The following is a 56918-nucleotide window of genomic DNA, read 5'->3' as shown; positions in this document are numbered from 1 at the left end:
GGATATCACGTTGCGACCCATCGCCCAGAACCAACTCGTGAACCTGGATACGGAGATCGCGTTCGACAAGGCGCTGCCGAAGGTGTGGGTGACCGCGAGTCTGGACAACCCGGCCTTCGGTATTCACGTGGCGGCGACCACCACGGCCGTGCCCGTGCGGCTGACGGTGGACGCGGGGACGCAGTACGCGGACCCGCAGAGCTGCACGTACGACCTGAAGGCGTCGGGCGGGAAGTACAGCGTGAACACCAAGGACGCGGGGTGCAACGTCACCTACGACAAGGAGTCGCCGAACGGCGGTTACCCGTTGAAGGCGAGCGTCGTGTGGGAGGTCACGTGGACCCCGTCCGCCGACCCCGACGGCCCGCCGAGCGCCCCGGGGCTGCCCAACGGCCAGTCCAGCAAGCAGTTCCAGGTCACCGTGCGCGAAGACCAGACCGTCAACCGCTGACGCGAGGAGGACGCGAAGGGGCCACGGGGGCGGGTCAGTCGTTGGGGACCGTCTCGAACTTCGGGGTGGCCTCGGCCATTTGGCGCATGACGTCCTTGCGGTCGCGCTTGGAGAGACGGTCGATGTAGAGGCGGCCGTAGAGGTGGTCGGTCTCGTGCTGGAGGCAGCGCGCGAAGTAGCCGGTGCCCTGGAGGACGACCGGGTTGCCCTGGAGGTCCTGGCCGCGGACGACGGCGTAGTCGGGGCGGGCAAGTTCCATGTAGGCGCCGGGGACGGACAGGCAGCCCTCGTTGGAGTCGTCGAGGCGGCGCCGGTCCGCGGGGAGTTCGACCAGGACGGGGTTGCAGAGCGCACCGACGTGACGGACGTCGTCGTCATCGGCGCAGTCGTAGACGAAGACCTTGAGGTCGACGCCGATCTGGTTGGCGGCGAGGCCGACCCCCTCGGCGGCGCGCTGCGAGGCGAACATGTCGTCCACGAGGGCGAGCAGGCTGTCGTCGAAGGCGGTGACGTCCTTGCACTCGCGGTGCAGCACCGGGTTGCCGACCACCGTGATGGGACGAGCGGTGCCGCGCTCGCGGTGGGCCGACTCGCGGTCCGCCGCGTCGGTCACGTCGTCGACGAAGTCGACTTGCTGCTCGGTGTGCTGCTGGGACATCTCCGCCGTACGCCTTCCCGGAACCTGTAAGTGATCCTTCCCAGGGTACGGGACCGCGCAAGGGCGCGATGCCGCCGTCGTGATGCTCGGCACACCACGTCGACGCCCACCGCTTCGACGGTCAGCACACCTCTTCGAGGTCCCGCCAGTCCCGGGTGTCGGGGCTGTCGGCCACCCACCCTTCGAGCAGCCCGCGGACCAGGCCGGCCGGCGCGGCGATGCCGCACTCCCGCTCGGGCGTCCAGCCCGGCTCCTCCCCGGCGGGGCTGAGGTGGCTGAGGTGACCGGGATGCCCGGGCTCGCCGTGGTCGTGCGGGTCGCGCGTCGCGGAGGAGCCGTCGTCGGTGGGCATCCGGCTCTCGGAACAGGTGCGGCACAGCAGCCGGACCGAGGACGACCAGTCCTCAGCGGCGTATCCGGCCTCGGCGGCCAGCCGCTCCAGGGCGTCGCGGTCCGCCTGGGTGCCGGCTTCGAGCAGCACCAGCCAGGTCGGCACGGGCGAAGGAGCCCACAGCTCGATCTCGTCGAAGACCGGGTAGACCGAGGAACCGGAGCCGCGCTCGGTGGCACGCTCGCCGTGCGGCACGCCGTCGTGGAGCACCACCTCGCCCCAGCGGCGGCCGGAGGACGGCAGCGGGATGGAGAGCACCTCGATCCGGGCCGGGTCGAGCCGGCGGCCCCAGACCACCTCGGCCTCGCCCTCCGGGGACAGCCGCACCGCGGCGCTGCCGAGCGGCAGCCGCACGGACTCCTCGCCTGTGCGCTCGGCGGTCCCGGCCGGCATCCGCAGCCCGTACGCCTGCCAGGCGCGGCGGGCCAGCGGCCAGTCCTGGAGCGCGGTGGCGGCGATGCCGAGGTTCCACCAGTCCGGGGCGCCGACCGGGCGGTCCAGCAGCGCGACCGCGCGCAGCCCGGCGATCCGGGCCTGCGCCCAGTCGTGCCGGAACTTGTGCAGCAGCGCGAGGTTGTACCAGGACTCGGAGAGCCAGGGCTCCAGATCGGCGGCACGGGTGAGCAGCGCGCCGGCGTCCTCGTAGCGACCGTCGTCGATCAGCGTGAACGCCCGGTCGGTGGCCTGGCGCCACGTGGGCGACGGCCGGTGCCGCACTCTTCCGAAGATCTTCAACGTCGTATCCCGCCTGCCCGCTCAGCCGGTCGGCCCGATGCGGCCCGTACCACCCTGTACGACACCAACCTTGCACATTCTGGCCGTTGTCTCAGCCCGAGCCCGCCGCTTGCGGAACGCGGGCCTCACCCGACTCCCTTGCCCTTCGCACCGGCATCCAACCATGCCCAGGTCGGAGGGTGCGCGGGCACCCTGGCCAGCAGGGGTCCCTCGACCGCCGCGGTCGCCCCGCACAGCGCCGGCAGCGGGCGGAGCCGGGCCGGTGCGGCTGGTACGACCGGTTCGACCGGTGCGGCTGGTGCGGTCGGTTCGGCCGGTGCACCGGATACGCCGGATACGTCGCGCCCGTCGCGTACGGCCACCGGGTCGGGAACGACGGGCGCCGCCGGCACCGCGGGCACCGCGAACCGCGGCCGCGCCGCCAGCGCACCCGCCAGCGCCTCCACCATCATCGGGTCGAACTGCGTGCCGGCGCACCGCCGCAACTCGGCCATCGCGGGCGCGTGCGGCCGGGCCGAACGGTAGGTGCGCGTGGACGTCATCGCGTCGAACGCGTCGGCCACCGCCACGATCCTGGCCGCTTCCGGAATCCGCCCGCCCGCGAGGCCGTACGGGTACCCGGTGCCGTCGATCCGCTCGTGGTGGTGCAGAACCGCGGGGCGGGCCTCTCCGAGCACGGAGATGCCGCGCAGCACCCCGTCGCCGTCGACCGGGTGGAGTTGGACCACGCGTCGCTCCTCGTCCGTCAGCGGACCGTTTTTGCGCAGCAGCCCGGTGGGCACCGCGAGCTTGCCGATGTCGTGCAGGGTGCCGCCGAGCCGGACCTCCTCCACCCGGGCCGCGGGCGCGCCGAGTTCGCGGGCGATGAGCGCGGCCAGCCTGCCGACCCGCTCGCTGTGGCCCCTGGTGTAGGGGTCCTTGAGTTCCAGGGCCTGCAGCAGGGCCTGTACGGTCGCCTGCTGCGCCTCCTGCCGGACCCGGCGGGCACAGGCGGAACCCCAGCAGACCGCGGGCGGCTGCGAGCGGCGGTGCGCGGGTGACACGGCGACAGCCTCCTGTCCGTACGAAGATGTACGAGACTCAGGAGGATAGGGCCGTAGCGGGCGGCTATGAGGGTTTTGCCGCCATTACGCCGGAAGGGGGGACCACCGCTCACCCGTAGGAGTGATGTACGGCCGAGCGGCTTGACGGCGTCCAGACGGTCGCGTGGTAGGGCGTAAAGCCCTCAGGCGGCCGCGAGTTCGGGCGGTGGCGGCAGGTTCGGGGCAGGTGCGGAGCGGTGCGCGGGCCGGGCTGCCAGACCGGCCCGGCGGTCACGCGGAGGGTGCCTCGGTCGTGGTGATCTCGGCGCTGAGCGCGTCCTGTTCGGGCACGGCCTCGCCGCGCCGGACCAGCTCGATCCGCATCATCACCTTGGAGCGCAGGTCGCTCGGTACGTCGTCGGAGCCGCAGCAGCGCTTCACCAGCTTCTTGACCGCGACTTCCAGGCCGTACTTCTCCAGGCACGGGTGGCACTCGTCGAAGTGCTCCCGGAACTTGGTGCAGGCATCGTCGGACATCTCCTCGTCGAGGTACTCGTAGAGGTGGTCGAGCACCTCGGAGCAGTCCGTCTCATGTGCGTCTCCGCAGCTCATGAATCCGCGCCCTTCTCATCTGCCACGCCCGCGGGGACGAGTCCGCGGTCCCGGGCGTAGTCCTCCAGCAGTTCGCGAAGCTGGCGACGCCCGCGGTGCAGCCGCGACATCACGGTGCCGATGGGAGTACCCATGATGTCCGCGATCTCCTTGTAGGCAAAGCCCTCGACATCGGCGAGGTACACCGCGATGCGGAACTCCTCGGGGATGGTCTGGAGCGCCGTCTTCACGTCGGAGTCCGGCAGATGGTCCAGCGCCTGGGACTCCGCGGAGCGCAGGCCGGTCGACATGTGCGACTCGGCGCGCGCCAGCTGCCAGTCCTCGATCTCCTCCGAGCCGCTGCGCAGCGGCTCGCGCTGCTTCTTGCGGTAGGAGTTGATGAAGCTGTTGGTGAGGATGCGGTACAGCCACGCCTTGAGGTTGGTGCCCTCGCGGAACTGGTGGAAGGACGCGTACGCCTTCGCGTAGGTCTCCTGCACCAGGTCCTCAGCGTCGGCCGGATTGCGGGTCATCCGCAGTGCGGCCGAGTACATCTGGTCGAGGAACTCCAGCGCGTCCCGCTCGAAACGCCGGCTGCGCTGCGCTTCGGTCTCCTGTGCCGCCCCCGTGGCCGTAGGCACGGGTGGCACCCCCGAACCGGACGCACCCGCGGTGCTCGCCGTGCTGTCGTCGGTGCCGGTGACCGGACCCACCTCCTCGATAACGCCGGCGCGCCCAGAAGTGGACCCGCCCGCTTGGGAGGATATTGCACGGGTGGTGGACGTGCTGGTCGTGCCCTTGCCTCGGTCCTGCTCCGGCCACCGGGTCCAGTCCAGGTACGGCGCGGCGGCGGCCTGACCGGCGCTGAGCGGCGCGGACTGCGCGCTCACCTGTGCGGCGGCCTCCTCGCGTGACCGGCATGCGGCTGAAACCATGCGGCTGCCTCTCTCACCCTGTGTGGTACCGCCGGCGCGGTCCCTGTCGACACGCACAACAGCGCGCGCGCTGTCGTCATTCCCGGGAAGGAGAACTGCGCCCGCACGGCCTACCACGCCGGGTGGAGAGCGTTCACGCCGGGGCGGCGAACCCCAGCCCGGTGAGCCATTCCGCGACGGTTCCGGTCAGCAGGGCGAGTGCCGCCTCCTGGGTGACCGGCGCCCGCTTGGGCACCACGAAGCCGTGGTCGCCGTAGGGCACCTCCACCGGCCGGCGGTCCGCCGGGAACTCCTCGGGCCGCCCGAACGTGTCCGCGCCGCCCTGCACCCCGAGCAGCGGCAGTACGGCGGCGGCGCCGGCCAGCTCCTCGTAGCGGGACTTCTCCGGCTTGCCCGGCGGGTGCAGCGGGTACGCCAGCGCGAGGACGGCGGCCGCGCCCAGCGGGTGGGCGGTGCGGCAGGCCACCCGGGCCCCCGCGCTGCGCCCGCCGGCCACCACCGGCAGCCCGGGCGCGGCCAGCCGCGGCCACACCGCGGTCCATCCGACGTCCAGGGTCCTGGGCGCCGGTGCGATCTTCTTCCCGGCGACCCTCCAGGGTTGCTCGACCAGCGCGACGTTCACCTCGCGCTCGGGCAGCGCGGCGGCCAGCGCGGCCAGGTCGCGGGCCGTGATGCCGCCGCCCGCGCCGTGCCCGAGGGCCAGCACGCAGCGCGCCCGGCCCTCGGGGCGGTGCCAGGTGATCCGGGCCGGGCCCGCTGGGGTGTCGACGAGTTCGGCGTCAGGGGTGTCCACCCGCCAAGCCTGCCAGAGCCCCGGCGCGGCGCGGGGGAACGGCGCCCGCCCCGGCCGGGAGCGGCGCGGACCAGACCCGGAGCGCCGCGGATCAGAAGAGCATCTCCTCCTCCGGCGCCGGCAGTTCCACCACCAACTCCGGTCCGTTGTTCCGCACGTTGCTGACGGCGGTGCCGACCGGGTGGGCCCGCAGCAGCCCGGCGGGCGGGGCGGAGAGCAGGTCCTGGAGCACGTCGGGGTCGGTGGTGCCCGGGTCCAGCCAGGCGTTCCAGCGGTCCGGGGTCATCATCAGCGGCATCCGCGGGTGGATGTCGTGGAGCGCGCGCGGACCGGTGCCGTCGTATCCCGCCAGGTCGGTGCTCTCGGCCTCGGTGGTGAGCACGGTGCACGTGGCCCACCAGGCGCGCGGGTGGCCGTCGGGCAGGGTGCCGTCGCGCCAGAACTCGTAGAGCCCGGCCATCGCGAAGACCGAGCCGTCGGCGGGGGTGACGAAGTACGGCTGCTTGCGGGAGCGCTTCTTGCGGCCCTCCTCCTCCAGCTGCCGCTCCTGGACGCCGGTCACCCACTCGAAGTACCCGTCGGCGGGTACCAGGCAGCGGCGGGCGGCGAGCGCGCGGCGGAAGGACGGCTTCTCGGCGGCGGTCTCGGCGCGGGCGTTGATGAGCCGCACCCCGACGTCGGGGGTCTTCGCCCAGGACGGCACCAGGCCCCAGCGCAGCGGCCGTAGCTGTCGTACCGGATCGGGGGAACCGGAGTCCCGCACAGGTCGGTCGAGTATGACGTAGACGTCCTTGGTCGGAGCGACGTTCCAGTCGGGCGCGAGGCTCTCGGTGGGGTCCCACCGCTGGACCTCGAAGAGGTCGACGAGATCTTCGGGTTTCCGGCTCGCCGCATATCGACCGCACATGACTGCCACACTGCCACGACCGCGGGCCCGACTGACAGCCCGGCCGCACGATCCGGCCGGGACGATCCCGCCGACGACCCGACCGACCGTCCGACCCGACCACCCGACCGGCGACCCGACCCCCAACCCGGCCCGACCGCCCGGCCCTTACCGAACCGGCACCGCCGGGGCCGCGGGAGAAGCGAGAGGAACGAGCACCGCATGAACGTCGCGAGCATCACCGAGATGTGGGACCGGCTGACCGGTACGCAGCCCGACCCCTCGCACTGGCTGGTGGGGGCGACCGCGCTGATCGCGCTCGCCGCCGTGGTGGTGCGCGGCGCCTGGCACGTCACCCGCAACGCGGTGACGATCGCGCACGAGGGCGGCCACGGCCTGATCGCGCTGCTGACCGGCCGCCGGCTGCAGGGCATACGCCTGCACTCCGACACCTCGGGCCTGACCGTCTCCAAGGGCAAGCCGCACGGCCCGGGCATGGTGCTGACCGCCGCCGCCGGGTACACCGCTCCCCCGCTGCTCGGCCTGGCCGGGGCGGGGCTGCTGACCGCCGGGCACATCACCGCGCTGCTGTGGGGGGCGACCGCGCTGCTCCTGGTGATGCTGGTGATGATCCGCAACGCGTACGGGGTGCTGACCGTCGTCGTCACCGGCGCGCTGTTCCTGCTGGTGTCCTGGCTGACCGACGCGCAGGTGCAGGCCGCGTTCGCGTACCTGGTGGTGTGGTTCCTGCTGCTGGGCGGGGCGCGGCCGGTCGCTGAGCTCCAGGGCTCCCGGCGCAGGGACCGCAGCGGCTCCTCCGACGCCGACCAGCTCGCCCGGCTGACGCACACCCCGGCGGCCCTGTGGCTGCTGCTGTTCTACGTCGTCGCGCTGTGCTCGCTGTTCGCGGGCGGCCGCTGGCTGCTGATCCGGTAGGAACGGGTCCGGGCCGGGCCGGCGGGCCGGGCCGATCCGACGGTGGCCGCTGATCAGGTCATCAGCCCGGGGCCGTACCCGGGACCGTCCCGGGCGCCGGTGCCCGGATCGGCGGTCCCGGGGCGCACCTCCTCACCGCGGGCCACACGGCAGAGACCAGGCGGGGCCGAGGGTAGCCGCACCCTGTTTCCAGCGGATTTCGCCGCTTTCGCCGACTTATCTCCCCGTACCCGAGCCACTAGGCTTGCTGCCCATGACCGACAGCACCGCGCAGACCGACCTGTGGCCGGCCCCGACCGCGCCCGCTGCCGTGGACGCGACCGTCCAGGTACCGGGCTCGAAGTCGGTGACCAATCGCGCCCTGGTGCTCGCCGCGCTGTCCGCGGAACCCGGATGGCTGCGCCGCCCGCTGCGCAGCCGCGACACCATGCTGATGGCTGACGCGCTGCGGGCCATGGGCGTGCAGATCGACGAAACGGTCAACCCCGACGGCGGCGAGGCGTGGCGGATCATCCCGGCCGGGCTGCACGGCCCGGCCACCGTCGACGTCGGCAACGCCGGCACCGTGATGCGCTTCCTGCCCCCGGTGGCCGCGCTCGTCGACGGCCCGGTCCGCTTCCAGGGCGACGCGCGGTCGTACGAGCGCCCGCTGCACGGCGTCATCGACGCCCTGCGCGCGCTCGGCGCCCGGGTCGACGACGAGGGCCGCGGCTCGCTGCCGCTGACCGTGCACGGCGTCGGGTCGCTGTCCGGCGGCGCGGTGGACGTCGACGCGTCGTCGTCCTCCCAGTTCGTCAGCGCCCTGCTGCTGTCGGGCCCGCGCTTCAACAAGGGCCTGGAGCTGCGGCACACCGGCCACCGGCTGCCGTCTCTGCCGCACATCCGGATGACCGTCGACATGCTGCGCAAGGCCGGCGCCAAGGTCGACGCCCCGCAGGACGGCGGCACCGCCAACGTGTGGCGGGTCGCCGCGGGCGCGCTGCTGGGCCGCGACCTGACCGTGGAGCCCGACCTGTCGAACGCGGCGCCGTTCCTGGCCGCGGCCCTGGTCACCGGCGGCCGGGTCACCGTGCCCGGCTGGCCGCGCCTGACCTCGCAGGCCGGCGACGCGCTGCGCGACATCTTCACCCGGATGGGCGGCTCCTGCGAGCTGACCGACCACGGCCTGACCTTCGCCGGCAGCGGCCGGCTGCGCCCGCTCGTCGCCGACCTGAGCGATGTCGGCGAGCTGACTCCGGTGATCGCGGCGGTCGCCGCGCTCGCCGACGGCGACTCGGAGCTGTCCGGCATCGCCCACCTGCGGCTGCACGAGACGGACCGGCTGGCCGCGCTCGCCACCGAGCTCAACGGCCTCGGCGGCGACGTCACCGAGACCGAGGACGGCCTGCTGATCCGCCCCCGCCCGCTGCACGGCGGGGTGTTCCGCACCTACGACGACCACCGGCTGGCCACGGCCGCCGCGGTGCTCGGCCTGGCGGTACCCGGCATCGAGGTGGAGAACATCGCGACGACCGCGAAGACGCTGCCGGACTTCGCCGAACTGTGGACGGGCATGCTGGCCCGGCCCGGGGCCGCGCCCGGGCCCGCCGGCACCGGGCCGGGGCGGGGCTGACGGCCGCCATGCGCCGCTACGGCAAGAACCCCGACGAGGACGACATCCGGGTCCGCCCCAACAGCAGGGGCACCCGCCCGCGCACCTCGATCCGCCCCAAGCACGAGGACGCCGCCGAGGGCATGGTGCTCACCGTCGACCGCGGACGGCTCACCGTCCTGGTCGACGACCGCGAGGTCACCGCGATGAAGGCGCGCGAGCTGGGCCGCAAGTCCGCGGTGGTCGGCGACCGGGTGGCCGTGGTGGGCGACCTGTCGGGCGTCAAGGACACCCTGGCCCGGATAGTGCGGGTGGAGAAGCGCACCTCGGTGCTGCGCCGCACCGCCGACGACACCGACCCGTACGAACGGGTGGTGGTCGCCAACGCCGACCAGCTCGCCATCGTCACCGCGCTCGCCGACCCCGAGCCGCGCCCCCGGATGATCGACCGCTGCCTGGTCGCGGCCTACGACGCGGGACTGACCCCGCTGCTGGTGCTCACCAAGTCCGACCTCGCGCCGGCCGAGCCGCTGCTGGAGACGTACGGCGCGCTCGACGTGCCGTACGTGGTCACCAACCGGGAGGACTTCCTGAGCGGCGGGGTGGACCAGATCCGCCGGCGGCTGGCCGGACATGTCACCGCGCTCGTCGGACACAGCGGCGTCGGCAAGACCACGCTCGTCAACGCGCTGGTGGAGCGGCAGCGGACCACCGGCGTGGTCAACGCGGTCACCGGCCGCGGCCGGCACACCACCACCTCGGCGCTCGCGCTGCCGCTGCCGGGCGACTCCGGTTGGGTGATCGACACTCCCGGGGTGCGTTCCTTCGGCCTGGCGCACATCGATCCGTCCCGGGTGGTGCTGGCCTTCCCCGACCTGGTGCCGGGCACGGAGGGCTGCCCGCGCGGCTGTTCGCACGACGAGCCGGACTGCGCGCTGGACGCGTGGGTAGCCGCAGGTCATGCCGAGCCCGCCCGACTGGACTCGCTGCGGCGGTTGCTGGCGACACGTGAGCCGCACGAAGGAGACTGACGGTACCCCCATCGGTTCCCCGGCCCGGCTGTGTGATGATCGGCTGCGAACACAGGCGTGCGACGCACGGCGGAACGACGGATACGGATACGGAGGCACACCCGATGCCCTGGCTTCTCGTGGTGGTCGCGGGGCTCTTCGAGACAGGATTCGCGGTGAGTCTGAAGCTGTCCCACGGCTTCAGCAGGTTGTGGCCGACGGTGGCCTTCTGCCTGTTCGCCCTCGGCTCGTTCGGCCTGCTGACCCTCTCCCTGAAGAAGCTCGACGTCGGACCGGCGTACGCGGTGTGGACCGGCATCGGCGCGGCCGGCACCGCGATCTACGGCATGGCTTTCCTCGGTGACCTGGTCTCCGCGCTGAAGCTCGTGTCGATCTCGCTGGTGATCCTCGGGGTGATCGGCCTGCAGATCTCCGGCTCCTCCCACTGACCTCGCGCCTGCCGCCGACCTCGCTCCTGCCACTGCTCCGGCGCCGCGCGCGACCCCGGAGCCACCCGCGCACGGCGCCCGGCCGAACCGCTGCCGCGCGCACCTGACGTCACGTCAACGGCCGGTCCCAGGCTTGACGTTCCGCCAAGGTCCGCCATCAGCACGTCTCCTGACGTCCCGTCACCTGCGGCGCCGGGCCAGCAGGCTGCGGACCAGCTGGGCGATCCGCACGCAGGCGTCCTCGTCGCTCGGGGCGGGGGCGACGACGTAGGAGACGGTGAGGCGGATGGCGGCGTCGCAGGCCCAGGCGATGTCGTCGGCGGGCAGCCGGGGGAAGGCGCGGGTCAGGGAGAGGGCGGCGCGGGCGCGCAGCGCGTCGGCGAGGTCGGGCAGCGGCGGGTGCGAGGTGCGGTCGCCGGCGAGGGCCGCGCGGACCAGCGGGCTGCGGCGGGCGTGGCGCAGCGTCCAGCCGGCCGCGGCGGCGAACCGTTCGCCGGCGTCGCCGCCGTCCCGCTCGGCGCGGGCGAGCGCCTCATCGACGCCGGCGAGGTAGGTGTCGGTCTCCCGCCGGGCCAGTGCGCGGGCCAGCCCGTCCTTGCTGTGGAACTCGTTGTAGAGGGTCTGCCGGGAGACTCCTGCCGCCGCGGCGACCTCGACCATCCGGACCTCGGTCCACGACCGGTCGGCGAGCGCGGTGAACGCCGCTTCGAGGAGCGATTCGCGCACGGTAGGCATCGTTGCCTCCCCAATACCGCAAGCGTCGTGGGCCGCGGGCAGCGGGCGTGCCGAAAGAATTGACGCGGGCCGACGCGCTGTCAAGGCTCCGCGACGGTCTGTGTCGGGCCGGGCCCGGCGGTCCCGCCCGCGGGCCCGCGCAGGCGCCGTGGACGCGATGGCCGCGGACCTGGCCGAATCGATACTGTTCGGCACATGCCCGATTACAACGACGACCTGCGGCTGGCCCATGTGCTCGCCGACGCCGCCGACGCCACGACCATGGAGCGGTTCAAGGCGATCGACCTCAAGGTGGAGACGAAGCCGGACCTGACCCCGGTGACCGAGGCCGACCGGGCCGCGGAGGAGCTGATCCGGAGCCAGTTGGGCCGGGCCAGGCCACGGGACGCGGTGCTCGGCGAGGAGTACGGCAGCGAGGGCGGCGGCGCCCGGCGGTGGATCATCGACCCGATCGACGGCACCAAGAACTACGTGCGCGGCGTGCCGGTGTGGGCGACGCTGATCTCGCTCGCGGTGCGCGGCGAGGGCGGCGACGAGGTGGTGGTCGGCGTGGTGTCCGCGCCCGCGCTGGGCCGGCGCTGGTGGGCGGCGAAGGGCGGCGGCGCGTACACCGGGCGCAGCCTGACCTCGGCGACCCGGCTGCACGTCTCACGGGTCGGCCGGCTGGAGGACGCCTCGTTCGCGTACTCCTCGCTGCACGGCTGGGAGGAGGCGGGCCGGATGGAGGGCTTCCTGCACCTGACCCGGAACTGCTGGCGGACCCGTGGGTACGGCGACTTCTGGCCGTACATGATGGTCGCCGAGGGCTCGGTGGACATCTGCGCCGAACCGGAGCTGAGCGTCTGGGACATGGCGGCGAACGACGTGATCGTGCGGGAGGCGGGCGGCCGGTTCACCTCGCTGGAGGGCGAGTCGGGGCCGTTCGGCGGCAACGCGGCAGCGTCGAACGGGCTGTTGCACGAGGAGCTGCTGGGGTACTTGGGACGCTCCTGACCCTTGCCTCACGCGGAACAGCATGTGAACATGAGAATACCCCCGCTTGTGAATATGTGAAACCGTTCACGGAAGGCCACGGCAGGCTTGCGCGGACGGCTCACCCCCTTTCTGGAGGTGCCCCCACATGCTGGTCCGCGACGCGATGAGCACGGTGGTCCTGACCATCGGCCCCGCCCACACCCTCCGCCAGGCCGCCCGCCTGATGTCCGCCCGCCGAGTCGGCGCGGCCATCGTCCTCGACACCGACACCTGCGGCCTCGGCATCCTCACCGAGCGCGACATCCTCGACGCGGTCGGCGCCGGCCTCGATCCCGACGACGAGCACGCCCACGCCCACACCACGACCGACGTCGTCTTCGCCGCACCGGCGTGGACCCTGGAGGAGGCCGCCGCCGCGATGGTGCACGGCGGCTTCCGGCACCTGATCGTGCTGGACGGCCGCGAGCCGGTGGGCGTGGTCTCGGTCCGCGACATCATCCGCCTGTGGGCGCCGGCCCGGTCCGCGGTGCCGGCGTAGGGCCCGAAGGACGCATGGCGCCTGTCGGGCTCGTGGCAGGCGGATACTCCGGAGGGGGCCGGAGCCCCGTGGCGTCCGGCCCCCTCCGGTTTTACGGTCAAGCGCTGGTTCAGCCGCGAAGGGCCTGGACCGCGGCGTCCAGCCGCTTGCCGTAGTCAGCGTCCGCCTGGCGGAAGTTGGCGATCGCCCGCTCGACGATGTCCTCGCGCGAGACCTGGGCGAGGGCGCCCGCGAGGTTGTCGATCAGGCGCGTCCTGGCGTCCTCGTCGAGCAGCCGGTAGAGGTCGCCGGCCTGCACGAAGTCGTTGTCCTCGGCGTGCGAGGGCGCGGCGCTGTACAGGGTGGCGCCGGCGACGGCGGTGGACTCCCACAGCGGGCGGCCGGTCTCGACGGGGCCGCCGAAGCTGTTCGGCTCGTAGTTCTTGGCGCCCTTGTGCCGGCCGTCGTACAGGTGGCCGTCACGGGCGTGGGTGCGTGCCTCGGTGGCGTGCGGGCGGTTCACCGGCAGGTGGTCGGCGTTGGCGCCGACCCGGTAGCGGTGCGCGTCGCCGTAGGCGAACAGCCGGCCCTGGAGCATCTTGTCCGGGGAGGGGCCGATGCCGGGCACGAAGTGCGCCGGGCTGAAGACGGACTGCTCCACCTCGGCGAAGACGTTCTCCGGGTTGCGGTTCAGCTCCAGCCGGCCGATCTCGATCGGCGGGTAGTCCGCGTGCGGCCACACCTTGGTGAGGTCGAACGGGTTGAAGCGGTAACCCGGCGCGTCGGCCGCCGGCATCACCTGGACCTGCACGGTCCAGCTCGGGAAGTCGCCGCGCTCGATGGCCTCGCGCAGGTCGCGCTGGTGGGAGTCCGGGTCGGCGCCGGCCAGCCGCGCGGCGTCCTCGGCGCTGAGGTTCCTGATGCCCTGGTCGGTCTTGAAGTGGTACTTCACCCAGAAGACCTCGCCCGCCTCGTTGCTCCACTGGTAGGTGTGCGAGCCGTACCCGTTGAGGTGGCGGTAGGAGGCGGGGATGCCGCGGTCGCTGAAGAGCCAGGTCACCTGGTGGGTGGCCTCCGGGCTCAGGCCCCAGAAGTCCCAGACGTTGTCCGGCTCCTGGGAGCCGGTGTACGGGTCGCGCTTCTGGGTGTGGATGAAGTCGGGGAACTTGAGGGCGTCCTTGATGAAGAACACCCGGCGTGTTGTTGCCGACGAGGTCGTAGTTGCCCTCCTCGGTGTAGAACTTCAGCGCGAAGCCGCGCGGGTCGCGCACCGCGTCCGCCGCCCCGAGGTTGCCCGCCACGGTGGAGAAGCGCAGGAACGTCTCGGTCTGCTTGCCCACCTCGGAGAGGAACTTCGCGCGCGTCCACTGCGACACGTCGCGGGTCAGCGTGAAGGTGCCGTACGCCCCCGCGCCGCGGGCGTGCACCACGCGCTCCGGGATGCGCTCGCGGTTGAAGTGGGCGAGCTTCTCCAGCAGGTGCTGGCTCTGCACGAGCACCGGACCGCCGAGGCCGGCCGTCTCGCTGTTCTGGTTGTCCGCAACGGGCGCGCCGGACTCCGTGGTCAGCGGAGCCGTCTCCTGAGCAGTCACGTCATGTCTCCCTGGTGTCGGGCTGTCCCTCGGCCGCCGCCGGGCCTCTCAGCCGGTGTCAGACTCGATCCTACGATAGACATTGTCCAAGTCAAGACGAGAGTCATCTGTGGACCATGTCGTCTTCAGGACCCCGACTGTTAGGCTGGGACACATGAGCGACCTGTTGGAACGACTACGCGAACGCGGCTGGCGGATGACCTCCCAGCGGCGCGTCGTGGCCGAGGTGCTCGACGGCGACCACGTGCACCTCACCGCCGACGAGGTGCACGCCCGCGCCATCGCCCGCCTGCCCGAGATCTCTCGGGCGACGGTCTACAACACGCTCGGCGAGATGGTGAGCATCGGCGAGATCATCGAGGTCACCACCGACGGCCGCGCCAAGCGGTACGACCCGAACGCGCACCACCCGCACCAGCACCTGGTGTGCGCCGACTGCGGCACCGTGCGCGACGTCCACCCCACCGGCGACCCGCTCGCCGCCCTCCCCGTCGACGAGCGCTTCGGCTTCACCGTCTCCGCCGCCGAGGTCACCTACCGCGGGCTCTGCCCGGACTGCGCATAGCCGTTCGCCCACCCCGTACGCCGATCCGCTCGGCCAGCCGGCGCACCGCCGGCTCGGTCCGGGTCCGGCCGATCCACAGCGTCTCCGGCGGCACGTCGTGCGGCACCCGCGCCAGCCCTCCGAACACCTCCCTGGCCACGCCCGGGTCCGGGTCGTTGGCCAACGGGGCGAGCAGCGGCACCAGTTCGTACGGCTTGGCCAGCCGTCCCACCGCGCGCGCCGCCGCCCTGCGCACCGCCGCACGCGGGTCGGGCAGCAGCCGGGCCAGCGCCCCCACGTCCGCGGCGTCGCCGCACTCCCCCAGGCCCGCGGCGAGCCCGGCCAGCAGCCCCGGCGCGGCGTCCGCCGCCTTCACCGCCTTCCGCAACTGCTTGCGGTAGACCTCCGCGGGCGGCTCACCGCGCTGGTAGAGCTTCCAACGGGCCTGCGCCCGCACCATCCTGGCCCGATCCGCCAGCGGCGCCACCAGCCGCGTGGCCGGCACGTCCGCGGGCAGCACCGACACCGCCAGCTCGCGCACTCCCGCACCACTCGCCCATAACAGCCGCCCGGCCTGCTCCGGGTCCAGTTCCAGCAGCCGCTGCGCGCACAGCCGCCGGCACACCTGGTCGCTGTCGTGCAGCGCGGTGCGCAGCAGGTCGCCGCGGACGTATTCCCCCAGGTCCAGGGCGAGTTCGACACCGAAGCGGCGCACCGGCGGATCGGCGTGCCCGGCCAGCACCCGCACCGCCCGGCGCTGCGCCGGCTCGCCCAGCACCGACCGGTACCCGGCGAGCAGGCCCTGCGCCCGCCGCCTCGCCCCGACCCTCAGCAGCACGCCCACCACCGCGGGCGCCTCGTCCGGGGCGGTACGCGCCAGCAGCGCACCGCGCGCCCCCGCAGCGACCTGCGGCACCCAGTCCACCGCCCGCACCGCCAGCGCCGCCGCGGGCAGCGGCCCCCCGAACGCGGCCAGCGCCTCCACCGCCGCCTGCCGCACCCGCCCGTCCGCCTCCAGCGACGCAACGAGCCCGCCGAGCAGATCGGATGACGGTACGACAGCCTCCGCCGCGGCCGGCACCGTACGCACCCGCTCCGGGCACCGCGCGTGCCGGTCCAGCAACGTCAACAGCCCTGCGGGCGCCCGCCCCAGCGCCTCCACGGCCGCACTCCGCGTCTGCGGGGTTCCCCGCTCCACGGCCCCGCGCAGCCGCGCCAGCAGCGCCCTCACGTCCTCGGGGCGCCGCCCCTCCACCACCCGCCCGCACCACGCGGCCCACCGCGCCGCCTCCGCGGCCCGCTCCGCGGATACGTCAACCGCCTCTGCCCGACGCCGCCTGCGCAGCAACCCGCCTCCCGGCCTTGCGCGACTCTCCACCCCCATCGTCCCGCCCCACCCGGCCCCCACCAAGCAGCTTCACCCGGACTTTGCCCGAACAACACGTAAGCCCGAAAGCAGTTGCTTTCGGGCTTACGTCCTACGTGGTAGCGGGGACAGGATTTGAACCTGCGACCTCTGGGTTATGAGCCCAGCGAGCTACCGAGCTGCTCCACCCCGCGTCGTTGTTCCCTCACCATACCCCGCCCCACCGACCCCACCAAATCCCTCCCCCAATCCCCCTCATTCCGCCCCCACCAAAAAGGCAACCCCCAGGGGCACCCACCCAGGGGCGCGAGGAACTGCGCGACCAGCCCCCACCCACCGCACGCCAACAACGCCACCGCAACAGGCACCCACCCAAGGGCACGGGAAGCCACCTCCCAAGCGAAGCCCTGGAAAAGAACCGACCACCCCCCACCAAAAAGGCAACGCCCAGGGGCAGCACCCCAGGGGCGCGAGGAACTGCGCGACCAGCCCCCACCGGCAGGTGGTCCGGGAGCCGACAGCACCAGCCACCCCGGGCGGACCGCCCCAGCGATCACGCAGTGAGTTCGTGGGAAACCGCCGCAGTGAGCCGCGCCGCCCGCTCCGCCACCTCCGGGGGCCCGCAGTCGATCGCACGAGCACACCACGACTGCGCGGCCGGCAGGTCCCCACGCCGCGCCGAAAGCAGCGCCATCCGCAAAGCCGCCCGCCCGTGCCCCGCCTCCGCCGCACGGGTCCACCAGAGCGCGGCCTCCGGCTCGCTCCCCTCCCGCGCGAACAGCAACCCGAGGTTGAACGCCCCGTTGCGCGACCCCGCTTCGGCCGCGAGCCGGTACCAGTGCGCGGCCTCGACCACGTCACCCCGCTTGGCCGCGCCCATGCCGAGCCGCACCTGCGCGCGGCGGTGCCCCTGGCGCGCCGCGCGCTCGTGCCACTCCTCCGCCTCCTCGGCGACCTCCGTACGCCCTTCCTCATGACCGTCGAGGAGCGTGCCGAGGCGGAAGGCCGCCTCGGGGCTGCCGCCGCCGGCCGCGCAGCGCAGATGCCGCTCGGCGGCGTGCTGGTCGCCCTCGCGCTGGAGCGCGATCGCGACCTGGAGCGCGGCCTCGGCGTGTCCGGCCGCGGCGGCGTGCTCGTACCAGCGCCGCGCGGTGGCGTCCTCACCGCGGGAGGCGTGCAGGATGCCGAGGTTGAAGGCCGCGTCGATGCTGCCGGACTCCGCGGCCTTGGAGAACCACGGCTCCGCACCGGCCGCGTCCCCGCGCTGGAGCAGCAGCACGGCGACCGCGTTGGCGGCCTCGCGGTGCCCGGCGTACGCGGCCTTGCGGTACCACTGCTCGGCTTGCGCGGCCCGGCCGTTGCCCGCGCAGAGCAGGCCGAGGTTGTACGCGCCGTTGACGTCGCCCGCCTCCATGGCGGTGCGGTACCAGCGCTCGGCGGTCTGCGTCTCGCCCTCCTGGGCGTGCAGGGCGCCCAGCGCGTTCGCCGCGTTGCCGTCGCCGGCCTGGGCGGCACGCCGCCACCAGGTCGCGGCCAGGTCGATGTCGCCGGCGTCGCGCAGCAGGAAGCCCAGCGCGCACGCGGCGCGGGCCTCGCCGTCACGGGCGGCCGTCAGGTACCAGCGCTCGGCCTCCTTGGTCTCGCCGCGCTCCTCCAGGAGCGTGCCGAGCCGCAGCGCGGCACGGCGGTGCCGCTTGGCGGCGGCCTGGCGGTACCACTGCTCGGCCTCGCGCTCCTGGCCGCGGACCGCGCAGATCCGGGCCAGCCGGTAGGCGGCCTCGCGGTGGCCCTGCTCGGCGGCGCTGCGGAACCAGCGCTCGGCGGCGACGTCCCGCTGGTGGTCGAGCAGGTCGGCGAGGGCGTACGCGCCCAGGGCGTGGCCGGCCTCGGCGGACTGGCGCAGCCAGTACTCGGCGCCGGGCTCGTCGCCACGCTCGCGCAGGTGGCGGCCGAGGGCGTGCGCGGCGGGCGCGGAGCCGGCGACGGCGGCGATCCGCCACCAGCCGGCGGCCTCCTCGGCGCAGCCGCGCTGGTGCAGCAGCAGGGCGAGGTTGTTGGCGGCGGCACGGTCGCCGTCCTGGACGGCGCCCCGCAGGTAGGGCTCCGCGCCGTCGAGGTCGCCACGGCGCAGCAGCAGGGTGCCGAGCGCGCTCATCGCGCCGGGGTCGCCCGCGTCGGCGGCCACCCGGTGCCGGGCCTCGATCTCGGCCTCCTCGCGCATCGCGAGGGTGTCCTCGTCGGGCAGGTCACCGAGCAGGGCCGGCGCCATGGCCGAGGCGTCGTCGGGGGCGCCCGCGGACTCCTGCGCGGGCTCGGCGCTACGGGGCGCGGGCAGCAACTCGGCCACGGTCACGGCCTTCCGGCCCGTCGGCTCCCGCTCCTCACGGTTCTGACGAGTGTTCAGCAGTCCTGCACCGTCCCCCATAAGCCCCATGGTCGCACCACCTGTCAGCGGCGTACACCTGGTATACCGCACCCCGCTTGGTCACTTCGGCGTTTTATCGACTTCCCGACAAGGCGTCAGGCCAAACACCGTAAACGTGATGTCACACGAACAAGTGAAGTGACCCGAACTCCCTTGACGGTAAGTCTGGTTCTCACCTAAACGGAGCGGCGTCCCGCGACCTGGCGGCGGGCGCGAAAAAACGGCCCGGGGTCCCTTGAGACCCCGAGCCGTCGTGGTAGCGGGGACAGGATTTGAACCTGCGACCTCTGGGTTATGAGCCCAGCGAGCTACCGAGCTGCTCCACCCCGCGTCGTTGTGTGCCAACCGTACCACGGCGCGGGATGTCACCTGATCAGCCCGCGTTCGAAGGCTTGGCGGCCTTCGCCGGGTTGACGGCCTTCGCCGCCTTCTCGGCCCGCTCGGCCTCCCGCAGCGCCTTGCCGAGCCGCCGCTGCGCCTCGCCGTACGCCGTCCAGTCGTTCTTCCGCATGGCCGTCTGCGCGTCGTCGTACGCCTTCTGGGCCTTCGTCAGGGCCGCCTCGACCTGGGGGTCGGCGGAGCTGCCCGGCGGCGAGGCGGTCGGCCCGCCCGGGCTCGCGGGACCGGTCGGGCCGGTGGGGCTCGTCGGGCCGGTGGACGTGCCGCCGCCGCTGCCGAAGAGGGAGTCCAGCGCCTGGTCGAGGGTGTCGTCGAACGCGTTGCGCCCGTTGAAGCTGACGAACACCTTCTTCAGCAGGGGGTAGTCGACGTTCGCGCCGCGCAGGTAGACCGGCTCCACATACAGCAGCCCGCCGTCCAGCGGGAGGGTGAGCAGGTTGCCGTACTCGATGGTGGAGTCCTTGCCGCGCAGCCGGGAGATCTGCTGGGCGTAGGCGGAGTCGGAGTTGAACTTGCTCTGCACCAGCCGCGGTCCGTCCACGGGGTCGTCGGTGGGCGTCTCCAGCAGGCGTATCTTCCCGTAGTCCGGGCTGGTCGCGTCGGAGTCCACCGCGACGAACGCCGCCAGGTTGCCGCGCCCGTCGGGCGTGAAGGTGGAGGTGAGCGAGAACCTCTGCGCGCTCTGGCCGGGCATCTTCAGGCTCAGGTAGTACGGCGGCACCGCCTTGCCGGACTTGGACGCGGGGTCGTTCGGGACCTGCCAGACCTGGCTGCCGGTGTAGAACTGCGCGGCCTTGGTGACGTGGTACTGGGTGAGCAGCTGGCGCTGCACCTTGAACAGGTCCTCCGGGTAGCGCAGATGCGCCATCAGCGCGGCCGGGATCGCGCTCTTGGGCCGTACCGTGTGCGGGAACGCCTTCATCCAGGTCTTGAGCACCGGGTCCTTGGCGTCCCACTGGTAGAGCGTCACGGCGCCGGTGTACGCGTCCACGGTGGCCTTCACCGAGTTGCGGATGTAGTTGACCCGGTTCTGCCGGGCCACCACCGACCGCTGGTTGTCGGTGAGGGAGTCCGCGGTGGTGTTGCCCAGCGTCGTACGCGAGGCGTACGGGTAGTTGTCGCTCGTCGTGTAGGCGTCGACTATCCACACCACGTGCTTGCCGACGACGGCCGGATACGGGTCGCCGTCGATCGTCAGCCAGGGCGCGACCGCCTCGACGCGCTGCTTGGGGGTGCGGTGGTACAGGATCTGCGAACCGTGCCCGATCGCCCCCGAGTAGAGGATCTTCGGCTCGCCGAGCGTCACCGCGTACGCGGCCCGGGTGACCGGGTTGTCGAGGCTGACCCCGCCGTTGCCCCGGTAGGTGGTGGTCACCTCGCGCTTCTTCTCCGCGTAGTCCAGCTCCTTGGTGGGGCCGCCCACGATCGAGTACTGCTTGGTCTGCTCGCCGAAGTAGATCTGCTGCGTGTACGGGCCGAGGGCGCCGGCGGTGGGCAGGCCCTGCTCGGTGTAGACCGGCTGGCCGGTGTGGTCGGAGTCGCTCGACGCGCCGGAGCCGGTGTCAGTGCCGTTGCCGGAGCCGGAGCCGGTGCCCGAACCGGCGGTCGAGCCGGCCCCGTTGCCGGTCACGGTGGTGCCCTTGGCCGCGACCATCCCGTAGCCGTGGGTGTACTTGAAGTGGTCGTTGATCCAGTTGTTCTCCGGGATGCCCTTCACGTTCAGCTCCCGGACGCCGACCACGGTGTCCTGCTCCTTGCCGTCGACCGTGTAGCGGTCGACGTCCAGGGTGGAGGGGAAGGAGTAGTAGCTCCCGGACTGCTGGGTCTGCTGGAAGGTCGGTGAGACCACGTTGGGGTCGAGCACCCGGATCGAGGCCGCGCTGCCCGCGTCGGCGCGCAGCTTGGCGTTCGACGCCTTGCTGGTGCCCTTGTAGTCGGACTCCACGGTGTCGTCGATGCCGTACGCGGCGCGGGTGGCGTCGATGTTCCGCTGGATGTACGGCGCCTCCTTGGCGGCCTCGTTCGGCTGGACCTGGAACTTCTGCACGATCGCCGGGTACAGGCCGCCGATCAGGATCGCGGACAGCACCATCAGGCCGAAGCCGACGGTCGGCAGCGTCCAGGTGCGGCGCCACAGGGTGGCGAAGAACAGCAGCGCGCAGATCACCGCGATCGAGAACAGGATGGTCTTGGCCGGCAGGTACGCGTTGGCGTCGACGTAGCGCAGGCCGGTCCAGTTGTCGGTGGCCTTGATCCCGCTGGACTTCACCGCGAGCGAGTAGCGGTCCAGCCAGTAGGCGACCGCCTTCAGGGAGACGAACAGCCCGAGCAGCACCGACAGGTGCCCGGTGGCGGCCGCGGTGGCGCGGGCGCCGGGCGAGGTGATGCGCAGCCCCCCGTACAGGTAGTGCACCAGGACGGCGGCCAGCAGGGACAGCAGCACGACGGCGAAGCAGAAGGCCAGCAGGAAGCGGTACCAGGGCAGGTCGAAGGTGTAGAACGACACGTCCTTGTGGAACTGCGGGTCCTTGGTGTGGAACGGCGTCGCGTTGACGAACAGCAGCCACAACCGCCACTGGCCGGTGGCCGATCCGCCGGCGACCAGCCCGACCACGGTGCTGACCGCGAGCAGCACCCACTTCTTGTACGGCGCGATGCCCATCCGGTACCGGTCGAGGTTCTGCTGCTCGGGCGACATCGCGCTCAGCGGCGGGCGCAGCCGGTGCGCCAGGAACATGTTCGCGCCGACCGCCAGCCCCATCAGCAGCCCGAAGGCGCAGAACAGCGCGATCTTCGTCCACAGCACCGTGCCGAACACCGAGGAGTAGTGCACCGACCGGTACCACAGCAGGTCCGTCCAGAAGCCGGCGAACATCACGAACGCGATCATCAGCAGGGCCAGCACGGCCACGGTGACGAGCAGCGTACGGGCGCTGCGCGACGGGCGGCCGACGGTGAAGCGAGGTGCGGGCGCCCCTCCGTCTCCGTCGCGTTCCGGCATCTCGAATACCACGGTGCGCACCTCGAAGTGGTCGGCGATCTCGGGGTGCCCCGAGTCGGACTCCCACAGGTGCAACTTATCGACGCATTGGCCGGTTCCCGATTCCGGTCGGAGAAGGGGGAGGATACTGACATGTCCAACACTGCGACCGAAGGTTCGCCGCTCGCGGCGAACCCCCTGACCCGCGCCGTCCTCGAGATCGACACCTACGCGTCGGGCCTCGGCTGGGACCGGCCCGCCCGGCTCTTCGCCCTCGTCGACACCGCGCACCTGCGCACCCGGGAGCCCGCGCTCGCCGACCAACTCGGGCTGGACGCCGCCGACTCGGCGGCCGAGGGCCTGACCCCCATCGAGCAGGACGAGTTGCCGGCCGGCCAGGCGCTCGACGAGTTCCTGGCCACCATCGCCTGGCCCGAGGTGATCGCCGGGTGCGCGCTCACCGTGGAGCGGCTGATGCTGCCGCCGTCCGCCGAGGCGGCCATCCCCGACGACCTGGACGACAAGGCGCTGGCCGCCTGGGTCGCCGCGCACCCGGAACGGCAGGAGGTGCGGATGACGGTCGGCGTGCTGCGCGACGGGACGCGGGAGTCGGCGGTGCGGCTGCGCGCGAAGGACTCGGAGACGGAGGTGCTGACCGGCAAGGACCTGGTGCCGGGGCTGGCGGACGCGCTGAGCGCGACCTTCGAGGAGTGAGGGAGGGCGGCTGAGCGCCTAGGTTGCCGGGGCCGCGGGAAGCGGGACGGGCCGGGCGCGGGAGGGCCGCCCCGGCGGTCAGCTCTTGCAGCTCGGCAGCTTCGAGACGTCGCCGTCGCGGATGTCCTTCAGGGCCGCCATGGCGTCGTCCAGGGTCTTCACCTTGACCAGGGTGAGGCCGCCGGGGATGTCCTTGGCGGCCTCCTCGCAGTTGTCGGCCGGGGTGAGGAAGTACTTCGCGCCCTTGTCGCGCGCACCGATCGTCTTGAGGCTGATACCGCCGATCGGGCCGACGTTGCCGTTGTCGTCGATGGTGCCGGTGCCGGCCACGAACGCGCCGCCGGTGAGGTCCCCCGGGCTGAGCTTGTCGATGATGCCGAGCGCGAACATCATGCCGGCGCTGGGGCCGCCGACGTCCGCGAGCCGGATGTCGATGGTGAACGGGAACAGGTGCTCCACGCCGGCCTGGATGCCGACGACCGCGCGCTTGGCGCCCTCGTCGTCGGAGGTGCGGGTGGTGATCGTCACCTGCTGGGTGGGCGGCGCCTTCTTCTTCACGTCGGCCGCCCTGACCACGGTGAACACGGTCTTCTCACCCGGGGTGTGCTTGGTGACGAAGGTCGCCACCTGGTCGGCCGCGGTGACCTGGTGGCCGTCCACCGCCTTGATCACGTCACCGGCGTGCAGCAGGCCCTCGGCGGCGCCGCCCTTGACCACGGCGGCGACGATCACCCGGGACTGCACGGGGATCTTCAGCTCCTCCAGGGCGGCGACCTTGGCGCTGTCCTGCGACTGGCTGAACTCCTCGGCGTTCTCCTGGTCGGCCTGCTCGGCGGTCTGGCCCTTGGGATAGAGGGTGTCGTGCTCGACGACCTTGTCGTCGTGCCGGGCCCAGCCGAGCACCGCCTCGACCAGGTTCATCCGGTAGTCGGCACCGGTGACGCGGACCGTCGTCATGTTCAGGTTGCCGCTGGTGGGATACGTCTTGTGGCCCGAGATGTCGATGACCTTCTCGCCGCCGTAGCTGCCCAGGGTGTTCACGGTCGGCCCGGGCGACATCTCCGCGTACGGAGTCGGTGTCACCAGCGCCACGCACAGCAGCGCTATCAGCGTCAGAGTCGAGGCGAGCAGCGTCGCGGTGCGGCGTGACATGCCCTGACCCTACGGGACCGGTCCGACAACCGGCCCGCGGGGTGAATCCTCCTCGTCCTCCGACGGGATGTTCCCGTCGACGGCGGAAACCGGGGGGCCGCCGGCCGCCGCCGGGGTGACCGAGGACGTCTGCATGGCCTGCCGGAACCGCTCGTAACCGGCGAGCGAGGCACCGTCACCGAGGCTGCGCCGGCGGGCGGCCCAGCGGGCCCAGATGGCGGCGGCGACCGCGGCGGCCACCGGAATGAGCAACCAAGTGAGTGCTCCCACTGCGAACTCCCCGATCCCCTATGACCCAAACGAGATTAATCAGACCTATGAGCAGATTAACCACTCGGTGAGTCAACGTTCGGCCGGGGCGCGGGGTTACGCAACCCGAAGTACCACTAACGGAGGGTGTTCGGCCCCGGCACGCCGCCTCGCCGAGGGCCGCGCCTCGGCGAGGGAAGCTACGCGCCGACCCAGTCCTGCTCGCCGTCCGCGAAGGTCTGGTGCTTCCAGATCGGCACCTCGCGCTTGAGGTCGTCGATCAGGCGGCGGCTGGCGGCGAACGCCTCGCCGCGGTGCGGGCAGGCGACCGCGACGACCACCGCGATGTCGCCCACCCGCAGATCACCGACCCGGTGGACGGCGGCGAGCGCCCGTACGGGGAAGTCCGCGGCGACCTTCTCGGCGACCCGGCGCAGCTCGGCCTCGGCGGTGGGGTGCGCGGAGTACGACAGTCCGGTCACCTGGGCGTCGGGGCGGCCGTCGTGGTCGCGGACCGTGCCCACGAACAGCGCGGTGCCACCGGCGGCGTCGTCGCCGACCGCGGCGAAGACCTCGTCCACCGACAGGGGCGTGTCGCGGATCGCGAGCAGGCGGACGACCGGTCCGTCGTCGGCCGCGCCCCCGAAGGACGCGGGCTCACCGGGTGCGCCGGATACGGATGCCATGCCTTCCATCCTGCCTCACTCCCCCGCTCATACCGCGATGCGGAAACAGTATTCCATTACCGTCGATCGTTGGGGGCCGTCAGGGCTCACCAGCCGTCAGAGGTCACAGGCCGCGGCGTCTGCGGGCGCTGCGCACCACGGCCGCCGCGCCGATCAGGGCGACGGTCGCCCCCGCGGCACCCAGCGTGGTGGCGTCCTTGCGTCCCAGGCGGCGCCCGGCGACGGAGTTGCGGCCCTCGACCTCGGCGAGCAGTTCGGCGAGCACCTGCTCGTTGGACCACTGGGGCCGCCAGCCCGCCTCGTACAGCTTGCGCCCGCTGACCACCCAGGGGTGCATGGTGTACGCGAGGTCGCCGGCCGGCGACGGGGTCAGGCCCAGCCGGTGCAGCCGGGAGGCCGCGCCGAAGGCGACCGCGGCCGGAAGCTCCATCCGGCGGACGCCGGACAGCTCCTCGACCTCCTCCTGCTCCAGCCAGCCGTCGCAGCCGACCGCCATCTCGCCGTCGACCTTCTCCAGCACCGCGAACTCCAGCGCCGACACCAGGTCCTCGACATGGCAGAACTGCCAGCACGGCCGGCTGCCCGCCACCACCAGCAGCCGCGGCGACTCGAAGTACCGGGTCAGCGCGGTGTCGGTGTCGCCCACCAGGACCGCGGGCCGCAGGATCGTCACGTTCAGGCCGGGGTGGGCGCGCGGGGCACGGCGGCCGAGCCGCTCGATCTCCAGCAGGTCGTCCACGAAGCTCGCCTCGGACGTCGCCCGCAGTGGCGCGTCCTCGGCGAGCGGCACGTCGTTGTCGGCCTGGGCGCCGTAGACCATCGCCGAGGTGCACAGCACCACGCGGTGCACGCCGGCCGCGGCGGCCGCGGTCAGTACGGTCTGGGTGCCGCGCACGTTGAACGCCGAGCGGGCCTTCGCGTCGGACTCCAGGTCGAGGTCGAGCGCGAGGTGCACCACGACCGACGCGCCGCGCAGCTTCTCGGCGATCGCCGGGTCGCGCACGTCCAGCACCCGCCAGGTCGCCCCGGGCACGTCGCCCCGCCGCTCGTCGATCGCCACGACCTTCCTGACCTGGTCGGACTCGGCGAGCCGCATGGCCAGCGCGCGCCCCACCCCGGAAGCCGCGCCAGTGATCGCGACCACCGGCCCGGACCCGGCCCGACCGGGGCTCCGCTCTGGGCGAACGTGTGCTTCTGGGGAACTCACCGGGTGTCTCCCACGGTTGTCTCAGATACGTACAGCGCCATCCTGCCGGACGGGTGTCTACGCTGGAGGTAGAGCCCATCACACCGGGCCGGGCCAGCAAGACCTCCCGACAACCGCCGCACCACCGGCAGCCAGAGTTCCAGCCCACCACGAACCGGCCCCCGACACAGCCCATCACGACACAGATCCGAGGAATCCCGTGAGTGACATCCCATTCGGATTCGGCGTCCCTCCCGAGGAGCCCGAGGACGGGGACGAGGGCAAGCAGCCCAAGGGCGGCCAGCCGAACCCGTTCGGGTTCGGCGGCGACAACCCCTTCGGCCCGGGCGGCGGCGACAACCCGCTCGCGGCGATGTTCGGCTCCCTGAACCCCGGTGACCTGGGCGCGGCCTTCCAGCAGCTCGGCCAGATGCTCTCCTACGACGGCGGTCCCGTGAACTGGGACATGGCCAAGGACATCGCCCGCCAGACCGTCGCCCAGGGCACCCCGGACGGCGTGAAGGACGCGAGCGTCGGCCGCGCCGACCGCGACTGGGTCCAGGAGGCGGTCCGCCTCGCCGACCTGTGGCTCGACGGCGCCACGTCCCTGCCGTCCGGCGCGAACACCGCCGTGGCCTGGAGCCGCGCCGAATGGGTCGAGGCGACCCTGCCGGTGTGGAAGGACCTGGTCGACCCGGTCGCCGAGCGGGTGGCCGGCGCCATGGGCGACGTCCTGCCCGAGGAGATGCAGGCCATGACCGGCCCGCTGCTCGGCATGATGCGCTCCATGGGTGGCGCGATGTTCGGCTCCCAGATCGGGCAGGCGCTCGGCACCCTGGCCGGCGAGGTGGTCGGCTCCACCGACGTCGGGCTGCCGCTCGGCCCGGCCGGCAAGGCCGCCCTGCTGCCGGCCAACGTGGCCGCGTTCGGCGAGGGCCTGGGCATCCCCCAGGAGGAGGTGCGGCTGTACCTCGCCCTGCGCGAAGCGGCCCACCAGCGGCTCTTCGCCCACGTGCCCTGGCTGCGAGCCCACCTGTTCGGCGCCGTCGAGGGATACGCGCGCGGCATCAAGGTCGACACCGCACGCCTGGAAGAGGCCGTCGGTCAGCTCGACCCCACGCAGCCCGAGCAGCTTCAGGAAGCGTTGCAGCAGGGCATGTTCCAGCCCGAGGACACCCCGGCGCAGAAGTCCTCGCTGGCCCGGCTGGAGACCGCCCTCGCGCTGGTCGAGGGATGGGTGGACGCGGTCGTGCACGCGGCCGCCGCCCCGCACCTGCCGTCCGCGGGCGCGCTGCGCGAGACGCTGCGCCGCCGCCGGGCGACCGGCGGCCCGGCCGAGCAGACCTTCGCCACCCTCATCGGGCTGGAGCTGCGGCCGCGCCGGCTGCGCGACGCCTCCCGGCTGTGGGCCTCGCTCACCGACGCCCGTGGCGTCGAGGGGCGCGACGGGCTGTGGGCGCACCCCGACATGCTGCCGACCGCGGCGGACCTCGACGACCCGGACGGCTTCGTGCACCGCGACGTCATCGACTTCTCCGAACTCGACAAGCTGCTCGGCGAGGCCGCCGGCGGCACCGGCAGCGGCCCCGAGACGAGCCTGGACAAGGGCGCCAAGGGCACCGCAGGCGGTAGCGCGGCCGATACACCCGCCGGGCCGGAGAAGCCCGCAGAAGCCGAGGACGGCGGTTCGGCCAAGGACGCGAGCGCGGACGCCGAGAGCACGGACACCGAGCGCCCCGACGACAAGGACGGCGACACCGGCAAGTGAGCACCCTGCACAAGGACGCGGTGGGCGTCCTGGAGAGCTGGCACGCCCCCGACGCCGGTCAGGACGAGCTGCGCCGGGAGTACCTGGCGCACCTGGCCGCCCACCCGGACGGCATGGAGAAGCTCTGCAAGGCCGGGCACCTCACCGGCAGCGTGCTCATCCTGGACGCCGAGCGGCAGCACGTCCTGCTCACCCTGCACGCCAAGCTCAAGCTGTGGCTGCAGACAGGCGGCCACTGCGAGCCCGCCGACACCTCACTGTCGGGTGCCGCGCTGCGCGAGGGCACCGAGGAGTCCGGCATCCAGGGGCTCGATCTCCTGGTGCCCGGACCCGTCAACCTCGACCGCCACCTGGTGCCGTGCGCCTGGCACCTCGACGTCCAGTACGCCGCGGTGGCTCCCCCGGGTGCCGTCGAGTCCATCAGCGACGAGTCGCTGGCGCTGCGCTGGTTCACCTTCGACGAGGTCGCCGAGCTGCCGGACCGGTCGGTCCGCACCCTCGTGGCACGCACCAGGGCGCTGCTCTGAGGAGCGCGGTCCGGCCGGACGGGTAGAGCGCCACGGCCGCCTGGACACGGACCGACCGGCGGGAGACCGGCGATCGGAGACCGGTAAGGGGCGCCGACCCTGGGTCGGCGCCCCTTACCGCGCAGTTCCTCAGGGGCTCAGCGACCGCCCCACACGTTCCCCTGGTTGGCGCCCTGCCCGCCCTGCGCCCCGACGCCGTACTGCGCCCGCAGGCCGTGCAGTTCCACGTTCTGCGGCGGCATCATCTCGCTGGGCTGCACCAGGACGTAGCCCTGGCCGACGAAGTTCAGCTCCCAGCCCTCGCCGGTGTTGCCGCGCCGCCGGAACACCGACGAACTGCTGGTCTGCGCCTGCATCTGGACCCGCAGCGAGGTCGACCAGGCGACGACCGCGTCCGCGTCGCAGGACACGTACGTGTTCGGGGTGACCGGGAGCATCAGCGGCTTGCCCGACGTCATGAGGGCGACCTTGCCCTGCCCGGCGATGGCGACGTTGTACTGCCCGGTGCCGGCCAGGCCGTACTGGCTGTCGACCGCGATGACATCCCAGTGCAGGCCGGAGTCGAGCGCCAGCACGTAGGCGCTGTCGACGGTGAGACCGTCGTGGTCGACATCCAGGATGTGGATCTGCTGGGCGAGGTTCGCCAGGTACACCGTGCCCTGGCCGGAGCAGCGCATCAGGTCCAGGCCCTCGCCGGTCGCGCGGGCCGCGCTGCGCTGGAAGTGCGACTGGTACTCCCCGTCGAACTCGATCATGCCCTGGTAGGCGACCATCGCGCCCTTGCGGGCGAGGCAGTCCGGGCCGGTGTCACCGTCCAGCCGGACCCGCAGCAGATAGGAGTTCTGCAGGCTGTAGTGGTCCTGGTTCTGGACCTCGGTGAAGGCGAAAAGCGGGCTCTGCATGATGTGTCGCTCCCCCTCAGCCCCGGGCCCGGAGCCGGTCGGTACTGTCCTCGCTGGGCTGGACGACCACGAAGCCCTGGCCGGAGAACGCGATCTGGAACGCCTCGCCGCTGCCGCGCCCGATCAGCGACGACGCCTTGAAGCTGCGCTTGGCCTTCATCTTCAGCCCCGACGACCAGGCCACCAGGGCGTCAGGGTCGACATACGTCTCGTCGGCGCCGGACCCGCAGTCCACCACGATCGGAGTGCCGCGAGAGGTGATGGCGACCCAACCGGTGCCGGACACCGCGACGTTGAACAGGCCCTGGCCGGCGAACTTCGCCAGGCCCTTGACCCGCTCGACGCCCCATTGCAGGTGCGCGTCGAAGGCCAGCAGGTTGGTGCCGTTGACCGACACCGACTCGTTGTCCAGGTTGACGCAGACCACGTCGGCGCCGTAGTCGGCCAGGTAGAGCAGGCCGTCGCCGGTGCACTTCATCACCGGCGCGCTCTCACCGGTCAGCCACGACGCGGCCATCTGCCGTACCGCCGGCGGGTTCGGCTCGTACTGGATGAAGCCCTCGTAGGCGATCATCGAGCCGGTGCGGGCGTAGAGGTCCTGGCCGGTGGCCATGGCGACCTTGAGCATGGAGGAGCCGTGGTTCTCCATCCGGGCGGCGACCGGCTTGGGGGCGTAACCCGCGATCATCTGCTGGTCCATGGCGGGTCACACCTCGTAGGGCTGGACGACGATGAAGTTGCCGGGCGCGCCGCGGAACTGGAGGTTCACGGTCTCGCCGCTGTGGCCGGGGTAGACGCTTCTGCGCAGCCGCACCTGGCTGGAGACGATCACCTGGGAACCCGCGGACCAGGCGACGATCGCGTTGCTGTCGGCGTAGGTGGTCGGGGTGACCGGGAGGACCACGGGGGTGCCGTGGGTCTTGACGATCACGGTGCCGGTGCCCTGGAACTGCATGGTGAACAGGGCGCCGCCGGGGATGCCGTGGCCCTCGATCCTGCGCACCTCGTACTGGAGCCCCTCGTCGAAGGCGAGCACGTTCTCCGCGGAGACGCAGATCGCGTCGCCCTGGAGCTCGACGGGGTGCAGGTAGGCGGCGTTCTCGGCGAAGAAGACCTGGCCGCCGCCGGTGCAGCGCATGAGCTGCATCTCCTGGCCGGTCATGTTGCCGACGACGCGGCCCCTGAAGCCCGCGCCCTTGTAGGCGAAGTCGACCTTGCCCTGGTAGAGCACCATGGCGCCCTGACGGGCCAGCACCGGCTGTCCGGTGCCCTGGCCGAGGTCGGCGCGCATCATCTTCGGGTTCTGCTGCGTCCAGCGCTGACCGGTGGGCTGCTCGCGGTACTTCTGCATGGAGACGGTGAGGCCCGCGCCCAGGGTGGGCGTCGGCGGTATGGCGTATCCGCTCTGGCCGCCCATCGGGGGTCCGGGCGGGCCGGGTCGGCCGAACTGGGCCGGCGGCCCGGGCTGCTGCGGGAAGGGCGGCGGAGCGGCCTGCCCGGGGAAGGGGGGCGGCGGCGCGGGCGGCGGGACCTGGCCGAAGGGCGGCGCCTGGGCGGGCGGAGTGCTCAACGGCCCGACCATGGTGGGCGCCTGGTGGATCGAGAGGCCGCCGGCTCCGGGCAGCGGCGGAGGGGTGGGGGCGGCCGGCGGGGTGGGGCCGACCGGCGGCGCGCCGAACGCGGGTGCCGGCGGTGGGACTTGGACCGGGGGCGGCGGCGCGGGGGCGGGCACGGCGGCCGGCGCCGGGAGCGGCGGCGGGGTGCCCGCGGCGGGCCCTGGCGGCGGCGCGAAACCGGGTGCGGGGGCCGCCGCGCCGGCGGGCGGGGCGAACCCCGGGGCGCCCTGCGGCTGTTGGGCGGCCGGCTCCTCCTCGGCGACCTCGCCGCCGAAGTTCCGCAGCAGCGCGTCGAGTCCCCCGTCGAAGCCCTGCCCGACCGCGGCGAAGCGCCACACGTCCTTGAGGTAGACGTCGGCGAGCATCACGGCGCGCTCGGTGCTGAACTCCGCACCGGTGAAGGCGTACCGCGCCACCTCCTCGCCGCCCGCGACCAGCCGGATGTAGCCGGGCGAGATCTGCGACATCTGCCCGTCGCCGTCGATGGTGGCGGTGAAGGACAGCTTCCGCACCGCGTCCGGAATCCGGTCGAGGGTGACCCGGAAGGACTCGGTGTCGCCGGCCTGCGCGCCGAGGAGCTGGATCGACTCCTCGGGCGACTTCGGCTGGTTGAAGAACACGAAGTACCGGTCGTCCGAGAGCTGTTCGGCGGCGTCGAGCCCGAAGCAACTGATGTCGAACGTGAGGCCGGGAGCAGTGATCTGCACGCCGACATAGAGATCCCTGCCGGCGGTCAGATCAGTGATCTTGGCCTTGTGGCCACGTTGGAACTCCCTGGCCATGCGCGACCTTCCCCCATTCCGCTTGTCGTCCGGCTCGTCGCGCCGCTTCGTACGCGCCCGTCGTCCATGTGCGTTGCGTCAGGCTAACGGCTCGCATCGGAACCGGCCATCACCAGCTTGTACCGGTAAGGCGCCGGGCTTGTCCCGACGGGGTGCCGAGGTGACGGGGTGACGGGGGTGCGCGCGGCCGCGGGGCCGGGGCCGGTCAGTCCTCGCGCGGAGCGGGCGCGTGCGGCAGGCGGTCGACGGCGACGACGCCTTCCAGGAACCCGCGGGCGCGCTCGGTGCGCGGGTAGCTCTCCAGCAGCTTCCAGAACTGCGGGCCGTGACCTGGCACCAGCAGATGCGCGAGTTCGTGCAGCAGCACGTAGTCGATGACGTACTCGGGCATGCCCTGAAGGCGGTGGGACAGCCGGATGCTGCCTTCGGCCGGGGTGCACGACCCCCACCGGGAGTTCTGGTTGGTGACCCAGCGTACGGTGTCGGGTACGGCCCGGGCGTTCAGATACTGCTCGGAAAGACGCTCGGCGCGGGCGGCCAGTTCGTCGTCACCGGGCATCCGGCGGCTCTCCTGAGCGGCGAGCTTCTCCAGCATCACCGTCACCCAGCGCTGCTCCTCGGCCGCGGACATCCGAGCCGGCAGGAGAACGATCGTACGGTCGCCGTCCCGATAGGCGGACACCGTACGGCGGCGACGGGCACTGCGGCGTACCTCCACCGGGCCTGTCATGCCTGGGCCACCCGCTCCGCCCGGCTCGCCCGCCCGGGTGCCGCGGGCGGGCTGGTCTGCGATGTCATGGGCGGGATCGGCGGACACATCTCGACGTTACCCGCTGTACGTGGGGGAAGTCCCGCCCCCGGGCCGGTTGCCGCGGGAATCACCTCGCTTTGTACGCATCTTGAACGACTATCCCTCACAGCCTGTGGATAACTTCTCCGGCCTGGTGAGTTTTTCGGGCATGGTGGAGATATCAGTCACTGAGAGTGATTGGGAGATTCGGTGGCGGTATGTCCGAGCGGGCTTTGGCGCGGGCGCGGTGGCGCGCCCGGGGTGTGCTCGGACGCGCCCGGCAGGCGAGGAGGGCCGAGCCATGCGGTTGATGTTGAAGAGCGCGCTGCGCAGGAGCTGGCGGGACCGGGAGTGCGTGCAGTTCGGGGTGGACCCGGAGCGGGCGGTGGTGCTGGAGCCGGTGGACGGACCGTCGGCCGGGTTCCTGTCGCTGCTGGACGGCACGCGGAGCGCGGACGTGCTGGCCCGAGAGGCGGAGGCGCTGGGCCTGGGGCCCGACCGGGTCCGGCACCTGCTGGGCCTGCTGGCGGAGGGCGGCGTGCTGGACGACGCCTCGGCGCACTCCGACCTGTCCGGGGCACTGCGGCACCGCACGGACATGCTGGACCGGCTGCGCCCGGACCTCGCGGCCTTGTCGGTGGTGCACCCCGGCCCGGGCGCGGGCGCGCTGCGGATACGGCACCGGCGCGCGTCGCGGGTGCGGGTGCTGGGGGCCGGCCGGGTGGGCGCCGCGGTGGCGTCCGTGCTGTCGGCCGCAGGGGTGGGGGCGGTGGACGTCGTCGACGTGGGGCGGGTCGAGCCGTGGGACATCGGCCCGGCGGGCTTCCCCGCCGAGCAGGTGGGTGAGCGGCGCGATGCCGCGGGAAGGGGTGCGGTCCGCCGCGCCGCGCCCGGGGTGACCCGCGGGCACGGCCGAGCCGGACCGGGTGGCGCCTCGCGGGCTCCGGGAGCGATCGGCGCAAGCGGTGCCGGGGCGGCGGGCGGCGGCGCGCTCACCGTGGTCGCCCCTCGGGACGGACTGCTCGCCTACGCACCCGACGCGGCCCAGGCGCGCCGCCTGGTGGCTTCGGGAGTGCCACACCTCTACGCGGGAGTGCTGGAGGGCACCGGCCTGGTCGGGCCGCTGGTGCTGCCCGGGCGGAGCGGCTGCGGGGAGTGCCAGCTGCTGGCGCTGGCCGACCGCGATCCGGCCCTGCCCCGGGTGCTGGCCCAGTTGAGCTCCGGACGCCCGTCCGCGGTCCCGGCCTGCGACATCGCGCTGGCCACGGCGGTGGCGGGGTTGGCGGCGGCGCATGTGCTGGCCCACCTGGACGGGCGGGTGCCGCCGAGCGCGGGCGCCCGGGTGGAGGTGTCCCTGTCCCGCCTGTCCACCCGGGTGCGGGCGCTGACCGCGGACGGCCGCTGCGGGTGCGGGGCGGCGGCGCGGCGGCGGACCGTCGGCGCGCCGGGGGCGCGAGGAGCGATCACCGCCGACGCGCCGACGGCGAGCGTCGGAGGTGGTGCCGCCGTGAGTCGGGAGACCGGAAGCGGGGGCGGCGGCACCCAGAGCGCCGGAAGCGGGGGCGGCACCGCGGAAACCCACCGTGCCGAGGTCCACGCGGCCGGGCCCGCCGCACCCGCCGGGGCGTGGACGGGGACCGGCGTACGGCCACGGCTCGGGGCAGGGACCGGCCCGGGGACACGGGCGACGGCGGGGCGCGCATGCGGGACCGCTGCCGCGGGTGGGGAGGGCCCCGGCAGCGGGGCCGCGGGGTCCCGGGAGCGCTCGCCACAGGCGATAAGTCGAGATCGTCACGGCCGGGCGGCGGCGGAGGGAGGCACAATGGCCATGTGACCGACGGGAAATGAGGGGGCGCATGTCTGATCTTCCGCGCAAGGCGGTGACTCGCACCGCGAAGCTGGCCGCGCTTCCTCTGGGCTTCGCCGGGCGGGCCACGCTCGGGCTGGGCAAGCGGCTGGGCGGCCGGCCGGCCGACGAGGTCGCCACCGAGTTGCAGGAGCGCACCGCCGAACAGCTCTTCAAGGTGCTCGGGGAGCTGAAGGGCGGCGCGATGAAGTTCGGGCAGGCCCTGTCGGTGTTCGAGTCGGCACTTCCGGAGGACGTCGCCGGACCGTACCGCGCGGCGCTCACCAAGCTCCAGGAGGCCGCTCCGCCGATGCCGGCCCGCACCGTGCACCGGGTGCTGTCCGAGCAGCTCGGCAAGGACTGGCGCTCGATGTTCACGTCGTTCGAGGACATCCCGGCCGCGGCCGCGTCGATCGGGCAGGTGCACCGGGCTGTGTGGAGTGACGGCCGCAAGGTCGCGGTGAAGGTCCAGTATCCAGGGGCCGGGGACGCGCTGCTGTCCGACCTGTCGCAACTGGGCCGGGTGGCGCGGCTGTTCGGCCCGCTGGTGCCGGGAATGGACGTGAAGCCGCTGCTCGCGGAGTTGCGGGCCCGGGTCGCGGAGGAGCTGGACTACGAACTGGAGGCCGCGGCCCAGCACGCACACGCGGAGGAGTTCGCCGGGGACCCCGATGTCGAGGTACCGGATGTGGTGCACCAGGCGGACCAGGTGCTGGTCACCGAGTGGATGGACGGGGTGCCGCTGTCGGAGGTGATCTCGGGCGGAAGCCGGGAGATGCGGGACCGGGCCGGACAGTTGCTGGCGCACTTCCTGTTCGCCGGCCCGGCCAGGACCGGGCTGCTGCACGCCGATCCGCACCCGGGCAACTTCCGCCTGCTCGTCGACGACGGCCCGGCGGAGGGCTGGCGGCTGGGGGTGCTGGACTTCGGCACGGTGGACCGGCTGCCGGAGGGCCTGCCGCTGCCGATCGGCACCGCGCTGCGGCTGGCGCTGGCCGACGACGCGGAGGAGGTGTACCGCATGCTGCGCGCGGAGGGCTTCGTCAAGCCGACGATCACCCTCGACGCGGAAGCGGTACTGGACTATCTGCGGCCGATCATCGAGCCGGCCGGGCGGGAGGAGTTCCGGTTCGACCGGGCGTGGATGCGGGCGCAGGCGGCCCGGATCGCCGATCCTCGGTCGCCGGCGCACCAGTTGGGCAAGCAGTTGAACCTGCCGCCGTCGTATCTGCTGATCCACCGGGTGACGTTGAGCACGGTCGGGGTGCTGTGCCAGCTCGGCGCCGAGGTGCGGCTGCGTGCGGAGTTGCAGCAGTGGCTGCCGGGGTTCGACCCGGAGGGCACCGCGGCGTCGGCGTGAGCTACCACCAGGCGGAGTCGAGGCGCCCCTCGATGCTGCGCAGGTGTTCGCGGGCGCAGGTGTCGCAGAAGTAGACGCGGCGCCCGTTCTCGACGGAGCAGGTCCAGGTCAGCGGAAGGCCCTCGGCAGTGGCGCCGCAGCGACCGCAGGCCGTCCCGGACGTGCGCGGTGTGCTGGACGGTGTGCCCGTCGTCGTGGCCTGAGAGGGTTTCTGATCCACTGGGTGACGATACCTCCGCGGAAGCCGGTTTTGTCGCGATAACGCACTGCGGGACCGGTCCTGGTCGGACCGGTCCCGCGGGATCGTACGTGGTCAGCGTTGCTTCGAGGTTTCCGGTGTGCCGTTACGGCATCCCGGTCACGTCGCGAGGGCTGTCGCGTGCGCCGGCTACTGCATGACCGCCATGGCCAGCGCGCGCCGGGCGCGCATCGAGGCGCGTTCGGCACGGCGCTGGAGCCGGCGGGCGGTGAGCAGGCGCTGCGACCTACGTTGCTGTTCGGCCTCGCGCAGTCGCTGTTGCATATGGGCACGAGCCAGGGCTTCTGGCATGAGTTGCATCTCGAGGTTCCTGTTCTGGGTCGACGCGAAGGCGTCGGAAGTACGTGCGAGCTGATCGGTGCGGGAAGTCGTCATCGGGGCCTGATTCTTGGAGTTGCGGTGCTTCGGGTCATGCGTCAAGGGCCGGTCGATCGTGCCGGGCCGGGTGCGGAACATGGCGCGAGTGCTCATGCCGCGACGGCGTTCTTACGCGGACGGCCACGCGGCCGCTTGCGGGGAACCACGACGCCCTGGATGAACAGCTCGCCGCCCCAGACACCCCAGGGCTCGCGGCGGTCCTTGGCGCCGGCGAGGCACGCCTCGCGGACCGGACAGGTCTGGCAGAGGGACTTGGCGTACTCCACGTCCGCCGGCGACTCCGCGAAGAAGACCTCGGGGTCGTAGGTGCGGCAGGGGACGGGCACGCCGAGTCGCTCGATCTCGTCGTCGAGCTCGGTGAGGGGCAGCAAGGTGTTCTCCGGAGGGTCTGCGCTGGGGTCCCCGACGGCAGTGCCGAGGGGAGGGTGGTCGGTGAGGTCGCCGGTGGGCGTCCCGGTCAGGTCGGGCTGAAGTCCGGACGTGTCGTGCGGGGCGGAATGCACGGTGTTCGTTCCTCGTCTGTCGGTCCGGCCGGTGGGCCGGTCTTCGGTTGTGTCTGTCTGCGTAGACAGCGATCTCCGGGTGGAGAAAACAGAAGGGCCGCGGTTCCCGGTGTGGGATTCCGCGGCCCTGAGGGTGCCGACCTGACTCGATGTCAGGTTGGATCACTCCAGGGTTCAGGCCCGCGGAAGGCCCACATACCGTGCTGCGTCTTCTTTTGCTGCTGTCCGATCACCAGTCCGGCGGCGATGGCGCCCTTGACACCATTGGCACCGCCCTTGGCAGCCTTCGCGCTCGTCGCGCCGGCGCCGGCAGCCGCAGAGGTAAAGGCATAGGCGGTCGCCTGTGCCTTCGCCGCCGCTACCGCGGGCGCCCCGGTCGGTCGCTCACTGTGCTCACGCACCGGCAGGACCGGCAGCAGAGCAGAGGCGAGGGACCGGCGGCTGCCATGCAGCGAGACCACGGAGACGTCGAGCGAGCAGGCGGCTGCCATGACCGGACGATCGGTCATTTTGGTGATGGTGATGTTGCTGCTCACTGTGCTCGCCTCCTCTCGGCGTCTCGTAAGGGCAGTGGACCGGACTTGCCTAGTACATCACAGTCTTGGCGGCTCTTGGAAGACCCGTTCTCGACCGTGCTCACGCAGGCTATGAGGACTCCCGCGCGATGCGCAAACTATTTTTCGGCTTCTTCCGAAGAAGATTCCGCGCCCTCCTGCGAGTTGGCCGGAAGGGCCTCTTCCGGTACTTCGTCCGGAGCGTCGTATTCCGCGCTGTCCTGGGCTTCGTCGGCTTCGTCCAGGGGAACTCCGGTGCACAGCGCCAGCACGTCGGCGCCGAACTTGTCGAGTTTGCGGGCGCCCACGCCGGGGATCGCGGAGAGCCCCTGCTCGTCGGACGGCCTGACCTCGGCGATGGCCAGCAGCGTCTTGTCGGTGAAGACGCAGTAGGCGGGCTGGCCGAGCGCCTTGGCCTGTTCCATCCGCCAGCCGCGCAACCGGTCGTACAGCGCCTCGTCGAGGTCGGAGGGGCAGTCCTCGCAGCGCATCAGCTTGATCTCGCCGGCTTCGGACAGGGTGCGCCCGCACACCCGGCACAGCACCGGGCCGCGGCGCCTGCTGCGGCCGCCCGAGCCGCGCTCGGCGCCGCCCTGGCCGCCGGCACCGCCCCGGGCGCCGCGCGGCGCGGACCCCGGCCGCAGTCCGTCCATGAAGCGGGAGGGCCGCCGACCGCCGCGCCCGCCGGGTGAGCGCGACAGCGCCCACGACAGCGAGAGGTGCAGACGGGCGCGGGTCACCCCGACGTAGAGCAGCCGGCGCTCCTCCTCGATCTGCTCGTCGGTCTTGGCGTGGGTGATCGGCAAGGTGCCCTCGGTCAGGCCGACGAGGAACACCGCGTCCCACTCCAGGCCCTTCGCGGCGTGCAGCGAGGCGAGGGTGACGCCCTCCACCGTGGGGGCGTGCTGGGCGTTGGCCCGCTCGTCAAGCTCCGTGACGAAGTCGGACAGCTCCGCGGCGGGCCGGGCCGCGGTGAAGTCCTCCGACAGCCGCACCAGCGCCGCCAGCGACTCCCAGCGGTCGCGCACCGCGCCGGAGCCCGCGGGCGGCTCCGAGGCCCAGCCGCGCGAGCTGAGCACCGCCCGCACCTGCTGCGGGATGGTCTCCCGCTCCTCGCCCGGGTCGGCGGCCGCGCGCGCCGCGCCGCGCAGCAGCATGCCCGCCTCGCGCACCTCGGGGCGCTCGAAGAACCGCTCGGCGCCGCGCAGCTGGTAGGGCACCCCGGCGTCGGCGAGGGCCTGTTCGTACACCTCGGACTGGGCGTTGATCCGGTAGAGCACGGCGATCTCGCTGGGGCGCACCCCGGAGTCGATCAGGTCCTTGATCCGGCGGGCGGCGCCCTCGGCCTCGGCCGGCTCGTCCGGATACTCCGTGTAGACCGGGTCGGGGCCCGGCTCGCGCTGCGAGATCAGTTCGAGCCGGTGGGCGGCGGCGTGGCCGCGGGCCTGGCCGAGCAGGCCGTTGGCCAGGCCGACGACCTGGGGGGTGGAGCGGTAGTCCCGGACGAGCTTGACCACGGTGGCGTCCGGGTGGCGGGTGCGGAAGCCGAGCAGGAAGTCCGGGGTGGCGCCGGTGAACGAGTAGATCGTCTGCGAGGCGTCGCCGACCACGCACAGATTCCCCCGGCCGCCGAGCCACAGCTCCAGCAGGCGTTGCTGGAGCGGGCTGACGTCCTGGTACTCGTCCACCACGAAGTGCTGGTACTGCGAGCGGACGGTGTCCGCCACGTCCGGCCGGTCCTGGAGGACGCCGACGGTCAGCAGCAGCACGTCCTCGAAGTCGATCAGGCCGCGGTCGCGCTTCAACTGCTCGTACGTCGCGTAGATCCGCGCGACCTCGGCCGGGTCGCGCGGCACGTCGCGCGAGGTCTTGGCGGCGACGGCCGGATACTCCTCCGGCACCGTCTGGGTGACCTTGCACCACTCGATCTCGCCGGTCACGTCCCGCAGCTCGCTGCGGTCCAGCCTGATCCGGGAGCGGGCGCCCGCCTCCGCGACGAGCTGCACCTTGCGGTCCATGATGCGCGGCATCTCGCCGCCGATCGCCCGCGGCCAGAAGTACTGCAACTGCCGCAGGGCGGCGGAGTGGAACGTCCGCGCCTGCACCCCGCCCGCGCCCAGCTGCCGCAGCCGCCCGCGCATCTCCCCCGCCGCGCGCGCGGTGAACGTCACCGCGAGCACCGTCGAGGGCTGGAGGATGCCCGACCGCACTCCGTACGCGATCCGGTGGGTGATCGCACGGGTCTTGCCGGTGCCGGCACCGGCCAGCACGCACACCGGGCCGTGCAGTGCCGTGGCGACGGCGCGCTGCTCGGGGTCGAGTCCGTCGAGCACCGCGTCCGCGGAGTCGGGCATCGCGGGGAAGAGCGAGTCGTGGGTTGTCGCAGTCACACCGCCACTGTGCCAGGTTCCGGCGACACCCCGGCGAAGTTATCCACAGGCTTGCCCGTCCGGTGTACGGTCCGCGGCGCGGCGGCGGCATCGAAGCGGCGCCGGAGCAGCGCCGGAGCAGGGGCCGTAGCGGGGCCGTAGCGGGACCGGAGGGGGCGGAATGCACGCGGCGCCCCGGACGTTCCGAGGAATGACTACACCTCGTCCGGCGTTGCCGGATGGAGGACCCCGAGGACCCCTGGACGAGGAGCGGATCACCACATGTCCGGCACCGTGACCATGTACAGCACTTCCTGGTGCGGCTACTGCCGCCGGCTCAAGAGCCAGCTCGACCGGGAGGGCATCGCCTACACCGAGATCAACATCGAGCAGGACCCGGAGTCGGCGAAGTTCGTGGAGGAGGCCAACGGCGGCAACCAGACGGTGCCGACCGTTCTGGTCGTGGCGCCCAGCGGCAAGAAGTCCACGATGACCAACCCCAGCCTCGCCCAGGTCTCCCAGGCGCTCAGCGCCTGACGTACGGCACGCCCCCAGGCGCCCCGCCGCGCCCGGGGGCGCCTGACCGCCTGCTCCCAGGAGACCGCCCGGGACCCTCCGTGGCCGCCCCGCGCCGGTGCTACCTTCGGGATCATGGACGACGCCGCCGGGTTCCAGGACATACCGCCGACCACGCTCGCCGACCTCCTCGGCCGGGAGCAGGTCATGGACATCGGCATCCGGCCGCTGTGGCCGTCGATGCCGCGAGTGGCCGGTCCGGCCTTCACCGTGCGGTGCCCGGCCGGTGACAACCTCATGCTGCACGCCGCCATCCACCGCGCCCCGGCCGGCTCCGTCATCGTCGTCGAGGCCGGAGACGTGGACTACGCGGTCGCCGGCGGCAACGTCTGCGCGGTCGCCCAGCGGAACGGGATCGCGGCCTTCGTGATCGACGGCGTGATCCGCGACCTCGGCGAGATCCGCGACATGCGCTTCCCCGTCTTCGCGCGCGGCGTGCTCCCCATCCCGGGCGGCAAGGCCGCCGTCGAGCCCCTCAACGCCCAGGTCACCTGCGGCGGTGTCCAGGTGAACGCCGGCGACATCGTGGTGGCCGACGAGGAGGGCGTCGTGGTCGCACCCCGGGACCGGGGTGCCCGTCTGCTCGCCGACGCCCGCGCGAAGCTGGCGAAGGAGTCCGCCGAGACCCTCGACATGTGGGAGGCGGCGCACCGCTCCCGCATCGACCAGATCCTCGCCGCCCAGGGCTACCAGGACTGACCCGGCCGCACCCACCCCGGCCGTCCACCGCCCACCGTCAACCGGCCTCCCGCCGTACCCGGCCCGCACCGGCACCCGCGGGGCGCGGACGTGGGACGGTGGGGGAATGCGGGGAAGTCGGGAGGGCGTGGTGCGCGGCGTGGCCCGCACCGCGACAGGCGAGCCGCTCGGTTCCTTCTTCGTCGCCGTGACACCGGACGAGCCCAGGATGCTCCGCTTGGCGGCCCCCTTCACCAGCCCGACCGGCTTCTTCTCGCTGTCGCTGCCCGCGGGCGGGTACACGATCCGCGCCGGAGTGCCCCGCCACGACGGGCGCCCGGAGCAGGGCGGCGCGCGAGCCGACGTGGTGGCGGGCGAGGTCACGTACGTCGAGGTGGTGGGCGCCTCGGGCGAACCCGGGGGAACGGACCTCGCGCACCTGGCCCTGCTGAGGGAGTACGAAGGCGGGGCGCTGTCGGCGCGGGAGCGGACCCCCGCGGTCGAGGTGGTGGAGTACGACCCGCGGTGGCCGCGCCGGTTCGCCGCCGAGCGCGACCTGCTCGCGGACGCCCTGCCCGGCGCACGGGCGATCGAGCACGTGGGGTCGACCAGCGTGCCCGGGCTGTGCGCGAAGCCGACCATCGACGTGATGGCGGTTCTCGACGATCTGGCAGCAGTGGCCGCTCGGGTGGAGCCGCTGGCACGGATCGGGTACGAGTACCGCCCCGGGTCGTTCGCGGCCGACGAGGGGCACATGTTCCTCCGCAAGATGGCGGACGGAAAGCGGACGCACCACCTGCACGCCGTGGCCGCCGGCTCCCCGCTCGCCGACGGGTACCGCCTGTTCCGGGACTTCCTGATCGCGAACCCGGAGGCCGCGCGCCGGTACGGGGTGATCAAGCGGACCCTCGCCGCCCAGTTCGCGTACGAGCGGCAGGGATACGTCGAGGAGAAGGAGCGCCTGGTCACCGTGTTGATGGCCGGTGCGCGGGAGTGGCGGCGAACAGGTCACGCGTGGAGCCCCCGCTAGCCACGGACCTCCGTCGCTCTCCGGTACGGCGGCGGCACCACCCGCAGGCACGCGTCATCGGCACTCTCGGCAATTTAGACAGCCAACTGTGCAGTTGGCTGAAGAGAATGCTAGCCTGCAGAACATGGACGATCAGCGTGCGCCGGAGCGTGCACCGGAACCGGAGCGGGAGCCGTCGTCGGCGTCCGCCCCGGCGGCCCTCGCCGGTGAGCTGCGCGTCGTTCTCGGGCAGCTCACCCGCAGGCTCCGCGAGCAGGGACACGGCAGCGACCTCACCCGATCCCAGTCGTCGGTCCTGCTCAGGATCGAGCGCGACGGAGCGGCGACGGCGACCGTACTGGCGCGCGCCGAGGGCGTCCGCCCGCAGTCGATGGCGAAGATCGTCGGCGTCCTGGAGGACGCCGGGCTGATCAGCGGTTCGCCGGACCCGAGGGACGGCCGGAAGACCGTACTGAGCCTCACCGAGACCGCGCGCGAGAAGTTCCGTACCGGGCGGCTGGCGAAGGAGGACTGGCTGACGCAGGCGATCGGGGCCGGGTTCTCCGCCGAGGAGGTCGCGCGGCTCGCCTCCTGTACCGACCTGCTCCGACGGCTCGCCCAGTCGCCCTGACCCGTCCAACTCCCGCCTCCCCGGCACCGCTCGACCTCCGCCGTCCCGCTCCCGCCTCCCCGGCACCGCTCCGCCGCTCCACCTCCGCCGTCGGCCCCACCGCCGCTCCGGCGTGCCCTCACCCGGCTTGTCGGCACCTCACCACCCCGCCACTCCGAAGGACTTCGCATGCCCATCACCACCCTCGACCCGAAGACCGCGCTCATCGTCGTGGACCTCCAGGCCGGCATCGTCACCCTGCCGCTCGCGCACCCCGTCACCGGGATCGTCGACCGCTCGGCGGAGCTGCTGCGGGTGTTCCGCGACCGCGGCCTCCCCGTCGTCCTCGTCAACGTGGCGGGGGCACCGTCGGGCCGGACCGACCAGGGCCGCCCCGGCACCCGTTCGTTCCCCGAGGGCTGGACCGACCTCATCCCGGAACTGGACCGGCAGCCCGAGGACATCCTCGTGACCAAGCACGCGCGCAGCGCCTTCACCGGTACCGGCCTGGCCGACCGGCTGCGGGCACTCGACGTCACTCAGGTGGTCGTCACGGGCATCGCCACCGGCAGCGGAGTGGAGTCCACCGCCCGGGACGCGCACGAGCAGGGCTTCCATGTGACGCTGCCCGTCGACGCCATGACCGACCGGGACCTGTCCACGCACGAGCACAGCGTGGCGAACGTCTTCCCGCGCATCGCCGAGGTCGGCAGCACCCAGGATGTCCTGGACGTCCTCGCCAAGTGACGGTGTCCGGACCTCGGACCGAGGGCCGCGCCCAGGGCGGCGACCGGGGCGCGTTCCCCCGGCGCGCCCCCCCCGGCGCGCCCCCCGAGGCGCGGCCCTCGTCGCTTTAGTGCCTGACGGCAGGTCAAACCTTCCCCTAGCCTGAATCCATGCTGAGCGAACTGGTCTACCTGTCCGACGCGAAGTTACGGCAGTTCGTCCCGTTGGCCCGGCGCCGCTTCAGTGGCCGGCTCAAGATGGCGCTGAAGGTCTCCACGCCCCTGGTCGGCGTGGACGTGTCCCCCGCCGCCACGAGCGACGAGCGGGAGCGCCTCGACCATCTGCGGCGGGTGACCGAGCAGATCGAGAGCCACGCGCGCTGGTTCACCGATGCCGAGCACCGCCCGGGTCAGTGGATCTGGTTCGAGGCACCGCTCAACGACATGCTGCTGGACGACCCGTTCAGCCACATGGTGGTCTTCCTCGACCCCGCCGACCCGGTCGAGGGCTACGACCCGCTGGACGCCTCCGGCCGCAAGGTCCGCCTGCTGATGCACGGTTCCGCCGAGCACCTGCTGCTGCCGGCCCCGCCGCCACGGCAGGAGCCGCCGCCCGCCGCGAGGATCGTCACGGAGTACGCCACCGGCGGCACGGCATGGACGTCCGGCGCCGCCTCCCGCCCCCCTGCCTACAGCGAGGTCACCAGGAGCCGGGCGTGGTTCAGGCGCGAAGGCGGCCAGGCCCACGACACGCTCGACACCCTCGGCCACCAGGACCTGCCGGTCCTCCAGGCGGACTCCCCACCCACACAGCTGTCCAGGCTGGGCCACCTCCACCAGGGCACCGCCGAACTCGTCGACTGGCTCGACCGCCGCGCCTCCGCACCCACCGCCGCCTGGACGCGGGGATACGCGCGCGTCACCGCCGACCTCGCCTACCCGCCCGGCGACGGCGACACCGCCGCCGCCTTCAGCAGAGTGGTGATCGCCAGCCCGCTGTACGTGGAGTACGCGCACGACCTGCCGTAGCGCGCCGGCCAGTGGCCCGCCCGCCGACCCGCCAGGCTCACAGGACGCACACCCGCGGCTACCGCACCGCCGCGGCTCCCCCCTGCTTCGGCAGCGGCTTGCCGTACCACAGCTCGATCAGCCGGGCCGCGATCGAGATGCCGAACGGGGGCAGCACCTCGCCGGACTCGAAGGCGGCGCGCAGGTCCTCGCGGGAGAACCAGCGGGCCTCGTGGATCTCCTCGCCGTCGACGTGGATCTCGGAGGAGGTGGCCTGCGCCATGAACCCGAGCATGAGGCTGGACGGGAACGGCCAGGGCTGGCTGGCGACGTAGGAGACGTCGCCGACGGTGACGCCGGCCTCCTCGAAGACCTCGCGGCGCACCGACTGCTCGATGGACTCGCCGGGTTCCACGAAGCCCGCGAGGGTGGAGAAGCGGCCCTCGGGCCAGTGCACCTGGCGGCCGAGCAGGGCGCGGTCCTCGTCGTCGGTGACGAGCATGATCACGGCGGGGTCGGTGCGCGGGTAGTGCTCGGCGCCGCAGGCGGGGCAGCGGCGGATGTGGCCGGCGGCGGCGATGACGGTGCGCTCGCCGCACCGGGAGCAGAAGCGGTGCATGCGCTGCCAGTTCTCCAGCGCGACGGCGTGCACCATCAGCCCGGCCTCGATCGGGGCGAGCAGCCCGCCCACCTCGCGCAGTCCGGCCGGGCGGGCCGCCTCGTCCATCCGCCCGGGCAGGGTGTCCTTCTGCAGGGCGAAGTAGCGCACGCCCTCCTCGTCGATGCCGAGGAAGTAGCGGTGCTGCTCGGTCTCGGGGGCGTCGAACGCCGGGGTCATGACGAGTTCGGCGCCGCCGTCGGGGGTGTCCTCGACCAGCACCTGGCCGCCGGAGACGACGAAGACGCGGGTGGTGGGGTGGCTCCAGGCAGCCGCGAGCCATGCCTCGTCGAGCCGATGGTGGGCCGCGCGGTCCACCCCGGTGTAGGTGAGGCTCAGCGGCTTCGATGTCGCGTCGAGTTCGGTCAAGGCGTCTTCCCAACTCCCCTTTGCGGTGCCTGCGGTGCCTGCGATGCCTGCCGTACGAGCCGTACGAGCGGTGCCGGCCGTACGGGCGGTACGGGTTCCACGCGAGTGGGCGCGAGGTGCCCGTTGCGCCGTCGGCCCGCGCCGCTCACCGGCTGCTCGGCCACGGTTCGGCCGCCCAGTCCGCGGCGAGCTCCGTCCACAGGTGCGCCGCGGTCTCGACGCCCTTGAACAGCAGGTCGAGATCCACTTTCTCGTCCACGGAGTGCCAACCGTCGGACGGCACGGAAATTCCCAGGAACAGTACGGGAACACCCAGTACGTCCTGGAGGTCGGCGGCCGGCCCGGACCCGCCCTCGCGGGTGTACCTGATCTCCTGGCCGAAGGCGCGGCCCATCGCGCGGACCAGCGAGCGCAGCGCGGGGTGGTCCAGCGGGGTCAGGCACGGGCGGGTGCCGTCGCCCCAGAAGCGGATCTCGTGCCGGATGCCGTCGGGCAGCCGGGCCGCCACCCAGTCCGTGACCAGTTGCCGCACCCGGGCGGTGTCCTGCCCCGCGACCAGCCGGAAGGAGAACTTGATCTCCGCGGTGGACGGCACGATGGTCTTGCCGCCCGGGCCACCGTAACCGGCGTGGATGCCGTTGACCTCGGCGGTCGGCCGGGCCCAGATCCGCTCCAGGGTGGTGTGGCCGTGCTCGCCGAGCGCCGCGTGCGACTTGGCCGTACGCAGCCAGCCCGCCTCGTCGAACGGCAGCTCCGCCAGCAGCGCCCGCTCCCGGTCGGTGAGTTCCACCACACCGTCGTAGAAACCGGGGATCGACACCCGCCGGTCCTCGTCGTGCAGCGCGGCGACCAGCCGGGCCGCCTCCGTGGCGGGGTTGGGCACCGCGCCGCCGAACGAGCCCGAGTGGATGTCCTGGTCCGGCCCGTACAGATCGATCTGGCCGTCCACCAGGCCGCGCATGCCGGTGCACACCGTCGGGGTGTCCTCGGCCCACATGCCGGTGTCCGAGACGATCACGGTGTCGCAGGCGAGCCGGTCGGCGTGCTTCCTGATCAACGGCCCGAAGTGCGGCGACCCGGACTCCTCCTCGCCCTCGACCAGCAGTTTCAGGTTCACCGCCGGAGCGGTGCGGCCGGTCGCCGCCAGGTGCGCGCGCAGGCCCAGGGTGTGCAGGAAGACCTGGCCCTTGTCGTCCGCGGCGCCGCGTGCCCGCAGCCGCCCGTCCTGCTCGACCGGCTCGAACGGGTCGGTCGCCCAGCCGTCCTCGCGCGCGGCGGGCTGCACGTCGTGGTGCCCGTAGACGAGCACGGTGGGCGCGTCGGCCTCGCCGCTCGGCCACTCGGCGAAGACCGCCGGGCCACCGCCCTCGGTCTCCCACACCTCCGCCACCGGGAAGCCGGTGTCGGTCAGCGCCGCCGCGAGCCACTCGGCGCTGCGGCGTACGTCGGGGGCGTGGTCCGGGTTCGCGGAGACGGACGGGATACGGAGCCAGTCCCCCAGCGCGGCGAGGAACGCGGCGCTGTGTTCGGCGATGTACGGGGCCGGGTCGGCGGGGTGCGGGTGGACGGCGTTGTCCGGGGTCGTACGCATGGCTTTCAGCGTACCGGCCGCGTCGTCGGCCCTGCTCCGCCGCCTGCCGCCGACCCCGCCGACGCACCCCGCCGACGCACCCCCGCGCCCCGCGCCCGCCCGCTGTCAGTGCGGTGGCTCCTCGGCCCGGTCCGGCGGATCGGGGCTGAGCAGCCGCTCCAGCGCGGCCCGGTCGGGCAGGTCCGGGGGCCGCAGCAGCGTGCCGGTGCGGATGTGCAGGAACGCCGCCCGCACCCGCTCCAGCGGCACGCCCTGCTGCTCGGCCCAGGCCAGCCGGTAGATCGCGAGCTGCAGCGGGTCCGCGGCGTCGGGCCGGTGCCCGGTCTTCCAGTCGACGATCTCGTACGTGTACGGGTCCGCGTCGTGGCCGGACGGCTCGGCGGAACCGGTGTCGGCGGCCACGGCATCCGCGCGCACGGCGTCCGTACGTTCCCGGTACACCGCGTCGATGCGGCCGCGGACGAGGCGGCCGGCGAGGGTGAGGGTGAAGGCGGCCTCGACGCGGTAAGGGGTGCGCTCGGCGTACGGGGTGCGCAGGAAGGCGTCCTTGAGGGCGGCGAGGTCCTGCTCGTCGGCGATGTCGTCGCCGGGTTCGATGCCGGGCAGGTCCTCCGGGGCGAAGAGCGGGCGGGCCTCGAAGCGGGACTCGACCCAGGCGTGGAAGCGGGTGCCGCGGCGGGCGGCGGGGGCCGGCGGGCGCGGCAGGGGGCGGGCCAGGTCGCGGGCGAGGCCGTCCGGGTCGGCGGCCAGCCGCATGAGCTGGGTGGCGGTGAGGGTGCGCGGGAGGGGGACGTCGTGGACGGTGGCGCGGGCGCGGCGCAGTTCGCCGGTGAGGGCGGTGAGGTCGCGGTCCCAGGCGGAGACGAGGCGGGAGTCGTCGGGAGGGAGCGGGGGATCGGCGGGGTGGGGGGCGCCGGTGGGGTCGGGGGTGGGGTGGCCTTTCCCCCGGGTGGGTTGCGGGGGGAGGGAGGGGCGGGGGGATGTGGCGCGGGTGGGTTGCGGGGGGAGGGGGGTGTCGGAGGCGTCCGGGCGGGTGGCGTCGATCTGGGCGCGGACGGTCTTCGCCGCATGGCGGCGCCGTTCGAAGGCGGCCGGGTCGAGGGGCAGCGGCCAGGGGGGTTCGGTGGCGGAGGCGAGGGCCGGGTTGTCGGCGTCCTCGGCCGGGGGCTCGGCCCACACCTCGATCTCGCCGTGCCCGGCCTCGCAGTGCGCGCGCAGGGCGTCGAGGAACGCGGACGGCCCGAACGGCTTGGACTGGGTCGGCCCCCACCAGTGCCCGGAGCCGAGCAGGAGGGAGCGCGGCCGGGTGAAGGTGACGTACCCGAGCCGCAGTTCCTCGATGCGCTGGTGCTCCTTCATCGCGGCGCGGAATCCGTCGAGCCCGGCCCGGGTCCACGCCTCCACGTCGGGGAGGGTGGCGGCGTCGCCGCGCAGACCGTGCGGCAGCACCTTCGCGTTGAGCGGCCACAGCTCCCGTCCGCGTTCGCTGGGAAAGCCCTTGGCGACCAGCCCGGGCACCACGACCACGTCCCACTCCAGCCCCTTGGCCTTGTGGGCGGTGAGCACCTTCACCGTGTCGTCGCCGCCGGGCAGCGAACTGTCGAGGCCCTTCTCGTACTGCGCCGCTGTGTGCAGGAACCCGAGGAAGGCCAGCAGCGTCGCCTCCCCGTCCAGCCCGGCGAAGGACGCGGCCACGTCGAGGAACGCGTTGAGGGTCTCCTGGCGGCGGGCGGCCAGCGCGTGCGGGGACGCGGCCAGCTCCACTTCGAGCCCGGTGACGGCCAGCACCCGGTGCAGCACGTCCATCAGCGGGTCGGCGAGCGCCCGGCGCAACTCCCTTATCTCGGCGGCCAGCCGCGCGAACCGCACCCGCGCCTCGGCGGAGAACGGCAGCTCGTCGCCGGGTTCGGCGTCGAGGAACGTCTCCAGCGCGTCGGTCAGCGACACCACCTCGGCCGGATCGACCCCTTCCACGGCCGCCGCGAGCCGGTCCGGCCCCTCGCCGTCCGCACCGGCGCCGGGCCCGGGACCGTACCGCACCAGCAGCCGGGCCCGGCGGCCGAGGAGCGCCAGGTCGCGCGGGCCGATCCGCCAGCGCGGTCCGGTCAGCAGCCGTACCAGGGCCGCGTTGGCGGTCGGGTCGTGCAGCACCTCGCAGGTGGCGACGAGATCGGCCACCTCGGGCAGGTGCAGCAGCCCCGACAGCCCGACCACCTCGACCGGCACGTCCCTGGCCACCAGCGCCGCGTGGATGTCGGCGAAGTGCGCGGCCGTACGGCACAGCACCGCGATCTCGCCGGGCGGGGTGCCGGTGCGCACCAGGTGGGCGACGGAGTCGGCGAGCCACGTCGTCTCCTCGGCCTGCGTGGGCAGCAGCGCGCAGCGTACGACGCCGTCGCGCTCGGCGCCGGGGGCCGGGCGCAGCGCCTCCACGCCTTCGTGCCGGGCGCGCAGTTCGACGGCGAGGGTGTTGGCGAGGTCCAGCAGCCGGCCGCCGGAGCGGCGGTTCTCGCTGAGCGAGTAGCGGTCGGCGGGCCGCCCGTCGGCGTACGGGAAGTGCCGGGGGAAGTCGTCGAGGTTCGCCACGGACGCGCCGCGCCAGCCGTAGATCGCCTGGCAGGGGTCGCCGACCGCGGTCACCGGATGCCCGGTGCCGCCCCCGAACAGCCCGGCGAGCAGCAGCCGCTGCGCCACCGACGTGTCCTGGTACTCGTCCAGCAGCACCACCCGGTACTGGTCCCGCAGCAGCGCGCCGACCTCCGGGCGGCCCTGCGCCAGCTCGGCGGACAGCGCGATCTGGTCGCCGAAGTCCAGCAGGTCGCGGCCCTTCTTCTCCTGCCGGTAGGCGGCGGCCAGTTCGGCCAGGTCGCGGCGGGCGGCGGTGGCGTGCGCCACCTCCTTCACCCAGGCGTAGCCGCGCGTGCCCGGGTCCAGCTCGCCGAGCCGCGCGGCGAGCCGCGTGTCGTGGGCGCGCAGCCGCTCGGCGGGCACCAGGTGCTCCGACAGCTCGCCGGACAGCGCGAGCAGGTCGCCGATGAGCGTGGGCAGCCCCTTGGTCAGCGCCGGGTACGGGCCGGGCGCGGCCCGCAGCACCTTCGCCGCCAGCTGGAAGCGGGTGGCGTCGGCGAGCAGGCGCGCGGTCGGCTCCAGCCCGATCCGCATGCCGTGGTCCTTCAGCAACTGCCCGGCGAACGCGTGGTACGTCGAGATCTGCGGGTCCCCCGGCACCTGGTCCGGGTCCAGGGCCGGGTCGGGCGGGCCGTCCGCCTCGCCCGGGGTGATGCCCGCCCGCACCAGCGCCCGCCGCACCCGCTCGGAGAGCTCCGCGGCCGCCTTGTTGGTGAAGGTCAGCCCCAGCACCTGGTCCGGCGCGACCTGTCCGGTGCCGACCAGCCACACCACCCGCGCGGCCATCACCGTGGTCTTCCCCGAGCCCGCCCCGGCCACGATCACCCCGGGAGCGGGCGGCGCGGTGATGCACGCCATCTGCTCGGGGGTGAACGGGATACCCAGCAGCTCCTTGAGCTGATCAGGGTGGTGGAGAGGGTTTGCCACCCAGCGAGGCTATCCGGCCGGGCCGACACGCTTCACCGGCCGGCCCGTCCGTTCGGGGGCAGGTCAGACCGAGTCAGACCGACAGGTGCGGAGCGTCGCTGCCCACCGAGGAGAGGTCGACGGTGTCCTTGGCCGGCGGCGCGGATATCCGCGGCGCCTTGCCGAAGTCGCTGAAGCGGAGGCTGCCCCCGCCGTCGGTGCTGACCAGGCCGAGGATGTACGGCGTGCCGTCGGCGGCGACGTACACCGTGTTGGTGGTGCCGTCGTCGTCGCGCTCGTGGAGCGGGACCACGGCCCGGCCGTAGTGGCTGGCCGGGGCGTCCTTGCCGGTCACCTCGTCGCCCTCCTCGACCGAGGCGAGCAGGGAGTCCAGCTTGCAGAACTGGTCGAGGTCGTCCGCCTCCTGCTCCTGCGCGGGCAGCCTGACCCACTTCCCGGCGAAGGCCCGGGCCAGTACGTCGCCGTGGCTGTCGTCCTGGTCCTCCCAGTAGGAGGCGTCGGCCTTCAGGTAGTACGCGTCGTGGATGCCGATGACCTGGACCGGGTCCTCCCCGTCGTTCTCGAGGGAGGCCGCGCACTTTCCGGAGGCGGTGAGCGCGGCGGTGATGTGCGCGTCACCCTCGTCGTCGGAGAGGACGACATCGACGGTCACGGCCGTCACGGAGTCCATCGCCTCCTCGGCCTTCGAGAAGATCCGGTCGGCGCTCTCCCCCGCGAACGCCCCGGTCTCGGCGGTGGTGGCCGCCGGTACGACGATCGGCGCGCCGCCCGCGTCCGTGTCCCCGCCGCAGCCGGTCAGCACCGCCACGGCCACCGCGGTGCCGAGCACCGCCGCGCAGAAGTTACGTGTGGCCGCCACGGCCGCCCCCTTGCATCCCCCCAGGGGCCCGCGCTGGTGGCGGCGGGCACCCGGAATCCCCTTGCTCCGTACACAGACCATAGCGTCCGGCTGCGACAGCGTGCTGTGGGTTATCCACAGGCCGTCACACCCACCCCTGGCGTTCACTCCACGACGTGCCGGCCCTCCGGCCGGGCGGTGCAGGCCGAGCGGAAGGCGCAGTGCGCGCAGTGCTGGCCGGCCGCGGGTGTGAAGCGCTCGTCCAGCACCCGCCCGGCCGCCTCGGCGAGGAGGTCCTGGGCCCACTCCCCCTCGATGGGCTCCTGCCGCTGCACCGCCGGGAGCGCGTCGCCGCCCTCCTTGCGGGTGGCGCCGAGCCGGAGCTGCACGAGTTCGGCGCCGCCGGGGTGCGGACGGGCCCCGCCGAAGAGCGGGTCGACTGCCCCCTCGCGGACGGCGAGCTGGTAGACCGCGAGTTGGGGGTGCCGGGCGACCTCCTTCGCGGTGGGCTTGGCCCGCCCGGTCTTGAAGTCCACGACGTACGCCTGCCCTTCGGCGTCCGTCTCCACCCGGTCCATGCTGCCGCGGATGCGCACCTGCGCGTCGCCCGCCTCCAGCGTCACGTCGAACGCGTGCTCCCCGGCGACCGCCTCGCGGCCCCGCTCCATGACGTGCCAGCGCAGGAAGCGCTCCAGCGCGGCGCGGGCGTTCTCCCGCTCCTGCCGGGACTTCCAGGGCGCGTCGAACGCGAGCGCGTCCCATACGGAGTCCAGCCGCGCCATCAGCACGTCGAGGTCGGCGGGGGCCCGGCCGGAGGCGACCTCGTCGGCGAGGACGTGCACCACGTTCCCGAAGCCCTGCGCGGCCGTCGACGGCGGCTCGGCCTTGACCTCGCGCCCCAGGAACCACTGCAGCGCGCACGTGTTGGCGAGCTGGTCGAGCGCGCTGCCGGACAGCACGACCGGCTGGTCCCGGTCGCGGACCGGCACGGCCGACCGGGTCGGCTCGTACACGCCCCACCAGCGCTCGGGGTCCGCGGCGGGCACCAGCGCGTGGCCGTCGTCGGTGAGCGAGGCCATCCGGGCCAGCCGTCGGGCGGCGGCGTCACGCAGTTCGGGTGACACGGCCGGGTCCACGGTGGTCGCGCGCAACTCCGCGACGAGCGCGGCCACCGCGAGCGGGCGGCGCGGCCGGTGGCCCACGTGCACCGGTTCCACGCCGAGTTCGGCGAGGAACCGGGAAGGCTGGTCGCCGTCGTCCGCCGCGGACTTCACCGCCGTCACCAGCAGCCGGTCCCGCGCGCGGGTCACCGCGACGTAGAACAGCCGGCGCTCCTCGGCCAGCAGCGCGCCCGGGGTGAGCGGCGGCGCGAGGCCGTCACCACCGATCCGGTCCGCCTCCAGCAGGGAGCCGCGGCGGCGCAGGTCCGGCCACACGCCCTCCTGCACGCCCGCCACCACCACGAGCGGCCACTCCAGGCCCTTCGCGCGGTGCGCGGTCATCAGGCGTACGGCCTCGGGCCGGACCGCGCGCCCGCCGAGCGTGTCGGCCACGATGTCGAACGACGACAGCTCGTCGATCAGGTTCAGCGCGCCGCGGCCCCCGGTGCGCTCCTCCGCCCGGGCCACCGTCTCGAACAGCGCGCACACCGCGTCCAGGTCGCGGTCGGCGTTCCGTCCGGCCGGACCGCCGCGCAGCGCCGCCCGCTCCAGCCGGCCCGGCCACGCCGAACCGTTCCACAGCGCCCACAGCGCGTCCTCCACGGTGCCGCCCGCCGCGAGCCCCGCGCGTGCCGCGGCCAGTTGCGCCCCGATCCGCCGCGCGCCGCGCGCGTACGAGGCGTCGTGCGTCGCCAGCCGCTCCGGCCGCGCGACCGCCTCCGCGATCAGCAGGTCCGAGGGACGCGGCACCGCCACACCCGCCGCCCGCTCCTCCTCGCGCAGCGCGCGCCCCAGCTTCCGCAGGTCCGCCGAGTCCATGCCGCCCAGCGGCGACGTGAGCAGCGTCAGGGCGTCCTCGACGGAGAGCCCGAGAGCGTCCCCTTCCGAGCCGTCGTCCCCGCTCCCATCCTCGCTCCCGTCCCCGCTCCCGTCCGCCGATACGGATACGGCTACGGCTACGGGCTCGGGCCCGTCCGCGTCCCCGGTCCCGGCCTCCTCCGCAGCCTCCTCCACGGCCTCCGGCTCGGCCATGTCCCCGCGCGCCGCCGCGGGCGCCGCCGCTTCCGCCGCCACCCGCAGCGCCAGCAGCAGCGGTGCGACGGCGGGGTCAGCGTGCAGCGGGGTCGCGGACGGGGCGAGGTCGATCGGGACACCGGCCGAGGCGAGCGCGCGGCGCAGCGTGGGCAGCGCGGAGGTGGTGCGGGTGAGGACCGCCATGTCCGACCATGGGATGCCGTCTTCGAGATGGGCGCGGCGCAGGGCGTCGGCGATGGCGTCGAGTTCGGCGCCGGGCGTCGGGTGGGTGCGCACCGCGAGGGCGCCGCCGGGGCGGTGGGCGGTGGGCGCGCGATGGGCGCGGGCCGCCGCGGCGGGCAGGCGGGGCAGCGCCATCCGGCCGGCCAGCCGCCCGGTGGCGGCGAGCAGCGCGGCGCCGGCCCGGCGGTTGCCGGTGAGCACGCGCACCGGGGCGGGGCGGCCGGCCCGGTCGGGGAAGGCGGCGGGGAAGTCGAGGATGCCGTTCACGTCGGCACCCCGGAACGCGTAGATCGACTGGTCGGGGTCGCCGAAGGCGACGAGGGTACGGCCCTGCCCGGCGATCGCGTGCAGCAGCCGGACCTGCGCGGCGTCGGTGTCCTGGTACTCGTCGACGAAGACCGCGTCGTAGCGCCCGGCGAGCTCGGTGTGCACCTCGGGCCGCCGGACCAGCCGGACCGCGCGGTGCACGAGTTCGGTGTAGTCGATGACGCCCTGGAGGTCGGCGACGTCCAGGTACTCCTGGAGGAAGGCGGCCGCGGCGAGCCAGTCGGGCCGGCCGATCCGGCGGGCGAAGTCGGCGAGCGCGCGGGGGGCGAGGCCGAGTTCGCGGGTGCGGGCGAGCACCGCGCGCACCTCGTCGGCGAAGCCGCGGGTGGTGAGCGCGGCCCGCAGGTCGTCGGGCCAGCTCACCTTGGCGCGGCCCTCGCGGGCGAGCCGGGCCTGTCCGGCGAGCAGTTCGCGGACCATCAGGTCCTGCTCGGGCCCGGACATCAGCCGCACCGGCTCGGCGAACAGGTCCGGGTCCTGGTGGGCGCGCAGCAGCCCGTAGCAGAACGAGTGGAAGGTGGTGGCCTGCGGCGCGGCGGTGGCGCTGCCGGTCACGGCCTGCGCGCGGGCGGCCATCCGGTCGCGCAACTCGACGGCGGCGGCGCGGCCGTAGGTCAGGACGAGCACCCGGTCGGCGGGGGTGCCGGCCCGCACCCGGGCCAGCACGGCCTCCACCAGCGTGGTGGTCTTCCCCGTGCCGGGGCCGGCGAGCACCAGGAGAGGTCCCTGCCCGTGCTCAACCACAGCGCGCTGGGATGCGTCCAGCACTGGAGGCGCGGCGGACACCGCCGGCGCGCGCACCAGCCGGTAGCCTCCGACGCCCGGGCGGGTCGCACGGGCGTCGGCGGTCCGGTCCTCCCAGCCGGGCGCCGCGGGGGCGCCGTCAGGGGAAACGCGAGGAAGTGGGGAAGAGGGGTTCACGTGGTTCGCCGGTTTCGTGGTGGTCAGGCAATGTACTCCGTACGGGCTGGTCGCGGCATGTGTTGCCTCCGCATGGCGGAAGCTGGATGACATGACCCTCCGGCCGTCATCCGCCGCTCGCGCCACCCGCAGACCCGGGCGCGCCCTCGGGGCCGGCGCCGGGCGCCCGCCCGGGGCCGTCCGGCGTGCGCGTGCCGTCCGGCGAGAGCCCGTCCCAGCGGGCCGCGCGCATGTCCAGGCGCGGTATGTGGCCCTGGGCGGCGGGGCCGACCGTCCGCAGCGGGGTGCCCTCCGCGCGGTACGCGGCCAGGGCGCGCTGCTCGTGCCCGGCGAGCAGCACCCCGTCGGAGCGCACCACCCGCCACCACGGCACCACCGCCCCGTACTCCGCCATCACCCGGCCGACCTGACGCGGCCCGCCCTCCCCCAGCCACTCCGCCACGTCGCCGTACGTCATGACCCGGCCCGGCGGAATCAGGTCCACCGCGTCCAGCACCTTCTCCGCGTACGGGCCCAGCTCGCCCGCCCCGGTCGCACCGCTCTCCTCGCTCACCCGGCCAATCCTGCCGCACACCGCCGACACCGGGGGGCTACGGCTCCGTACGTGCACAGCGCATGCCACCATCGTCCGGGCGGTGACTGGTGATACGAGACCAAGAAGAGACAACAGGGGACAAGCAGGGCGCCGGCGAGGCCGTGGAGGCCGCCGGCGCTCCTGGAGCGCTGTCCCCGTCCGCCCCTGAGCCGCGGGTCGCGGTGAGCGAGGACAGCGACCGGGGCGCGAAGGCGGTGGCCGGCGGCTCGGGTCGCTCAGGTGACTCCGGCGGCTCAGGTGACTCCGGCGGCTCGGACGGCAACGGCAGCTCGGACGGCTCCGGCGACTCCGGCACGGACGGGTCGGGCAGCTCGGACGGCGCTGACGACCCGGCCGACCTGGGCTACCCGGGCGACCTGGGCGGCACCGGGTCCACGCGCGGCGCCCCCGACCACCCCGCCGGCTCCGACCACCCCGCGCAGCCGCCCGCCCCCCAACCGCACGGCTCGCACCTGGCACCGGAAGAACCGTTTTGGTCCGCACCGGACCCCGAGGACCCGTCCGGCGGCGACCTGCCCGCCGACGGCGCGCCGCTCGAACCGGCCGGCGCGACCCGGCAGGCCGTGTCCGTGGACGAGCCGCTGCTCGCCGCCCGGGTGCACCGCCCCGCCGACCTGGTGCGCTTCTTCATGGGCCTGCTGGGCATCGGGGTGGTGCTCGCCATCGCGGGCTTCGCCCACGCCACCACCAACGGCCTGGAGACCGACATCACCAAGGGCGCCATGCGGGCGCCCGACTTCTTCTCCTCGTTCACCGGCACCACCGCGAGCGTGGCGGTGCTCATCGTGCCGGTGGCGTTCGCCGTGGAGCGGCTGGTCAGACGCGACGGGCTGCGGATCGCCGACGGCGTGCTCGCGGCCGTACTGGCGCACGGCGCCGCGCTCGCCACCGACCTGTGGGTCACCAACGCCGCCCCCGGCTCGATCCGCGAGGCGCTCTCGCACGGCGCGCCGACCGGTCTGGGCATGACCGACCCGGTGCAGGGCTACCTCGCCCCGGTGATCGCCTACGTCACCGCCTCCGGCATGGCCAGACGCCCGCGCTGGCGGGTCGCGCTGTGGTTCGTCCTGCTGCTGGACGCGTTCGCGGTGCTGGCCGGCGGCTACACCACGCCGTTCTCCATCGCGCTGACCCTGCTGATCGGCTGGGCCGTCGCCAACGGCACGATCTACGCGGTCGGCTCGCCGAACGTCCGCCCCACCGGCCAGAACCTGCTCGCGGGCCTGCGCCGGGTCGGGTTCGCGCCGCTGACCGCGCGCCGGGTGGTGGAGACCGGCCCGGAGAGCGCGGACTCCGACCGCGGCCGCGCCTACCTGGTCACCCTGGAGGACGGTCCCCCGCTGGACGTGACCGTGGTGGACCGCGAGCAGCAGGCGCACGGCTTCTTCTACCGGGCCTGGCGGCGGATGTCGCTGGTCG

At 73.4% G+C, this 56918-nt stretch carries 49 protein-coding genes, 2 tRNA genes and 2 pseudogenes (2 of these 53 running past the window's edge); 20 read left to right on the top strand and 33 right to left on the bottom strand.

Going from position 1 to position 56918, the window contains the following annotated elements; all coding sequences use genetic code 11:
* On the top strand, positions 1 to 451 hold the 3' portion of the coding sequence (locus tag ACIPAE_RS00745) for a hypothetical protein (protein ID WP_402442002.1). Its footprint begins 380 nt before the window's first position; only the last 451 of its 831 coding nucleotides appear in the window; its start codon lies off the left edge, out of view; its stop codon occupies positions 449 to 451.
* 34 nt (positions 452 to 485) lie between these two features.
* Here the strand turns inward: ACIPAE_RS00745 and def are convergent, their stop codons facing one another.
* The 7 genes from def to ACIPAE_RS00710 form a co-directional block, all read right to left on the bottom strand.
* Complete coding sequence (gene def / locus ACIPAE_RS00740; RefSeq protein WP_329364984.1) at positions 486 to 1109, bottom strand: peptide deformylase; 624 nt, start codon at positions 1107 to 1109, stop codon at positions 486 to 488.
* Between the two features lie 121 nt (positions 1110 to 1230).
* Positions 1231 to 2235 (bottom strand): hypothetical protein, encoded by a 1005-nt coding sequence (locus ACIPAE_RS00735; RefSeq protein WP_328469062.1) that lies wholly within the window; start codon positions 2233 to 2235, stop codon positions 1231 to 1233.
* A gap of 125 nt (positions 2236 to 2360) precedes the next feature.
* Positions 2361 to 3278 carry an HD-GYP domain-containing protein gene (locus tag ACIPAE_RS00730; protein WP_402441999.1) on the bottom strand — a complete coding sequence of 306 codons (918 nt, stop codon included), beginning with the start codon at positions 3276 to 3278 and terminating at the stop codon, positions 2361 to 2363.
* Positions 3279 to 3548: 270 nt separating this feature from the next.
* The gene (gene rsrA, locus ACIPAE_RS00725; RefSeq protein ID WP_329364986.1) at positions 3549 to 3869 is read right to left on the bottom strand and encodes a mycothiol system anti-sigma-R factor; all 321 of its coding nucleotides are present in this window, start codon (positions 3867 to 3869) and stop codon (positions 3549 to 3551) included.
* Positions 3866 to 4498: a sigma-70 family RNA polymerase sigma factor gene (locus ACIPAE_RS00720; RefSeq protein WP_328474474.1), complete on the bottom strand. Its 633-nt coding sequence runs from the start codon at positions 4496 to 4498 to the stop codon at positions 3866 to 3868. Before ACIPAE_RS00720 ends, rsrA begins: the two co-directional genes overlap by 4 nt.
* A 418-nt stretch (positions 4499 to 4916) precedes the next feature.
* Entirely contained in the window at positions 4917 to 5576 is a 660-nt protein-coding gene (locus ACIPAE_RS00715) for an alpha/beta family hydrolase (protein WP_329364988.1), read from the bottom strand.
* 91 nt (positions 5577 to 5667) lie between these two features.
* Positions 5668 to 6483, bottom strand: coding sequence for an SOS response-associated peptidase (locus tag ACIPAE_RS00710; protein ID WP_329364989.1), 816 nt, complete (start codon positions 6481 to 6483; stop codon positions 5668 to 5670).
* Between the two features lie 201 nt (positions 6484 to 6684).
* Here ACIPAE_RS00710 and ACIPAE_RS00705 point away from each other — a divergent pair, with 201 nt between their 5' ends.
* The 4 genes from ACIPAE_RS00705 (at position 6685) to ACIPAE_RS00690 (ending at position 10448) form a co-directional block, all read left to right on the top strand.
* A complete protein-coding gene (locus ACIPAE_RS00705) occupies positions 6685 to 7398 on the top strand; it encodes a M50 family metallopeptidase (protein ID WP_329364991.1) in 714 nt (237 codons plus the stop codon).
* Between the two features lie 253 nt (positions 7399 to 7651).
* The gene (gene aroA / locus ACIPAE_RS00700; RefSeq protein ID WP_329364993.1) at positions 7652 to 9010 is read left to right on the top strand and encodes a 3-phosphoshikimate 1-carboxyvinyltransferase; all 1359 of its coding nucleotides are present in this window, start codon (positions 7652 to 7654) and stop codon (positions 9008 to 9010) included.
* An 8-nt stretch (positions 9011 to 9018) separates the two neighbouring features.
* Positions 9019 to 10020 (top strand): ribosome small subunit-dependent GTPase A, encoded by a 1002-nt coding sequence (gene rsgA / locus ACIPAE_RS00695; RefSeq protein WP_329364994.1) that lies wholly within the window; start codon positions 9019 to 9021, stop codon positions 10018 to 10020.
* Positions 10021 to 10124: 104 nt separating this feature from the next.
* On the top strand, positions 10125 to 10448 hold the full coding sequence (locus ACIPAE_RS00690) for a multidrug efflux SMR transporter (protein ID WP_328469047.1): 324 nt from the start codon (positions 10125 to 10127) through the stop codon (positions 10446 to 10448).
* A 180-nt stretch (positions 10449 to 10628) separates the two neighbouring features.
* Here the strand turns inward: ACIPAE_RS00690 and ACIPAE_RS00685 are convergent, their stop codons facing one another.
* Positions 10629 to 11183 (bottom strand): TetR/AcrR family transcriptional regulator, encoded by a 555-nt coding sequence (locus tag ACIPAE_RS00685; protein WP_402441994.1) that lies wholly within the window; start codon positions 11181 to 11183, stop codon positions 10629 to 10631.
* 195 nt (positions 11184 to 11378) lie between these two features.
* On the opposite strand from ACIPAE_RS00685, the gene hisN reads away from it, so the two are divergent.
* Together hisN and ACIPAE_RS00675 are read left to right on the top strand one after the other, a co-directional pair.
* Positions 11379 to 12176 carry a histidinol-phosphatase gene (gene hisN / locus ACIPAE_RS00680; RefSeq protein ID WP_329364998.1) on the top strand — a complete coding sequence of 266 codons (798 nt, stop codon included), beginning with the start codon at positions 11379 to 11381 and terminating at the stop codon, positions 12174 to 12176.
* Between the two features lie 127 nt (positions 12177 to 12303).
* Positions 12304 to 12696 carry a CBS domain-containing protein gene (locus ACIPAE_RS00675; protein WP_328469041.1) on the top strand — a complete coding sequence of 131 codons (393 nt, stop codon included), beginning with the start codon at positions 12304 to 12306 and terminating at the stop codon, positions 12694 to 12696.
* Between the two features lie 109 nt (positions 12697 to 12805).
* Here ACIPAE_RS00675 and ACIPAE_RS00670 read toward each other — a convergent pair.
* Positions 12806 to 14267, bottom strand: a pseudogene (locus ACIPAE_RS00670) (catalase).
* 154 nt (positions 14268 to 14421) lie between these two features.
* On the opposite strand from ACIPAE_RS00670, the gene ACIPAE_RS00665 reads away from it, so the two are divergent.
* The gene (locus tag ACIPAE_RS00665) at positions 14422 to 14832 is read left to right on the top strand and encodes a Fur family transcriptional regulator (protein ID WP_329365002.1); all 411 of its coding nucleotides are present in this window, start codon (positions 14422 to 14424) and stop codon (positions 14830 to 14832) included.
* On the opposite strand, the gene ACIPAE_RS00660 is transcribed toward ACIPAE_RS00665, so the two are convergent.
* The 5 genes from ACIPAE_RS00660 to ACIPAE_RS00640 form a co-directional block, all read right to left on the bottom strand.
* Positions 14798 to 16069 carry a HEAT repeat domain-containing protein gene (locus ACIPAE_RS00660; RefSeq protein WP_402441991.1) on the bottom strand — a complete coding sequence of 424 codons (1272 nt, stop codon included), beginning with the start codon at positions 16067 to 16069 and terminating at the stop codon, positions 14798 to 14800. The genes ACIPAE_RS00665 and ACIPAE_RS00660 overlap by 35 nt on opposite strands.
* A gap of 225 nt (positions 16070 to 16294) precedes the next feature.
* A tRNA-Met gene (locus ACIPAE_RS00655) sits at positions 16295 to 16371 on the bottom strand.
* Positions 16372 to 16730: 359 nt separating this feature from the next.
* Positions 16731 to 18602, bottom strand: coding sequence for a tetratricopeptide repeat protein (locus tag ACIPAE_RS00650; protein WP_402441989.1), 1872 nt, complete (start codon positions 18600 to 18602; stop codon positions 16731 to 16733).
* Positions 18603 to 18856: 254 nt separating this feature from the next.
* Positions 18857 to 18933 (bottom strand) — tRNA-Met (locus tag ACIPAE_RS00645).
* A 42-nt stretch (positions 18934 to 18975) separates the two neighbouring features.
* On the bottom strand, positions 18976 to 22002 hold the full coding sequence (locus ACIPAE_RS00640; protein WP_402442626.1) for a UPF0182 family protein: 3027 nt from the start codon (positions 22000 to 22002) through the stop codon (positions 18976 to 18978).
* A gap of 132 nt (positions 22003 to 22134) precedes the next feature.
* On the opposite strand from ACIPAE_RS00640, the gene ACIPAE_RS00635 reads away from it, so the two are divergent.
* A complete protein-coding gene (locus ACIPAE_RS00635; protein WP_328469033.1) occupies positions 22135 to 22695 on the top strand; it encodes a PPA1309 family protein in 561 nt (186 codons plus the stop codon).
* 78 nt (positions 22696 to 22773) lie between these two features.
* On the opposite strand, the gene ACIPAE_RS00630 is transcribed toward ACIPAE_RS00635, so the two are convergent.
* The 4 genes from ACIPAE_RS00630 to ACIPAE_RS00615 form a co-directional block, all read right to left on the bottom strand.
* Positions 22774 to 23847 (bottom strand): PDZ domain-containing protein, encoded by a 1074-nt coding sequence (locus tag ACIPAE_RS00630; RefSeq protein WP_329365006.1) that lies wholly within the window; start codon positions 23845 to 23847, stop codon positions 22774 to 22776.
* Between the two features lie 9 nt (positions 23848 to 23856).
* A complete protein-coding gene (locus ACIPAE_RS00625; RefSeq protein ID WP_402441986.1) occupies positions 23857 to 24117 on the bottom strand; it encodes a hypothetical protein in 261 nt (86 codons plus the stop codon).
* A 179-nt stretch (positions 24118 to 24296) separates the two neighbouring features.
* A complete protein-coding gene (locus tag ACIPAE_RS00620) occupies positions 24297 to 24782 on the bottom strand; it encodes a molybdenum cofactor biosynthesis protein MoaE (RefSeq protein WP_329365010.1) in 486 nt (161 codons plus the stop codon).
* 103 nt (positions 24783 to 24885) lie between these two features.
* Positions 24886 to 25989 (bottom strand): SDR family oxidoreductase, encoded by a 1104-nt coding sequence (locus tag ACIPAE_RS00615; protein WP_329365012.1) that lies wholly within the window; start codon positions 25987 to 25989, stop codon positions 24886 to 24888.
* A gap of 199 nt (positions 25990 to 26188) precedes the next feature.
* Between ACIPAE_RS00615 and ACIPAE_RS00610 the strand changes: the two genes are divergently transcribed.
* A complete protein-coding gene (locus ACIPAE_RS00610) occupies positions 26189 to 27736 on the top strand; it encodes a zinc-dependent metalloprotease (RefSeq protein ID WP_366410964.1) in 1548 nt (515 codons plus the stop codon).
* Positions 27733 to 28263, top strand: coding sequence for an NUDIX hydrolase (locus ACIPAE_RS00605; protein ID WP_402441983.1), 531 nt, complete (start codon positions 27733 to 27735; stop codon positions 28261 to 28263). Before ACIPAE_RS00610 ends, ACIPAE_RS00605 begins: the two co-directional genes overlap by 4 nt.
* A 137-nt stretch (positions 28264 to 28400) precedes the next feature.
* On the opposite strand, the gene ACIPAE_RS00600 is transcribed toward ACIPAE_RS00605, so the two are convergent.
* The 4 genes from ACIPAE_RS00600 to ACIPAE_RS00585 form a co-directional block, all read right to left on the bottom strand.
* A complete protein-coding gene (locus ACIPAE_RS00600) occupies positions 28401 to 29165 on the bottom strand; it encodes an AIM24 family protein (RefSeq protein ID WP_402441982.1) in 765 nt (254 codons plus the stop codon).
* Between the two features lie 16 nt (positions 29166 to 29181).
* Entirely contained in the window at positions 29182 to 29865 is a 684-nt protein-coding gene (locus ACIPAE_RS00595; RefSeq protein WP_328469016.1) for an AIM24 family protein, read from the bottom strand.
* Positions 29866 to 29871: 6 nt separating this feature from the next.
* A complete protein-coding gene (locus ACIPAE_RS00590; protein ID WP_402441980.1) occupies positions 29872 to 31563 on the bottom strand; it encodes a TerD family protein in 1692 nt (563 codons plus the stop codon).
* Positions 31564 to 31768: 205 nt separating this feature from the next.
* Complete coding sequence (locus tag ACIPAE_RS00585; RefSeq protein WP_328469012.1) at positions 31769 to 32380, bottom strand: M48 family metallopeptidase; 612 nt, start codon at positions 32378 to 32380, stop codon at positions 31769 to 31771.
* A gap of 274 nt (positions 32381 to 32654) precedes the next feature.
* Between ACIPAE_RS00585 and ACIPAE_RS00580 the strand changes: the two are divergent.
* Positions 32655 to 33779 (top strand): annotated as a pseudogene (locus tag ACIPAE_RS00580) (ThiF family adenylyltransferase); the annotation flags it as partial.
* A 430-nt stretch (positions 33780 to 34209) separates the two neighbouring features.
* Positions 34210 to 35559, top strand: a complete 1350-nt coding sequence (locus ACIPAE_RS00575) for an AarF/ABC1/UbiB kinase family protein (protein WP_329365026.1) — start codon at positions 34210 to 34212, stop codon at positions 35557 to 35559.
* A gap of 1 nt (position 35560) precedes the next feature.
* Here ACIPAE_RS00575 and ACIPAE_RS00570 read toward each other — a convergent pair whose 3' ends face one another.
* The 5 genes from ACIPAE_RS00570 to ACIPAE_RS00550 form a co-directional block, all read right to left on the bottom strand.
* The gene (locus tag ACIPAE_RS00570; RefSeq protein WP_329365027.1) at positions 35561 to 35779 is read right to left on the bottom strand and encodes a hypothetical protein; all 219 of its coding nucleotides are present in this window, start codon (positions 35777 to 35779) and stop codon (positions 35561 to 35563) included.
* A gap of 168 nt (positions 35780 to 35947) precedes the next feature.
* Complete coding sequence (locus tag ACIPAE_RS00565) at positions 35948 to 36289, bottom strand: hypothetical protein (protein WP_329365029.1); 342 nt, start codon at positions 36287 to 36289, stop codon at positions 35948 to 35950.
* Entirely contained in the window at positions 36286 to 36657 is a 372-nt protein-coding gene (locus ACIPAE_RS00560) for a WhiB family transcriptional regulator (protein ID WP_402442625.1), read from the bottom strand. The genes ACIPAE_RS00565 and ACIPAE_RS00560 overlap by 4 nt, the downstream gene beginning before the upstream one ends.
* Before the next feature lie 194 nt (positions 36658 to 36851).
* A complete protein-coding gene (locus ACIPAE_RS00555; protein ID WP_402441977.1) occupies positions 36852 to 37235 on the bottom strand; it encodes a hypothetical protein in 384 nt (127 codons plus the stop codon).
* 137 nt (positions 37236 to 37372) lie between these two features.
* Entirely contained in the window at positions 37373 to 39607 is a 2235-nt protein-coding gene (locus tag ACIPAE_RS00550; RefSeq protein ID WP_329373938.1) for an ATP-dependent DNA helicase UvrD2, read from the bottom strand.
* A gap of 297 nt (positions 39608 to 39904) precedes the next feature.
* Between ACIPAE_RS00550 and ACIPAE_RS00545 the strand changes: the two genes are divergently transcribed.
* The 6 genes from ACIPAE_RS00545 (at position 39905) to ACIPAE_RS00520 (ending at position 44249) form a co-directional block, all read left to right on the top strand.
* Positions 39905 to 40159, top strand: a complete 255-nt coding sequence (locus tag ACIPAE_RS00545; protein WP_329365030.1) for a mycoredoxin — start codon at positions 39905 to 39907, stop codon at positions 40157 to 40159.
* Between the two features lie 114 nt (positions 40160 to 40273).
* Positions 40274 to 40897: an RraA family protein gene (locus ACIPAE_RS00540; RefSeq protein WP_329365032.1), complete on the top strand. Its 624-nt coding sequence runs from the start codon at positions 40274 to 40276 to the stop codon at positions 40895 to 40897.
* Between the two features lie 106 nt (positions 40898 to 41003).
* A complete protein-coding gene (locus ACIPAE_RS00535) occupies positions 41004 to 41906 on the top strand; it encodes a GrpB family protein (protein ID WP_402441974.1) in 903 nt (300 codons plus the stop codon).
* Between the two features lie 124 nt (positions 41907 to 42030).
* Positions 42031 to 42516 carry a MarR family winged helix-turn-helix transcriptional regulator gene (locus tag ACIPAE_RS00530; RefSeq protein ID WP_402441972.1) on the top strand — a complete coding sequence of 162 codons (486 nt, stop codon included), beginning with the start codon at positions 42031 to 42033 and terminating at the stop codon, positions 42514 to 42516.
* A 168-nt stretch (positions 42517 to 42684) separates the two neighbouring features.
* Positions 42685 to 43242, top strand: coding sequence for an isochorismatase family cysteine hydrolase (locus ACIPAE_RS00525; RefSeq protein WP_402441971.1), 558 nt, complete (start codon positions 42685 to 42687; stop codon positions 43240 to 43242).
* Between the two features lie 149 nt (positions 43243 to 43391).
* On the top strand, positions 43392 to 44249 hold the full coding sequence (locus ACIPAE_RS00520) for an SAVMC3_10250 family protein (protein WP_402441969.1): 858 nt from the start codon (positions 43392 to 43394) through the stop codon (positions 44247 to 44249).
* A gap of 58 nt (positions 44250 to 44307) precedes the next feature.
* Here ACIPAE_RS00520 and nudC read toward each other — a convergent pair whose 3' ends face one another.
* The 6 genes from nudC to ACIPAE_RS00490 form a co-directional block, all read right to left on the bottom strand.
* Positions 44308 to 45255, bottom strand: a complete 948-nt coding sequence (gene nudC / locus ACIPAE_RS00515; RefSeq protein ID WP_329365042.1) for an NAD(+) diphosphatase — start codon at positions 45253 to 45255, stop codon at positions 44308 to 44310.
* Positions 45256 to 45400: 145 nt separating this feature from the next.
* Positions 45401 to 46846, bottom strand: coding sequence for a M20/M25/M40 family metallo-hydrolase (locus tag ACIPAE_RS00510; protein WP_329365044.1), 1446 nt, complete (start codon positions 46844 to 46846; stop codon positions 45401 to 45403).
* 105 nt (positions 46847 to 46951) lie between these two features.
* Positions 46952 to 50401 (bottom strand): UvrD-helicase domain-containing protein, encoded by a 3450-nt coding sequence (locus tag ACIPAE_RS00505; protein ID WP_402441966.1) that lies wholly within the window; start codon positions 50399 to 50401, stop codon positions 46952 to 46954.
* Between the two features lie 73 nt (positions 50402 to 50474).
* A complete protein-coding gene (locus ACIPAE_RS00500; RefSeq protein ID WP_402441964.1) occupies positions 50475 to 51260 on the bottom strand; it encodes a hypothetical protein in 786 nt (261 codons plus the stop codon).
* 143 nt (positions 51261 to 51403) lie between these two features.
* Positions 51404 to 54784 (bottom strand): ATP-dependent helicase, encoded by a 3381-nt coding sequence (locus ACIPAE_RS00495; protein ID WP_402441962.1) that lies wholly within the window; start codon positions 54782 to 54784, stop codon positions 51404 to 51406.
* Between the two features lie 226 nt (positions 54785 to 55010).
* Positions 55011 to 55466, bottom strand: a complete 456-nt coding sequence (locus ACIPAE_RS00490; RefSeq protein WP_402442623.1) for an MGMT family protein — start codon at positions 55464 to 55466, stop codon at positions 55011 to 55013.
* A 545-nt stretch (positions 55467 to 56011) separates the two neighbouring features.
* Here ACIPAE_RS00490 and ACIPAE_RS00485 point away from each other — a divergent pair.
* Positions 56012 to 56918 carry the 5' portion of a lysylphosphatidylglycerol synthase domain-containing protein gene (locus tag ACIPAE_RS00485; protein ID WP_402442621.1) on the top strand. 1766 nt of this gene lie beyond the right edge of the window, so the window shows 907 of its 2673 coding nt (coding positions 1–907); its start codon is at positions 56012 to 56014; its stop codon lies beyond the right edge, outside the window.

Source organism: Streptomyces sp. NPDC087270 (assembly GCF_044744625.1).
Taxonomy (GTDB): domain Bacteria; phylum Actinomycetota; class Actinomycetes; order Streptomycetales; family Streptomycetaceae; genus Actinacidiphila.
Note: the sequence above shows the minus strand (reverse complement) of the source record. Positions and strands in the feature narration are given on the sequence as shown.

What these genes read in the sequence shown, in the direction of transcription:
- def (WP_329364984.1), bottom strand. Translation starts at nt 1,109, where the DNA reads ATGTCCCAGCAGCACACCGAGCAGCAAGTCGACTTCGTCGACGACGTG.
- rsrA (WP_329364986.1), bottom strand. Translation starts at nt 3,869, where the DNA reads ATGAGCTGCGGAGACGCACATGAGACGGACTGCTCCGAGGTGCTCGAC.
- ACIPAE_RS00710 (WP_329364989.1), bottom strand. Translation starts at nt 6,483, where the DNA reads ATGTGCGGTCGATATGCGGCGAGCCGGAAACCCGAAGATCTCGTCGAC.
- ACIPAE_RS00705 (WP_329364991.1), top strand. Translation starts at nt 6,685, where the DNA reads ATGAACGTCGCGAGCATCACCGAGATGTGGGACCGGCTGACCGGTACG.
- aroA (WP_329364993.1), top strand. Translation starts at nt 7,652, where the DNA reads ATGACCGACAGCACCGCGCAGACCGACCTGTGGCCGGCCCCGACCGCG.
- rsgA (WP_329364994.1), top strand. Translation starts at nt 9,019, where the DNA reads ATGCGCCGCTACGGCAAGAACCCCGACGAGGACGACATCCGGGTCCGC.
- ACIPAE_RS00690 (WP_328469047.1), top strand. Translation starts at nt 10,125, where the DNA reads ATGCCCTGGCTTCTCGTGGTGGTCGCGGGGCTCTTCGAGACAGGATTC.
- ACIPAE_RS00685 (WP_402441994.1), bottom strand. Translation starts at nt 11,183, where the DNA reads ATGCCTACCGTGCGCGAATCGCTCCTCGAAGCGGCGTTCACCGCGCTC.
- hisN (WP_329364998.1), top strand. Translation starts at nt 11,379, where the DNA reads ATGCCCGATTACAACGACGACCTGCGGCTGGCCCATGTGCTCGCCGAC.
- ACIPAE_RS00675 (WP_328469041.1), top strand. Translation starts at nt 12,304, where the DNA reads ATGCTGGTCCGCGACGCGATGAGCACGGTGGTCCTGACCATCGGCCCC.
- ACIPAE_RS00665 (WP_329365002.1), top strand. Translation starts at nt 14,422, where the DNA reads ATGAGCGACCTGTTGGAACGACTACGCGAACGCGGCTGGCGGATGACC.
- ACIPAE_RS00650 (WP_402441989.1), bottom strand. Translation starts at nt 18,602, where the DNA reads ATGGGGGACGGTGCAGGACTGCTGAACACTCGTCAGAACCGTGAGGAG.
- ACIPAE_RS00640 (WP_402442626.1), bottom strand. Translation starts at nt 22,002, where the DNA reads ATGCCGGAACGCGACGGAGACGGAGGGGCGCCCGCACCTCGCTTCACC.
- ACIPAE_RS00635 (WP_328469033.1), top strand. Translation starts at nt 22,135, where the DNA reads ATGTCCAACACTGCGACCGAAGGTTCGCCGCTCGCGGCGAACCCCCTG.
- ACIPAE_RS00630 (WP_329365006.1), bottom strand. Translation starts at nt 23,847, where the DNA reads ATGTCACGCCGCACCGCGACGCTGCTCGCCTCGACTCTGACGCTGATA.
- ACIPAE_RS00620 (WP_329365010.1), bottom strand. Translation starts at nt 24,782, where the DNA reads ATGGCATCCGTATCCGGCGCACCCGGTGAGCCCGCGTCCTTCGGGGGC.
- ACIPAE_RS00600 (WP_402441982.1), bottom strand. Translation starts at nt 29,165, where the DNA reads ATGCAGAGCCCGCTTTTCGCCTTCACCGAGGTCCAGAACCAGGACCAC.
- ACIPAE_RS00595 (WP_328469016.1), bottom strand. Translation starts at nt 29,865, where the DNA reads ATGGACCAGCAGATGATCGCGGGTTACGCCCCCAAGCCGGTCGCCGCC.
- ACIPAE_RS00590 (WP_402441980.1), bottom strand. Translation starts at nt 31,563, where the DNA reads ATGGCCAGGGAGTTCCAACGTGGCCACAAGGCCAAGATCACTGATCTG.
- ACIPAE_RS00575 (WP_329365026.1), top strand. Translation starts at nt 34,210, where the DNA reads ATGTCTGATCTTCCGCGCAAGGCGGTGACTCGCACCGCGAAGCTGGCC.
- ACIPAE_RS00565 (WP_329365029.1), bottom strand. Translation starts at nt 36,289, where the DNA reads ATGAGCACTCGCGCCATGTTCCGCACCCGGCCCGGCACGATCGACCGG.
- ACIPAE_RS00550 (WP_329373938.1), bottom strand. Translation starts at nt 39,607, where the DNA reads ATGCCCGACTCCGCGGACGCGGTGCTCGACGGACTCGACCCCGAGCAG.
- ACIPAE_RS00545 (WP_329365030.1), top strand. Translation starts at nt 39,905, where the DNA reads ATGTCCGGCACCGTGACCATGTACAGCACTTCCTGGTGCGGCTACTGC.
- ACIPAE_RS00540 (WP_329365032.1), top strand. Translation starts at nt 40,274, where the DNA reads ATGGACGACGCCGCCGGGTTCCAGGACATACCGCCGACCACGCTCGCC.
- ACIPAE_RS00535 (WP_402441974.1), top strand. Translation starts at nt 41,004, where the DNA reads ATGCGGGGAAGTCGGGAGGGCGTGGTGCGCGGCGTGGCCCGCACCGCG.
- ACIPAE_RS00530 (WP_402441972.1), top strand. Translation starts at nt 42,031, where the DNA reads ATGGACGATCAGCGTGCGCCGGAGCGTGCACCGGAACCGGAGCGGGAG.
- ACIPAE_RS00525 (WP_402441971.1), top strand. Translation starts at nt 42,685, where the DNA reads ATGCCCATCACCACCCTCGACCCGAAGACCGCGCTCATCGTCGTGGAC.
- ACIPAE_RS00520 (WP_402441969.1), top strand. Translation starts at nt 43,392, where the DNA reads ATGCTGAGCGAACTGGTCTACCTGTCCGACGCGAAGTTACGGCAGTTC.
- ACIPAE_RS00510 (WP_329365044.1), bottom strand. Translation starts at nt 46,846, where the DNA reads ATGCGTACGACCCCGGACAACGCCGTCCACCCGCACCCCGCCGACCCG.